The sequence below is a fragment of the Pseudomonas sp. NFX5 genome, from assembly GCF_049132125.1.
GTDB lineage: Bacteria > Pseudomonadota > Gammaproteobacteria > Pseudomonadales > Pseudomonadaceae > Aquipseudomonas > Aquipseudomonas marginalis.
In genome coordinates this window covers 1-56,577 of record NZ_JAFMZG010000031.1, presented here as the reverse complement: position 1 = coordinate 56,577, position 56,577 = coordinate 1, and the positions used below count along the sequence as shown (strand labels likewise).

Here is a 56,577-nt window from a genome sequence, read left to right as displayed (position 1 = left end):
GACAATCGCCAGGGCCAGGGTGATCAGCACAAACGCCAGGAACGGACTGCTGACGGTTTTCAAGCTGAGCAGGATCGGCACCGTGCACAGTGTGCCCAACGCGCCGAACCACAGCATCGAGTTACGCCGGCCGATCTTGTCGGCCAGCATGCCGAACAGCGGCTGCATGCACATGTACAGGAACAGCGCGCCGGTCATGATGTAACTGGCGGTCTTGGCGTGCATCCCGGCGGTGTTCACCAGGTACTTCTGCATGTAGGTGGTAAAGGTGTAGAAAATCAGCGAACCGCCTGCGGTGTAGCCGAGCACGGTGATGAATGCCGCCTTATGGTCACGGAACAGCGCGGCGATACTGCCGGCGTCCTTGTCCGCGCGGGTTTCCTTGCTGGTGGTTTCCTTGAGGGTGCGGCGCAGCAGCAGGGAGATCACCGCGGCAATCGCACCGATCACGAACGGAATCCGCCAGCCCCAGGCCCGCAGTTCTTCCTCAGTGAGGATCTGTTGCAGGATCACCACCACCAGCACCGCCAACAGTTGGCCACCGATCAGGGTCACGTACTGGAACGAGGCGAAAAACCCACGCTGGCCCTTGAGCGCGACTTCACTCATGTAGGTGGCGGTGGTGCCATATTCGCCCCCCACCGACAGGCCCTGGAACAGCCGCGCCACCAGCAGCAGGGCCGGGGCCCAGGCGCCGATGTCTTTGTAGGTGGGCAAAAAGGCGATGACCAGGGAACCGGCGCACATCATCAGCACCGAGATCATCATCGAATTCTTGCGCCCGTGCTTGTCGGCGACCCGGCCGAACAGCCAGCCGCCGATGGGGCGCATCAGGAAGCCGGCGGCGAACACGCCAGCGGTGTTGAGCAGTTGGACCGTGGGGTCATCCGACGGGAAAAACGCCGGGGCGAAGTAGATGGCGCAGAAGGCATAGACGTAGAAGTCGAACCATTCGACCAGGTTGCCGGAGGAGGCACCGACAATCGCAAAGATCCGTTTGCTGCGCTCTTCTCCGGTGTAGTGACTGGTGGTTGTTGTCATGGTTTTTCACTCAGTGGGAACGGTTATAGCCTAGACATACTTTGCAACAACCATGTTCCGCAAGCAGACTTTTGAGTAGGCGGTGCCTGAACCGGCCCCCTCCCACATCAAAATGTGGGAGGGGGCTTGCCCCCGATGGGGCCCTGACAAGCGACTCAATAATCGAAGAACACCGTCTCCTTATCTGTGCCCTGCAAAATCACATTCCACTGGTGCACACCCGCCGCGTCCGGCTTGGCAATCAACGTGCCGCGCCGCTCGGCAGGCACACAGGCCAGCAACGGGTCATCCCCATTCAACGCCTCGCCCTCGAAATAAATCCGCGTCAGCAGGTGCTTCACCAGCCCACGGGCAAACACCAGCACCACCAGGTGCGGCGCCTGGGTCGTGCCTTGCAGGCCCGGCACGCTGCCCGGCTTGATCGTGGTAAAGCGGAAGCGCCCTTCGGCATCCACCGGCACCCGGCCGAAGCCTTCGAAGTTCGGGTCGAGCGCCTTGTCCTGCTCGTCTTCAGGGTGGTCGTACTTGCCAGCGGCATTGGCCTGCCAGACTTCGAGCATGGCGTCGTTGACAACATCACCGTTGCCGTCCACCACTTGCCCGCTGATCGCCACGCGCTCGCCGAGGGTGGCGGCGACGGTCAAATCCTCGCGGTTCAGCCAGGTCAGGCCGATGTGGTAGTACGGCCCGACGGTGTGGGACGTGGTCGCGTAGAGTGTCATCTCATTTCTCCATCGGCGTGGCGTCGCGGCCGCGCAGGACGATGTCCCAGCGGTAGCCGAGGGCATAGGAAGGAATGGTCTTTTCCAGGTCGAAACGGGCGATCAGGCGTTCCTTGGCGCTGGTATCCGGCACACAGTTGTAGATCGGGTCGTATTCCAGCAGCGGGTCGCCAGGGAAATACATCTGCGTCACCAGGCGTGTCAGTACGCTCGGGCCGAACAGCGAAAAGTGGATATGCGCCGGGCGCCACGCGTTGTGGTGGTTGCCCCATGGGTAGGCCCCAGGCTTGATGGTCTGGAACTGGTACCAGCCATCGGCGTCGGTGACGGTGCGCCCGGTGCCGGTGAAGTTCGGGTCCAGCGGCGCATCGTGCAGGTCACGCTTGTGGTTGTAGCGACCGGCGGCGTTGGCCTGCCAGATCTCCACGAGGATGCCCGGCACCGGCAGGCCGTTTTCATCCAGCACGCGGCCATGAATGATGATGCGTTCGCCCAACGGTTCGCCGTCGTGTTGGGCGGTGAGGTCGTTGTCCTTTTCGCTGACTCGCTCGGCACCGATGGTCGGGCCGGTGATTTCCGACAAGGAATGGGGCAGGAACACCAACGGCTGGGACGGCGAACGCAGGTTCGTCGACTGGTAGGCCGGGTGCAGGTAATCAGGCTGAGTGCCCGCTTGCGGGCGCCGGTAACCGGGCTTGTCACTCATGGAGCTGTCCTCTCTTATTAGATGCGTTCGATCGCCAGGGCCAGGCCTTGGCCGACGCCCACGCACATGGTCGCCAGGCCTTTACGGCCGCCGGTTTTTTCCAACTGATGCAGGGCCGTCAATACCAGCCGTGCACCGCTCATGCCCAAGGGGTGGCCCAGTGCGATGGCGCCACCGTTCGGGTTGACCTGGGGTGCATCGTCGGCGATGCCCAGTTCACGCAGCACCGCCAGGCCTTGGCTGGCGAAGGCTTCATTGAGTTCGATCACATCGAAGTCAGTCACGGCTAGGCCCAGGCGTTCCACCAGCTTGCGTACCGCCGGCACCGGGCCGATGCCCATCACCCGTGGCGCGACACCGGCGCTGGCCATGCCCAGCACGCGGGCGCGGGCAATCAGGCCGTGTTTTTTCACCGCTTCGGCAGACGCCAGGATCAGCGCGGCCGCACCGTCATTCACCCCCGAGGCATTGCCCGCGGTGACGGTCTTGTCCGGGCCGTTGACCGGTTTGAGTTTGGCCAGGGCTTCAAGGGTAGTGTCCCTGGGGTGCTCATCGTGCTCCACCACGGTTTCGCCTTTTTTATGGGCGACCCGCACCGGCACGATTTCTTCGGCGAAGAACCCGGCCGCCTGGGCGGCGGCGGTGCGTTGCTGGCTGCGCAGGGCAAAGGCGTCCTGGTCGGCGCGGGAAACCTGGTAGTCGTCGGCGACGTTATCGGCGGTCTGCGGCATGGCGTCCACGCCGTACTGGGCCTTCATCAACGGGTTGATAAAACGCCAGCCGATGGTGGTGTCTTCCAGCTTCATGTTGCGCGAAAACGCCGCATCCGCCTTGCCCATCACGAACGGCGCACGGGACATCGACTCGACGCCACCGGCAATCGCCAGCTCCATTTCGCCACTGGCGATGGCGCGAAACGCGGTGCCGATCGCATCCATGCCCGAGGCGCACAAACGGTTGAGGGTCACCCCCGGAATGCTCTCCGGCAGGCCGGCCAGCAGCAACGCCATGCGGGCGACGTTGCGGTTGTCTTCACCGGCCTGGTTGGCGCAGCCGAGGAACACCTCGTCAACGGCCGACCAGTCCACGTAAGGGTTGCGCTCGATCAGCGCCTTGATCGGCACGGCCGCCAGGTCATCGGCGCGCACGCTGGACAGGCCACCGCCAAAGCGGCCGATGGGGGTGCGAATCGCATCGCAGATAAACACCTCGCGCATCAGGCTTCTCCCGGTGCTTGGCCGTGGGCGGCGGCCGTGCGTGCTTCGAGGTCACGCAGGGCGGTCAACTCGACCTCGGTCGGCTCGGCGGTGGTGCTGACCTGCTCGGCAAATCGAATCGCCCAACCGGTGGCCGCTACGACTTGCTCGCGGGTCACGCCCGGATGGAGGGCGGTGACCACGAATTCATGGGTGCCCTCTTCCGGTTCCATGATGCACAGGTCGGTAATGATTCCGACAGGACCGGCACCCGGCAGCCCCAGGCGTTTGCGCGAATCCCCACCTTCGCCGTGGCCGACCGAGGTGATGAAGTCCAGCTTGTCGACAAACGAACGGGACGACTGCTTGAGGATGATCAACACGCTCTTGGCCGAGCCGGCGATTTCCGGCGCGCCACCGGCGCCCGGCAGGCGCACCTTGGGTTGGTGATAATCACCGACCACGGTGGTGTTGATGTTGCCGAAGCGGTCGACTTGCGCGGCACCGAGGAAGCCCACGTCGATACGCCCGCCCTGCAGCCAGTAGCGAAAAATCTCGCCGGTCGGCACCACGGTGTCGGCGGTTTCCGCCAGCTCGCCATCACCGATCGACAGTGGCAATACGCTGGGCTTGGCGCCAATCGGCCCGGACTCGTAGATCAGCACCACATCCGGCGACGAAGTCAGGCGCGCCAGGTTGGCGGCCTTGGACGGCAGGCCGATGCCCACAAAGCACACGGAGCCGTTCTTGAGGCGGCGCGCGGCGGCGACGGTCATCATTTCATTGGTCGAGTAAGCCATTACTTGGCCTCCTGCTGCGTGGTCAGCTTGGCCTGGAATTCACTGAAATCGGCAGTGCCGTGGATGTATTCATCCATCCAGGCAGTAAAGGTCCCACGGTCGCGGGCGATGGGGTCCCACGCCTGGTAGAAGCGATTGTCACGCTCGTTGTAGCCGTGGGCGTAGGACGGATGGGCACCACCGGGTACGTGGCACACCGCAGTCAGGGCCCAGGTCGGCAGTACGCAACTGTTCATCGGCGCGTTCAGGTCATCGACGATTTCTTCCACGGTGACGATGCAGCGCTTGGCCGCCAGGGCCGCTTCCTTCTGCACCCCAAGAATGCCCCAGAGCAGCACGTTGCCCTTGCGATCAGCCTTTTGCGCGTGGATCACGGTGACGTCCGGACGCACCGACGGCACCGCTGCCAGCACTTCACCGGTGAACGGGCACGTCACGCTCTTGATCAGCGGGTTGACCTTGGGCAAGTCGGAACCCGCGTAGGCGCGCAGCACCGCGAACGGCAGGCCCGATGCGCCGGCGACGTAGGCATTGGCCAGGTCGGCGTGGCTGTGTTCTTCGATTTCCAACGGTTGCGGCCATTGCTTTTCGACCGCGTCACGCAGGCGATGCAGGGAACCTACACCCGGGTTACCGCCCCAGGAAAAAATCAACTTGCGCGCGCACCCGGCACCAATCAACTGGTCGTAGATCAGGTCAGGCGTCATACGCACCAGCGTCAGGTCTTTCTTGCCCTGACGAATGATTTCATGACCCGCTGCCGTAGGGATCAGATGGGTGAAGCCTTCCAGTGCGACAGTGTCGCCGTCGTTCACGAATTGCTTCACCGCGTCACGCAGCGCAAGAATTTCAGCCATGGGGTTGGGCTCCCGGTGTGGATCGAAAAGGCGCTGAGGTGGCGCCGAAGTGCTTGAAGATTAAGCCGGGGAAATCGGCCAAACAATCCGATAATCGACTCAGCGTTCGATTATCGAACGGATTGTTGGCAGGCTATCGATTAATCTCAGGTCGCATCCGCATGGCTGACCATGCCTTTGATCACCACGGCTGCCGTGGCCAAAGCGGCCGGAATCACCAGGGCGGTGAGCACCTGCTCGAAGTTCCAGCCCAGGCCCAGCAAGGTGGCACCCATCCACGCGCCGAGGATCGCGCCGAAACGGCCGATGCCAAGCATCCACGACACGCCGGTGGCGCGGCCTTGGGTCGGGTAGAAGCGCGCGGCCAGGGATGGCATCGCCGATTGCGCACCGTTGACGCACATCCCGGCGACCAGCACCAAGGTGGCCAATAGGGTGATATTGCCCAGGCTTTGCCCCACCGCGTAGGCAAACACCCCGGCCAGCAGGTAGAAGGTGCCGATGACCTTGTGGGGGTTGAACCGGTCCATCGCCCATCCCACGCCGACGGCGCTCAATACGCCACCAAACTGGAACAGCGCGCCGATGAAGGCGGCCTGCTCCATGCTGGCGCCGCTGTCGCGCATCAGGGTCGGCAGCCAACTGGTCAGCAGGTACACGATCACCAGGCCCATGAAGTACGTGAGCCACAGCAGCAAGGTGCCGGCGCTGTAGGTGCCCGAGAAAATCACCGCGAACACGTTGCGCGCCTTGACTGTTTTTTGTTCGGGCACGCTGAAGGCGGTGGCCTGGGCAACAATAGAGGGTTCGATGGGCGACAGGGTCTTGCGCACCTTATCGACACCTCGATTACGCACCACCAGGAAACGCGCCGATTCCGGCAGCCACAGCATCAGCACCACCACCAGGATCAACGGCAGGATGCCGCCGATCATCAACAAGGCGTGCCAGCCGAACGCCGGGATCAGCTTGGCCGAGATAAACCCGCCACCAGCCATGCCCAGGTTGAAACCACAGAACATGCTGGTCACCAATAGCGACTTGTGGCGTTCAGGGGTGTATTCGGAGAGCAGGGTCGTCGCGTTCGGCATGCCGGCACCCAGGCCCAGCCCGGTGAGAAAACGCAGCACCAGCAATTGGTCCACGTTGCTGCTGTAGGCCGAGGCCAGGCTGAAGGCGCCAAACACCAGCACCGCGCCCACCAGTACAACCTTGCGCCCGAAACGGTCAGCCAGCGGTCCGGAACCCAGGGCGCCGAACACCATGCCGATCAACGCAGCGCTCATCACCGGGCCAAGGCTGGCGCGGTCAATGCCCCAGTCCTGGGACAGCGCGGGCGCGATAAAGCCCATGGCGGCGGTGTCGAGGCCATCGAGGAAAACGATGAGGAAACACAGGATCACCACGCGCCACTGGTAACGGGACAGTGGCTGGGTGTTGATGAAGGACTGGACGTCCAGGGTCGTGCCGACAGAAGGTTGATTCATTATTCTTATTCCACACCGATGGCGGGCCAACGGCCTGGGGCCGTCATTATTATTGGTGCGCCCTCAAGAGCGCTGCCGCACAGTAATAAGCCGGGGGAAACATCGTCAATTGATCAAGCGGGGATCTGTGCGGTCACCGAACACCTTAGGCAAACAACTGCGCACTCAACTCACGGCTGGCACTGAGCATGCTCGGCAGGAAACGCTGCTCCAGTTCGCTGCGGCTGACCCGTCCAGCGTGAGTACTGACATTGAGCGCCGCCAGCACCTGGCCGGACGCGTCATACACCGGCACGGCGATGGAGCGCAGACCCTGTTCCAGTTCCTGGTCGACAATGCACCAGCCCTGCTGACGCACTTGTTGCAGGCATTCGAACAAGGCTTCAGGGGTGGTCAGGGTGCGGCTGGTCTTGGTTTGCAGGTCGGCATGGTCGAGGTAGTCCTGCAGCGAAGCGTCATCCAATGCCGCGAGCAGGATACGGCCCATGGAGGTGCAATAGGCCGGCAACCGTCCGCCCACCGACAGGTCCACCGAAATCAGGCGCTGGGTGGTGGCCGAACGGGCAATGTAGAGGATGTCATCGCCTTCAAGGGTGGCCATGTTGCAGGCTTCGTGCAGTTGCTCGCTCATGCGGTCCAGGTAAGGCTGGGCCGATACCGCCAAAGGCGTGGAGGACAGGTAGGCATGCCCCAGGGTCAGGACTTTGGGCAGCAATGAATAGGTGCGCCCATCGGTGGTGGCGTAGCCGAGCTTGATCAAGGTATGCAGGCAACGGCGTACGGCGGCGCGGGGGATCTCGGTGCGGTGGCTGATCTGGGCGATGGTCAGGTGGCGCTTGCGCTCCTGGAACGCCTGCACCACCGCCAGGCCGCGGGCCAGGGAGGTCATGAAGTCGGGGTCACCGGTAAACGCCTGGATACGCTTGGCCGGCGAGGCAACGATCGGCGGCGCCACTGACGCGAAAGAGTTGCGCAATTGATCGTTCATGCCAGGTTCCTTTCTCTTATTGTCAACCGCAGGGGATTGGGCTGCTATTACAAGCCGGGCCGGCCGTGATGCACAAGGCAGGCCCGGCAACATTGGGCGATTATCGGACAACTATGCGATTATCGCAATTTAGCGCTGAGGGCGATCTATCAACCACGTCCTCGGCGATGTTAAGCCGTTAATTTAATAGCTTGTTTCCTTGTTGAGTTTATGACGCCAGAATTTCAGCAAATACTGACGCGTCGACGTAACAAAACACTCACACAAAGTTGACGGTTTTTAACTTTATGCCGATAGTGTTATTCAAATGCGCCGCTATAATGCATCCTGTGCGGAGGAGAGCCCGGTTTCATATTGAGGCTGGAACTCGCCAAACCATGCACAGGCCGTGCATGGACGATCGCAACTACCTGCCTGGAATGACCGCCCAACAGTGGCCTCCCGTTTTCATTCAAACTTGAACACTTCGTGGGTTCAAGTTGGAACAACCCGAGGGCGACATTCAGGCCAAACACTGCAATGTACTTACACCCAACTCAATTAGGTAACAACGTGACGAAAGATGAACTGCGCGCGGAACTTGAGCGCCAGGAGCAACGTTACAAGGACGTTTACGGCGGGGAAGTCACCACCTACGCCGCCCAGCCTGAACCTGAACGCAAACCATGGCGCAAGCGAGCCAGCCTGCTCGACCAGGCATTTGCCCAGGAAATCCAAAAGATTGAACAGGAACTCAAGGCCGAAGAGCCATAAGCGCTTCGGATCGAGTCCAGGGCCCTGCCTGCAGCGATGCCATTTAGCCATCCTCCAGCCGACCTGAATCCCACCATCGCCTGTAAAATTTCATACAAATGTTTCAGGCATGACGATTTGGTGACAAAACCCTGTCCTTTCAGCCCTGCGCTTTATAAATCAAAGACTTGCCAAAGCCCCGAAAACCCTGGGATCGCCAGCTTTTGCCCCTGGCGATTCGATGAAGATTGATACCGATGAGCAGCTAGTGCATCGATTACCGAGGTTTTCTGGCATAATCGCGCCCCCTTACGACCGGGTCAGAAAACCTTCATGATCGATTTATTCAGCGGACTGGATGCTTGGGTTCTCGTGAGCCTGTTGCTCGCCCTGGCCTTTGTCCTCGCCTTCGAGTTCATCAATGGCTTTCATGACACCGCTAACGCGGTGGCCACAGTCATCTATACCAAAGCCATGCCGCCGCATCTGGCCGTGTTCTTCTCCGGGGTGTTCAACTTCCTCGGCGTGTTGCTCGGTGGTGTCGGTGTCGCCTACGCCATCGTGCACCTGCTGCCCGTGGAGTTGCTGATCAATGTGAACACCGGCCATGGCTTGGCGATGGTCTTCTCGTTGTTAGCCGCGGCGATCACCTGGAACCTGGGCACCTGGTACTTCGGTATCCCCGCCTCCAGCTCCCACACCCTGATCGGTTCGATCCTCGGTGTCGGCCTGGCCAATGCCCTGATCAACGACATCCCCCTGGCTGACGGTGTGAACTGGCAGAAGGCCGTCGATATCGGCGCGTCCCTGGTGTTCTCGCCGATGGCCGGCTTCCTGGTCGCAGCCCTGGTGCTGATCGGCCTGAAATGGTGGCGCCCGCTGTCGAAGATGCACAAGACCCCGGACCAGCGCCGCAAGCTCGACGACAAGAAGCACCCGCCGTTCTGGAACCGCCTGGTCCTGGTGATTTCGGCCATGGCCGTGAGTTTCGTGCACGGCTCCAACGATGGCCAGAAAGGCATCGGCCTGATCATGCTGGTGCTGATCGGTATCGTGCCGGCGCAGTTCGTACTCGACCTGGGCAGCACCACCTACCAGATCGAGCGTACTCGCGACGCCACGCTGCACCTTAACCAGTTCTACCAGCGCAACCACGAGACCCTGGGTGAGTTCCTGGCCCTGGGCAAAAGCGTGAAAGACGACCTGCCGGGCAAGTTCCGCTGCAACCCGCAGCAGACCGAACCCACCATCAATGCCTTGCTGGATACCTTGAAAGGCGTCTCCGATTACCATTCCCTGAGTGCCGATCACCGCATCGAAGTGCGCCGCTACCTGCTGTGCCTGGACGACACCGCGAAAAAAGTCGGCAAGTTGCCGGGCCTGGAAGCGCGTGAGAAGTCCGACCTCGACAAACTGCGCAAGGACCTCACCGCCACCACCGAGTACGCGCCGTTCTGGGTGATCCTCGCGGTCGCACTGGCCCTGGGCCTGGGCACCATGGTGGGCTGGAAGCGTGTGGTACTGACGATCGGCGAGAAGATCGGCAAGCAGGGCATGACCTATGCCCAGGGCATGTCGGCACAGATCACCACCGCCACCATGATTGGCTTCGCCAATATCTTCGCCCTGCCGGTCTCCACCACCCACGTCCTGTCTTCCGGCGTAGCGGGCACCATGGTCGCCAACAAGAGCGGCCTGCAAGGTGGCACGGTCAAGACCATCCTGATGGCTTGGGTGTTGACCCTGCCTGCGACCGTGGGCCTCTCGGCCGGCTTGTTCTGGCTGGCCTCCAAGGCACTGGGCAACTGATCGCCAGGCGCTGACAAAAAAGGTGCGGCCTCTGTGAGGACCGCACCTTTTTTTATGGACCAGAATTGAACACCCAAAAAAAAAGGGCGACCGAAGTCGCCCAAAATGCCTTGCGTGCTCATGTAACCCGGAAAGACCTAAGGTTTTTTACGCTTGTTCGCGTCTTTCCAGATAAAAAATCCAAACCCTACAAAAAACAGCACCATGAGGCTTACAGTCAGCACTCCGGCGAATACCACATTATCGATAAACATGACCGGCCTCCTGCACTTGCCTTGTTGCGATAGGGCTAAGTTAATGGAGAAGGCGGATTGAAAAATTGACGGGGATCAATGTCGCCCGCGACGGGGCGTAAAGAAGGGCAGTAACTGACCTGCATCAATAGATGCAGGCCGTTTTAACGCTTTTTGGGTTTGTTCTTTGATTTTTTCTTGGCTTTGCCTAAAGGCATCGCCTGTTCGAACGCCTGGCGCACTTCATTCAGGCGCTTGTCATTCAGGTCATGCACGCGCTTGGCGCGCTCGGCGTTCAGGTCGATCAGCTTGTCGTCATCACTCATGGCTTGGCTTACGTCGTGGCGAGTAAGGCTCAATAATGCGGACTCCTGCGCCCGACGGCAAATCAACCGGCGACAAAAGGCCGAGCGACGCCCAAAATCGGCACTTTCCAACCACTCAAGGAGGCCCATCCAGGTGGCACTGCATAAGGATCTTCCGCCGCTGCTGGCCCTGCGCGCCTTTGAAGCCGTGGCCCGGCACTTGAGCTTTATCAAGGCCGCGCAGGAGTTGTCGGTAACCCAGAGTGCCCTGAGCCATCAGGTACAAAAGCTCGAACAGCACCTGGGTAAATCGCTGTTTATCCGACGCACCCGCGCGATCGATCTGACTGCAGACGGCCAGCAGTACTACGCCGAAATCCGTCCCGCCCTGGACGCCATTGCCGTCGCGACCCGCGCCCAACGGGTGGTGCCCGGCGCCACGGTGTTACGTGTCGGCCTGCTGGCGTCGTTCGCCACCTTGTGGTTGGCGCCGCGCCTGGCCGGTTTTCTCAATCGCTATCCGCATATCCAGGTGGAATTGCTGCCGGCGATTCAACTGGCGAACGTCGCGGCGGCCGAAGTCGACCTGGCCATTCGCTACGGCAAGGGCGACTGGCCCGACGTACAGGCCACACGACTGATGCCGGAGGTGATCTCTCCGGTGTGCAGCCCGGCATTCAAGGCCAGCCAAGTGCACAACGGTGCGCTGTTGATGGCCACTTCGCACCGGCCTTTTGAGTGGACGGACTGGTCTGGGCATTATCAAGTCGACCTCAAGCACCATCCGCGCGTCATGCTCCACGACTACAACATCGTGGTCGAAGCTGCGGTGGCCGGCCAGGGCATTGCCATGGGCCGTCATCGCTTGATCCAACGCAGGCTGGATGATGGCAGCCTGGTAGAAGCCTTCGATTGGCCGCCCTATCACAGTGAAATAGGCTACTGGTTGATTGCAGCGCAAGGCCCTGCCAGCGACGCCGCGCGGTGTTTCAGCGAGTGGTTGAAGGACATCTGCCGCGACACGTGAGTTATTTCGATACGTCGGATGAGATCTATCCGTTTGTCGACACTCCCCCCTGCCCCACATGCTGAAACCTCCTGACCCAAGAGGATTCACCATGAGCGACTCCCTCCGCCACCGCGTGCAAGCCCTCGGCCTGACGCTGCCATCACCCAGCCAACCGATTGCCAACTACATCAACCATGTGGTCAGCCAGAACCAGCTGTTTATCTCTGGGCAAATCCCGCTGATAGACGGCAAGCCTGCCTACGTGGGCCGCCTGGGCGAATCCCTCAGCGAGGAAGAAGGTATCCAGGCAGCGGAACTGGCTGCACTAGGCTTACTCGCGCAATTGAGCGATGCCCTGGGCGATGACCTGTCGCGCCTGGTGCGCATCCTGCGCCTGGGAGTGTTTATCGCCAGCAGCAGCGACTTCCAGCACCAGGGCGCCGTGGCCAATGGTGCGTCCAACCTGCTGGTGAATGCCCTCGGCGAAAAAGGCCGGCATGTGCGCACGGCAGTGGGCGTTTCAAGTCTGCCGGCCGGCGTGGCGGTGGAGGTTGACGGGATTTTCGAGTTGCAGCCGTGAGCCCGCTGCACGTGCAACATCTGCGCGAGGGCACTCCCGGCTGCCAATCGGGCATCGTGCACTTCAACTCTGCCGGTGCCTCCTTGCCGAGCCAGGCGACCCTTGACGCCATCATTGACCAACTACAACGCGAAGCCCGCGACGGCCCGATGGAAGCCGGCGAGCATGGCGCGTTGCTGGTAGAAAAAGCCCGCCGCGCGGCCGCGCAGTTGCTCAACGCGCCCACCCCATCGATTGCCTTTGCCAGCAGCGGCTCGACCGCCTGGAGCATGGCGTTCCAGGCCTTGGGCCCGTGGCAGCCGGGCGACCGCATTCTGGTAGGGCGCCACGAATGGGGCGGCAACCTGGCGAGCATGCAGTTGGCGGTGCAAGCCGGCGCGCGGGTGGACGTCATCCCCTGCGATGCCACCGGCGCGGTGTGCCCCGTGGCGTTGGAAGCAATGATCGATTCACGCGTAAAACTCATCGACCTCACCTGGCTCCCCGCCAACGGCGGCCTGATCAACCCCGCCCAGGCCATCGGCGAAGTGGCCAGGCGTCATGCCATTGCCTACTTTATCGATGCCGGCCAAGCCGTCGGCCAGGTGCCGGTGGACGTGCAGGCGTTGCAGTGCGACGTGCTCAAGGCGGCCGGGCGCAAGCACCTGCGCGGGCCACGGGGGACAGCGCTGCTGTATGTACGACCGGATTTCCTCCCACACTTGAACCCCGCCCAGCGCGACGTGTTTTCCGCCCCCTGGAGCGCCGACGGTTTCGACCTGCGCAACGACGCCCGACGCTTTGAAACCAGTGAGGCGTCCTTTGCCCTGTTGGCGGGCCTGGGCAATGCGCTGCAGGAGATGAATCAATTGGGGATCGAGCGTGTATGGGAACGCATCACGCACACCAGCAGGCGAATCCGCGAAGCATTGCGTGGGATTCCCGGCGTGTCGCTGCATGACCTGGGCACGCTTCAATCAGGCCTGATCGCCTTCAACCTCGCCGGCTGGGACGCCTTCGAACTCAAGCGACAATTGGGATTGAAACGGATCAATATCGGCGCCAACGGTGTGGCCTACACCCCGTTGGATATGCAGGCCCGTGGCCTGACCAGCATTGCGCGGATCTCCGTCAGCCCCTTCAACAACGAGCGTGACATCGAATTGCTGATCGCGGCTCTGGAGGAACTGCGCGGTTAAACCTCGACGTCCACCCACAAACCCTGGCGCGGCGCGTCTTCGATCAGCGGCACGACCGGTACGGTGTTGTCGGCATTGAGCAGGTCGCCCGGGATCGCCAAGTGCTGATCCGGGTCTTCATCGGCTTCGCGCCGGCGTTTCTGCTGTTCCTGCTGGCGGCGTTGCTCTTCACGCAACAACAGGGTCGACTGCTCGGCATCGCCCTTTTTCAGGTCGATGGTGCTTTCGTTGGAGCCCGCTTGCACAGGAACCACGGGCGGAATATCGGGTTTCTGACGGACCGGGTCGAGTTGCGACGTAACCGGTACGACGCTGACGGGCAGCATAGGTGGAAGCATGATAGTTGTTCTCCTGTCAGCAGGCTGTCGGCGGGCCGCGCGGCGACTTGAGCGCAGGTTTGCCAACCTGTGACCCAGTCGACACTCACAAGTGCCCGCCACCCGTCGATTGCGTGCTCACCCGGCCAACCAAACGGCGTAGTTTTTGTCAGAGTCCTTGGGCGTGGGGCCTTGTTCCGTTAACATAGTCGGCTTTTTCACGGCGGGAGTCAGGCAGCATGGCGCAGCAGTATCAACCGGGGCAACGCTGGATTAGTGACAGCGAAGCAGAGCTGGGGTTAGGCACCGTTCTGGCACAGGACGGCCGCTTGTTGACCGTGCTCTATCCGGCCACTGGCGACACCCGCCAGTATGCGCTACGGAATGCGCCCCTCACCCGTGTGAGGTTCTCGCCGGGTGACTCCATCACCCATTTCGAAGGCTGGAAAATGACCGTGCAGGAAGTCGACGACGTCGACGGCCTGCTGGTCTACCACGGCCTCAATGGGCAGAACGAGCAGGTCACCCTGCCGGAAACCCAGCTCTCCAACTTTATCCAGTTCCGCCTGGCCAGCGACCGTCTGTTCGCCGGGCAGATCGACCCGCTGGCCTGGTTCTCGCTGCGCTATCACACCCTTGAACACACCAGCCGCCAATTGCAATCCTCGCTGTGGGGCCTGGGTGGCGTGCGTGCGCAACCTATTGCCCACCAATTGCATATCGCCCGTGAAGTCGCTGACCGTATCGCACCACGGGTCTTGCTGGCGGACGAAGTGGGCCTGGGTAAGACCATCGAAGCCGGCCTGGTGATCCATCGCCAACTGCTGTCGGGCCGCGCCAGCCGAGTCCTGATCCTGGTACCGGAAAACCTGCAGCACCAGTGGCTGGTGGAAATGCGCCGCCGCTTCAACCTGCAAGTGGCGCTGTTCGATGAAGAACGCTTTATCGAAAGCGATGCCGCCAACCCGTTCGAAGACACCCAACTGGCCCTGGTCGCGCTGGAGTGGCTGGTGGACGATGAGAAGGCCCAGGACGCACTGTTCGCCGCCGGCTGGGACCTGATGGTGGTCGACGAAGCCCACCACCTGGTCTGGCATGAAGACAAAGCCAGCCCGGAATACGCGCTGGTCGAGCAGCTTGCCGAAGTGATTCCCGGCGTGCTGCTGCTCACCGCCACTCCGGAACAGCTGGGCCAGGACAGCCACTTCGCGCGCCTGCGCCTGCTGGACCCGAACCGTTTCCACGACCTGCACGCCTTCCGTGCCGAAAGCGAGAACTATCGCCCGGTGGCCGAAGCCGTGCAGGAGTTGCTCGACAAGGGCCGCCTGTCGCCTGCCGCGCACAAGACCATCCAGGGTTTCCTCGGCAACGAAGGCGAAGCGCTGCTGACCGCCGTCAACGATGGCGACGCCGAAGCCAGTGCGCGCCTGGTGCGTGAACTGCTCGACCGCCACGGCACCGGCCGCGTGCTGTTCCGTAACACCCGTGCCGCCGTGCAGGGCTTCCCGGAGCGTAAGCTGCACGCCTACCCGCTGCCGAACCCGGACGAATACCTCGAGTTGCCCCTGGGCGAACACGCCGAGCTGTACCCGGAAGTCAGCTTCCAGTCGCAACCGGACATCGACGAAGAAAACCGCTGGTGGCGCTTCGACCCGCGCGTCGAATGGCTGATCGACCAGTTGAAAATGCTCAAGCGCACCAAGGTCCTGGTGATCTGCGCCCACGCCGAAACCGCGATGGACCTGGAAGACGCCCTGCGCGTGCGCTCCGGCATCCCGGCCACGGTATTCCACGAGGGCATGAACATCCTCGAGCGTGACCGCGCCGCCGCTTACTTCGCCGATGAGGAATTCGGCGCCCAGGTACTGATCTGCTCGGAAATCGGCAGTGAAGGCCGCAACTTCCAGTTCTCCCACCACCTGGTGCTGTTCGACCTGCCATCCCACCCCGACCTGCTGGAACAGCGGATCGGCCGTCTGGACCGGATCGGCCAGAAACATGTGATCGAACTGCACGTGCCCTACCTGGAAACCAGCCCGCAACAGCGCCTGTTCCAGTGGTACCACGAAGCCTTGAACGCGTTCCTCAACACCTGCCCGACCGGCAACGCCTTGCAGCATCAGTTCGGCCCGCGCCTGCTGCCGCTGCTGGAAAACGCCGACGACAGCGAGTGGCAAGCCCTGATCGACGAGGCCCGTGCCGAGCGCGAGCGCCTGGAGCAGGAACTGCACACCGGCCGCGACCGCCTGCTGGAGCTCAACTCCGGTGGCGCCGGTGAAGGTGATGCGCTGGTGGAGGACATCCTCGAGCAAGACGACCAGTTCGCCCTGCCGATCTACATGGAAACCCTGTTCGACGCCTTTGGCATCGACAGCGAAGACCATTCGGAAAACGCGCTGATCCTCAAGCCCAGCGAGAAGATGCTCGACGCCAGCTTCCCCCTGGGCGACGACGAAGGCGTGACCATCACCTACGACCGTAACCAGGCGCTGTCCCGTGAAGACATGCAGTTCATCACCTGGGAACACCCAATGGTGCAGGGCGGCATGGACCTGGTGCTGTCCGGCTCCATGGGCAACACCGCCGTGGCGCTGATCAAGAACAAGGCGCTCAAGCCGGGCACCGTGTTGCTGGAGCTGCTCTACGTCAGCGAAGTGGTCGCGCCCCGCGCGCTGCAACTGGGCCGTTACCTGCCTCCGGCGGCACTGCGCTGCCTGCTGGACACCAATGGCAACGACCTGTCCGGCCGCGTCTCGTTCGAAACCTTGAACGACCAGCTGGAAAGCGTGCCTCGGGCCAGCGCCAACAAGTTCGTGCAGGCCCAGCGCGATCAACTCACACCGCGGATCAATGCCGGTGAAGAGAAGATCACGCCGCGTCACGCCGAACGTGTGGCCGAAGCCAAGCGTCGCCTGGCGGCAGACACCGACGAAGAACTGGCGCGCCTGACCGCGTTGCAAGCGGTCAACCCGACCGTTCGCGACAGCGAGCTGGTCGCCCTGCGCAACCAACGTGAGCAAGGCCTGGCCATGCTCGACAAGGCGGCGCTGCGACTGGAGGCGATTCGGGTGTTGGTAGCGGGTTGATTACCGCCCTGCCCTGTTGAATAGAGGCCCGCGCACTGCGGGCCTTTTTTATTCGCTTGAGAACAGTGTTGGCATTGCGGGCCTTATCGGGGCAAGCCCCCTCCCACATTGATCGGTGACCGACATGACAACGCGGTCTACTGTGGGAGGGGGCTCACCCCGATGGCGTCACCGCAGAATCAAGCCAACGCGGCCGCAGCCGGCACCTCAACCCCCTTCAACCCCTCCTTCATCCGCTTGGCATCACGCACAAAACTGCGTGACGCCTGGAACAGGAACAGCATGGTCAAGAACAGCGCCACCGGAATCAGGTACATCGCGTCATGCAAGCCCACCGCCTTGTAAGCCTCGGTCATCTGCTCGGCCCCCGCCGCATACATCGCCGCATGGGCAAAATGGTCGGACAACCCGCCCACCACAATCGGCCCCATGCCCCCGCCCAGCAAGTACAAACCGGCAAAGAACAACGCCATCGCCGTGGCCCGCAGGCGCGGCTCGACCACGTCCTGGATCGCCGTGTACACACAGGTGTAGAAGTTATACGCAAACAACCAGCCCACACTGAACAGCGCCACAAACACGCCGATCTCGATGCGCCCGGCATGCAGGGCCCAGGCGGTGGTGACGGTGGAGATGATCAGGCTGCACGCCGCAAACAGCAGTCGGCCATTGGCAACGCGTTGATGGATCTTGTCGGCAATCCAGCCCCCCAAGGTCAGGCCCACCAGGCCGGTCAACCCGACGATGACGCCGGTGGCGACCGCCGCGTCCTGCAGTGGCAGGAGGAAATAGCGCTGCAGCATCGGCACCAGGAACGAGTTGCACGCATAGGTGGCGAAGTTGAAGCACAACCCGGCCAGCACCAGCCACAGGAAGGTCGGCACGGCCAGCACGCGGCGAATCGGGCGATCGACGCGCTCCTGGGAGACTTGTACGGCTTCGGCGGCGCCGCGCTTGGGTTCCTTGATATAGAACATGAACACCGCAAGGATCAGCCCCGGCACGGCGGCGATGAAGAACGGCGCGCGCCAGCTGTCGAAGGCCTTGACCATCCAGCCGATGGTGAAGAACGCCAGCAACAGGCCCAAAGGCAGGCCCAGCATGAAAATCCCCATGGCCCGGGCGCGGCGGTGCGCCGGGAACAGGTCGCCAATCAGCGAGTTGGCAGCCGGCGCATAGCTGGCTTCACCGATACCGATGCCCATGCGCACCAGCAAAAACGTCCAGAAACTGCCAACCAGGCCGTTGACCGCTGTCAGCCCGCTCCACGCGAACAGGCCCCAGCCCATCAGTTTGCTGCGCGAGCCGGTATCGGCCAGACGCCCCAGCGGCAGGCCGGCAATGGCATAAACGATGGTGAAGGCGGTGCCGATGATGCCGAGCTGGAAGTCGCTCAGGTGCCATTCCATACGGATCGGTTCGATGATGATCGCCGGAATGGTGCGGTCGAAGAAGTTGAACAGGTTGGCGAGGAACAGCAGGAACAGAATGCGCCAGGCATTCGCCGCTTGGGTCGAGTTCTGCATGGGTCCGTCTCTTTTATTGTTATGAGAGCTGCGATGCCCGATGCATCCCGCCCGGTACCTGCAACATAGTCAGGCGAGCCGTGGTTGTCTGTAATGATTCGTAAAGCTGATAGGGCATGATTTCACCCGACAACACGGGACTTTGCCGACAAAAATATAAGTGCCTGCCCCCCTTCCCAACGGCCATGACCCGATTAGAATGGCGAGCCTTCCAGTAGTACCCCACTCTACTTTTCTTATCGATGACGCCCATGTCCGAAGCCAGTCCGTGTCTGAGTTGCGGTGCCTGCTGTTCACACTTTCGTGTGTCTTTCTTCTGGGGTGAGTGCGCCTCCTCGGGGGGTACGGTGCCTGATGACCTGGTGGTGCAGATCAACCCGACCCGCGTGGCAATGATCGGCACCGACCAGAAGCCCGCGCGCTGCTGCAGCCTTGAAGGCGAAGTCGGCAAAGGTACGAGCTGCTCGATTTATGAGCAACGCTCAAGCCCCTGCCGGGAATTCGAAGCTTCATGGAGCCAGGGCGAGCAGAATGTCGATTGCGACGCGGCCCGTGCTGCGTTCGGCCTGCCACCGTTACAAGCACCGTTCGAGTTGGAATTGCCCATCAGCGCTTAGCACTAATTGCTATGCACGGCATGCCAAAATCATTCCGAGCAAAGTGCCATTATCGCTGGAAAATCCCGCGAGGCTTCTATACTCGACCTCATAGGTCATTGCCGTAGGCTGTGACGTGACGCTATGACGGGACATGCTATGGAATGGCTAGGTCTGCACTTTTTTACCGACCTCCCAGCGAACGGGCACTTATTACTCAACTGCAGTCATAACCCTTTTCTGGTGCTGCTGGCCTATCTGGTCGCCTGTGCGGCGGGGTTCGGCACCCTGGACATGGCCGAACGGGTTGGCCATGTCGAAGACCCTACCGCTCGCCGCCATTGGCGTTGGCTGGGTGCCGGTTGCCTGGCAGGGGGTATCTGGTCCACTCATTTCATCAGCATGCTGGCCTTCCAGGCCCCCATCGCGATTCACTACGACCTGCTCATGACGTTCGCCTCGCTGGTCATCGCCCTGATCGCCTCGTTGTTCGCCATGCAAACCCTCGGTCACACCAGACTGCGGTTTAACCAATACCTGCTGGCATCGCTGTGGATGGGCATCGGCATCGCCCTGATGCATTACGTCGGCATGTCGGCCATGCGTTCCCAGGCCCAGGCGTATTTCGAGTCGGGCCTGCTGCTCGCCTCGGTGGGCATCGCCATTGGCGCCAGCCTGGCCGCTCTGTTGTTGTCGAGCTACCTGCGTACCGGCGCCGGCGTCTTCCATCAACTGCTCAAATACGCCGCCAGCCTGATGTTGGGCGCAGGCATTATCAGCATGCACTTTACCGGCATGGCCGCCATGCAACTGATCGTCCCCACCGGCGCCGATCTCTCGTTACCACTGAACAATAACCCTATCCAACTGGGCCTGTCGGTCGCCGTGATCACCCTGCTGGTGATCGGCAGCAGCATCAGCGCCGCGCTGGCGGACAAGAAGCTGCAGCACAAGGAGCGCGACCTGCGTCGGGTCAACGCGCTGCTCAGCGAACTGGACCAGGCCCGCGCCTCCCTGCAACAGGTGGCGCATTACGATGCGCTGACCGGCCTCCTTAATCGGCGCGGCTTCAATCAGATTTTTGCGGAAAAAATCGCCGAAAAAACGGCTTCAAACGGCATGATGGCGGTTATTTTCCTCGATATCGATCACTTCAAACGCATCAACGACAGCCTCGGCCATGACGCTGGGGATCAATTGCTCAGCGTGCTCGCCAGCCATATCAAAGGCTCCGTGCGCAGCCATGCGGACGTGGTCGCACGGTTTGGCGGCGATGAGTTCTGCATCCTGATCAGCGTTCACCACCGCGACGAAGCGCGACACCTGGCCCAGCGCATCATGCAGAAGATGAAGGACCCGGTCGAACTCGCCGGCCGCCGTATGGTGATGACCACCAGCATCGGCATCAGCCTGTTTCCGGAGGATGGCCTGACCTGCGAAGAGCTGCTCAAAAATGCCGACCTGGCGCTGTACCAGTCCAAGGACATGGGACGCAATGGCCTGAACTTCTTCAGCTCCAACCTGAAGACCCGTGCCTTCCTCGAACTGCAATTGGAAGAAGAGCTACGCAGCGCCCTGCGCGCCCAGAACCAGTTGGTACTGTTCTACCAACCGATCTTTGACATGAAGCTGGGCAAAGTGACACGCCTGGAGGCCCTGGTGCGCTGGCAGCATCCGCAACAGGGGCTGCTGACCCCAGACCGGTTTATCGGAATTGCCGAAAGCAACGGGCTGATCGCCGAACTCGACCACTGGGTCTTGCGCCAGGCCTGTCATGACTTGAGCCTGCTCTCCGACCGAGGCTATACCGAACTGACCATGACAGTGAATTGCTCGGCCCTGAACCTGGCCCGCGATGAGCTGGCGGATGAGATCGAAGATGCGCTGCGCTTCAGCGGGATCGGCGCCAACCGCCTGGAGCTGGAAGTGACCGAAAATGCCTTGATGGGCAATATCAGCAGCACCCTGGCCCTGCTGCGGCAAATCCGCGCGCTGGGCGTGTCGCTGGCCATCGACGACTTTGGCACCGGCTACTCCTCACTCGCCTACCTCAAGCGCCTGCCGCTCAACACCCTGAAGATCGACCGCTCGTTTATCCAGGACATTCCCAAGTCGACCGCCGACATCGAGATCGTCCAGGCGATTATCGGCATGGCTCACACCCTGCACCTGCAAGTGGTGACCGAAGGAGTGGAAACCCAGGCCCAATTCGATCTGCTGCTCAACCATGGCTGTGATTTCGTCCAGGGCTACCTGTTGAGCCCGGCGGTGCCCGCCAGTGAAATAATGGGTGCAATGCAGGGCATCGACAGACGCAACCCGCTCAACTCATCCAACGTGGCGGGAACCAAGGACACGCCCCTGAAAAAAGAGCTCTCCTTGAGCCGCTCCGTACCCCACTCCATCGTCAGACCCATTCGCTGAGGTCCAATCTTTGGCATTTCGCCATCATTTACCTAAAGATCGCCGACAAACGGCCGATCCATCAGAGTCCGGCCAGGTTTTTCCTGAGCACACAGGGTCAGCCTGAGCGTTCCGGACAAGGACGCACTGTAAAGTCGCGAACTCCCATTCCGTGATGGCCATTTGATACTTTTCAGCCATCCTCCCAGGCACATGGCGCACAATGACTTCTAAAAATAACCCAGCCACCGTGGTATCCGATGTGTTGCTCCCAGCTCCTGCGGACAAGCCCTCAGGTTCAAAGTCATTGAGCACCGCCCGCCCGCTGGCCACCCAGCAATACCTGTACTTCACCGAAACCAATACCGACCGCATCCTCGATAACCTCGACGGCCTGCGCGACATGGTGTTCCCGCGCCCGCCTCACCTGGAAGGCGACAGCGAGCAGCACAGCGAGCAGGAATTCCCCTCGGTCTGCCTGATCGGCCTGGGCCGCTGCGGTTCGAACATCGCGCTGGACGTGGCGGAGCTGGTGTACAACGCGCGCAAGTTCTACCTCAACGAATTCAGCACCGAAGACAAATCCTTGGATAAGGGCTACAGCCCGGCCCAGTGGATTCGCAACAACCTGCGCCTGGGCGGCGGCAAGGCCAGCAAGCCGGTGTTCCTGGTGGAACCGCTGGTGATGCTCGGCGACCTGGACAAGGACATCGCCGGGCGTATCCGTTTCTCGCGCAAGGGCGAAAAAAGCGGCTTCCTGCGCGACTACAGCAAGATGAAAATCATGGACCTCTCCGAAGTCCATGCCGGTGGCGCCGGTAACGCGCCGATCCTCGGCCAGTACCTGGCCAAGATCATCCTGAACAAAGACACCCAGCGCTTTTCCAGCCCCGACTGGAAGATGATCCACTCGTACCTGATCGACTCCTGCGGCATCAAGGCCAACCAGTCGCGCCTGTACTTCTCGATCTTCAGCGCCGGCGGCGGTACCGGTTCGGGCATGGCCTCGGAATTCGGCCTGGCGCAGCAGCATTCGTACATGAACAAGACGTTCGACACCAAGCCCGCCGACGAGCACGACAGCAAAAGCGGCCACGCCTTCGTGTTCGAACCGATCTTCACCAGCGGTATTTGCGTGCTGCCGAACATCTCCGACCACCGCAGCGAAATGTCCGAGGCGCTGCACATCAACGCCGGACGCTTGCTGTGCAAGTACCTGTCGGAAGAATGGGACTTCTCATACAACTTCGACAATGAAGACAGCAGCGAAGCCAGCGTAAAGGGGCGTATCCGGCCGTGGAACGCGATGATGCTGATCTCCAACGACATCATGCGCTACGCCGAAGAGAGCGATGACGGCAATATCCAGAACATTGACGTCAATGCCATGGAAAAACACGCCAACCAGTACATCTCCCAGCAGATCTTCAACATCCTCACCGCCCAGGCCGTGACCACCGACTACGACCAGAACTACTTCCGTCGCGCCGGCATCGACATCGGCGAAACCATCCGCCTGGACGCCAATGACCTGTTCATGAGCCTGGCCGGGCCGGTGGCGATTGCCTACGCCGAATCCGTAGTACCGGAAACCCCGGCGCCGTCCAATGACAAGTTCAAAGTCTTCGAGAAAGAGCCCCAGCGCCTGAACATCGATGACCTGTTCTTCCGCTCCATCGACCTGCCGCATTTCAACAAGGTCACCCAGGCCATCGAAGGCATCAGCCTGTTGCCGATCGAGTCCAAGCGCTACAAGGCGTCCCTGGAGCAATACAAGAACTCCGGCTACGATGCGGCGGCGCTGCATGACCTGCACTTTTTCAAGAACTGCTCGTCGGTGGTGTCGATCGTCTCGCTGCCCAAGGACTACAAGCTGTCCTACATGGACCTGAACCGGCTCAAGACTCACCTCAACAGCCTGTTCCCCAACACCACCCTCAAGCGCTATGCCCTGGTAATCGGCGCGTCCGCCAACCTGTCGCTGACCACCCTGATCGCCAAGAGCCCGTGCCTGTCGGATGACTTCCTAACGCTGATCGTGGCCTTTATCAAGCGTTGCTTTGCACGCAACCCGTACCGCTTCGACGACACCCTGGACAACTCGATCCTGGATTTCATCATCCACGAGGACTTCGACGAAGACCGCATCGACGAGTTGCTCAACGAGTTTGAAAACCCGGCGAAGATCCTCGATACCAACTGGTACGCGATCAAGCCGATGTATGAGAAGAAGTACCGCGAGTTGATCAACGACAAAGAGAAGTTCGTGTCGATCAATGACATTCGCCTGTCACGGGATTGCGTGAAGAAGGCGATCAAGTACTTGCGCGAGATCTACCGTCACCGCATCGGCAAGACCAAGGTTATTTCGTTGAATAACCACACCGGCAAGACCGCCTAGCCCAGTGTGACGGCGCCGCCTGGCGCCGTTGCAACCTCAGTGCGTCATGCGTTGGCGCAGGAACGCGATGATGGTCTTTTCGTCGGCGCGTCTTGCAGGCCGGGGCAAATGCTTCGGCCAGCCGGAATTTTTTGCGCCGAAGAACCGCTTCTGCTCCGCCTCATCCCAGCCACGAATCTCCCGCGAAGCCGATTCCCACCACCCGTGTCGGCACACGTCGTAGTACGGATGCGCAGGCGCCGAACTGCCGTAGAGCAAGTCACGACCGACCTTTTTCAGGTGCTTGCGCTGATTGCGCAGCTTCCACTTGATGCGCAGCCGCTGCCAGGGCGAGGGCACCGGCTTGACTCGCGGCACATCCCTGCATCGCGCGACCAGCTCGGGGCCGAATGCCTCACCGTGAAGGGTGAAGAAGTGCGCTTGCATGGCATGGAAGAAGCGCTTATCGGCGAAGTAGTGATGAACGAATTTATGCGCCTCGCGCACCTTTTGGTCGCGCATCGCGAAGGAAATCGCGATTTGCTCGATGGTGTGAATATCGAACGAGTTCCGCGTCCACTCGTCGATCAGGCGGATAGAGGCTTCGAGCAGCGGCGCATCGCTGGCACGCACGCCGCACAGACCACTGTTATAGAGCTTGAAGCTGTTATCCGCAGAGATGCCATGGGCCTGCAGGTGCTCGCCCAACTTGAGATAGTCAGGGCGCTTGCAGACATAGCTCCAGTCGTATTCGAAGCCGTCCATCACATACTGGCCCGGCTCTATCAGTTCGAACACACGATGGGGGGACTTGAGGAACAGCGTGTCGGTGTCAACGAAGAGGGTCTTGTCCGCCCGCATAAGCCCTTGGGCGATCGCGCAGGCCTTGCGGCGATGAGGGTAACCGTTTTCACCCTGCCATTGGGCCAGGGTCTGCTCGTCCAGGGCGATGGTTTCAACCGGCCAGCCCATGTAGTCCTGAGGCCGATCGGTCATGACCCGGATGCACAGCGACTCGCCCGGTTTGAGTTGGGACAGGGCGGTGAGGATGCTGAACTTGGCTTCGCGCCGATAAACGTCCTGGCGACCGTAGATAAGGTAAAGCAGTTGGTGCGAAGGCTTCGCTAAGGGGGACAGCGCTGACGGCATGACTAGCTCCGGGTGACAAGCGGCGAACTTTACCGGAATTCGCCGTTTCCTACGCCGCGATCTGACAGGCACCACCCTTTTATTCACACTGAGAAACAATTCTCCGGCCTATTCAACGGCGAGAAAACTGTTCCCATGACGTGCGCGTCACCCAGCGCTGTGACCTTTCTTCACGGCAAGATGCCATCACGGCAACAGCGGTTACTCAGCTACACACTTTTAAAACGGAAAATAACGCACCTTTTCAGTGCAACCCTTTATCACGCCGCCCTTTCCTGGATCAGTATCCACGGCGAAACCACCACCGCCCACAAGCTCGGATCGCGCTCCACCAGGTCCAATGCCCGCGGTGCAGACACTTCGCCAAGGCTGCCCGCAGCCAGCCAGGCAGCGACTTTGTCGCGATTGTCCTCGGCCATTCCCTCGGCGGCTTCGATCAAATCCAGGCTTGGGTCGACCCACAATAGGGCACCTTTGGCAAAGAACGGTTCAAGCTCTTTCCAGGAGATTTCGGCGGTTTCACCGAGCAGCTTGGCATAGAGGGTGCTAGGTTCTTGCGTCATGGGAGTTCACCTGAAGAAAAAATCGGCGCAATCATAACGTCACGCTTCAGGCAGAAAAACCCAGTTGCAAATGCGTTATCGATTGAAAGTGTCAGGAAAGCCAAGGAATGCGCGAGAGTCAGGCATTACCCCCGCCGCAATTCTGTCTTTTTCTTTCATTTAAGCGACACCCCCGGGGTTTGCCCCCGGCAGCCAGCTTTTCAAGCGATCAACCGGCGCTCTACACTGTACCGGTACAGTTGCCAGGGCACTGCCGGGGGGATATCCGAGATATCCGATCCGGTTCTGCAGCTCACAAGGCCGCTAGAACTATAAAAAATACAACAGTAAGAGTGGAGCACTATGAATAAGGCTACTAAGCAGATTTCCAAACTGTTTGCCGCTATGGTCCTGGCTGGGGTTGCCGGCCATTCGTTCGCAGCCGACACCATCAAGATCGGCATCGCCGGTCCAAAGACTGGTCCTGTAACGCAATACGGCGACATGCAATTCATGGGTGCCAAGCAGGCCATCGCCGACATCAACGCCAAGGGCGGCGTCGACGGCAAGATGCTCGAAGCCAAGGAATACGACGACGCCTGCGATCCTAAACAAGCCGTGGCCGTGGCCAACAAAGTGGTCAACGACGGCGTCAAGTTCGTGGTCGGTCACCTCTGCTCCAGCTCCACTCAGCCTGCGTCCGACATCTATGAAGACGAAGGCGTGATCATGATTACCCCGGCAGCCACCAGCCCGGAAATCACCGCCCGTGGCTACAAGCTGATCTTCCGCACCATCGGCCTGGACAGCGCCCAAGGCCCGGCGGCCGGCAACTACATCGCCGACCACGTGAAGCCGAAAATCGTTGCCGTCCTGCACGACAAGCAGCAATACGGTGAAGGTATCGCCACCGCCGTCAAACAGACCCTTGAGAAGAAAGGCACCAAGGTTGCCGTCTTCGAAGGCCTGAACGCCGGCGACAAAGACTTCTCCTCGATCATCCAGAAGCTCAAGCAAGCCAACGTCGATTTCGTCTACTACGGCGGCTACCACCCGGAGCTGGGCCTGATCCTGCGCCAAGCCAAGGAAAAAGGCCTGAACGCCAAGTTCATGGGCCCTGAAGGTGTCGGCAACGACTCCATCTCGCAAATCGCCCAGGGCGCTTCCGAAGGCCTGCTGGTAACCCTGCCGAAATCCTTCGATACCGACCCGGCCAACAAAGCCATCGTTGAAGAGTTCGCCAAGAACAAGCAGGACCCAACCGGTCCGTTCGTGTTCCCGGCCTACTCGGCCATTGAAGTCATCGCCGGCGGCATCAAGGCCGCCAAGAGCGAAGACACCGCCAAAGTGGCCGAAGCCATTCACGCGGGCACCTTCAAGACCCCTACCGGCGAGCTGAGCTTCGACGCCAAGGGCGACCTGAAGGACTTCAAGTTCGTGGTCTACGAATGGCACTTCGGCAAACCAAAAACCGAAGTTTCCCCTCAGTAAGCCAGGCGTTACTGGTCCAACAAGCCCACTGTGAGAGCAGTGGGCTTTGTTTTACGAGGTTTATGGGCCTGTCACCCGCGATCCGGGCGCTGGCTCACCTGAAAATCTTAAAACCGTCACCAGCGGTTCGCTGGCAAACGCTTTGTGCAAATGTGCTCACAGAACACAGCACGGGGCCGGAACATGACTCCACCAGTGAAATGCGTATCGGGTTTTTAGGAGCGCTGTAATGCCTGAGATCTATCATTTTTTCCAACAGCTGGTTAATGGGCTGACCATTGGCAGCACCTATGCCTTGATAGCCATTGGCTACACAATGGTTTACGGCATCATTGGAATGATCAACTTCGCCCATGGCGAGGTATACATGATTGGTTCCTACGTGGCCTTCATTGCCCTTGCCGGGCTGGCCATGATGGGTATCCACTCCCTGCCGCTGTTGATGACCGCCGCGTTCCTGGCGTCGATCGTCGTAACCAGTGCCTATGGCTACAGTATCGAGCGCGTTGCCTACCGTCCCTTGCGTGGCAGCAACCGTTTGATCCCGCTGATTTCCGCCATCGGCATGTCGATTTTCCTGCAGAACACCGTATTGCTGTCCCAGGACTCCAAGGATAAATCCATCCCCAACCTGATCCCGGGGAGCTTCTCCTTCGGTCCGGGCGGTGCGGAAGAAGTGTTGATTTCCTACATGCAGATCCTGGTCTTCGTCGTCACCCTGGTGGCCATGCTGGGCCTGACCCTGTTCATCTCCCGCTCCCGTCTGGGGCGCGCCTGCCGGGCCTGCGCCGAAGACATCAAGATGGCCAACCTGTTGGGCATCAATACCAACAACATCATCGCCCTGACCTTCGTGATCGGTGCCGCACTGGCAGCCGTCGCGGCCGTACTGCTGAGCATGCAGTACGGCGTGATCAACCCCAACGCCGGGTTCCTGGTAGGCCTCAAGGCCTTTACCGCAGCGGTATTGGGCGGCATCGGCAGTATTCCGGGCGCGATGCTCGGCGGCCTGGTGCTGGGGGTGGCCGAGGCGTTTGGTGCCGATATTTTCGGCGACCAATACAAGGACGTCGTCGCGTTCGGCCTGTTGGTTCTGGTGCTGTTGTTCCGTCCGACCGGCATCCTGGGCCGTCCGGAGGTTGAGAAAGTATGAGCAGATATCTTAAATCGGCGTTTTTCAGCGCCTTGCTGGTGTGGGCGGTGGCCTTCCCGGTACTCGGCCTCAAGCTGAGCATTGTCGGCATCAACCTGGAGGTGCATGGCACCGGCCCCGTGACGCTGACCATCATCGCCCTGTGTTCGGTGCTGATGTTCCTGCGCGTGCTGTTCACCCAGCAGGTCGGCGCACTGTTCAAGCGCAACCGTGGCCCGCTGGTCTCGCCCAAGGTCAGCCAATTCCTGACCCTGCCACGCACGCAGCGCTACATCATCATCGGCCTGATCGTGGCCGCGTTGATCTGGCCGTTCTTCGGCTCGCGCGGTGCGGTCGACATTGCCACCCTGATCCTGATCTACGTGTTGCTGGGCCTGGGCCTGAACATCGTAGTGGGCCTGGCCGGCCTGCTCGACCTGGGTTATGTGGGCTTCTACGCCGTGGGTGCCTACACCTACGCGCTGCTGTCGCACTACCTGGGCTGGAGCTTCTGGATCTGCCTGCCGCTGGCCGGCATGGCGGCGGCCACGTTCGGCTTCCTGCTGGGCTTCCCGGTATTGCGCCTGCGTGGTGACTACCTGGCCATCGTGACCCTGGGCTTCGGGGAAATCATCCGTCTGTTCCTGCGTAACCTGACCGACATCACCGGTGGCCCCAACGGCATCAGCAGCATCCCCAAGCCGACGTTCTTCGGGCTGTCGTTCGACCGCACCGCTGCCGAAGGCATGCAGACGTTCCACGAGTACTTCGGGATCGACTACAACCCGGTGAGCAAAGTGGTGTTCCTGTACCTGGTGGCGCTGTTGCTGGCGCTGGCGGCACTGTTCGTGATCAACCGCTTGCTGCGCATGCCGATCGGCCGTGCCTGGGAAGCGTTGCGCGAAGATGAAATCGCCTGCCGTGCCCTGGGCCTGAACCCGACCATCATCAAGCTCTCCGCCTTCACCCTGGGTGCCGCGTTCGCCGGTTTTGCCGGCAGCTTCTTCGCCGCGCGCCAAGGCCTGGTGACCCCGGAGTCGTTCACCTTCATCGAGTCGGCGATCATCCTCGCCATCGTCGTGTTGGGTGGCATGGGCTCGCAGCTGGGCGTGATCCTGGCGGCGATCGTGATGATCCTGCTGCCGGAAATGATGCGTGAGTTCAGCGAATACCGCATGTTGATGTTCGGCGCCATGATGGTGCTGATGATGATCTGGCGACCTCAAGGCCTGCTGCCCATGCAACGTCCACACATGGAGCTGCGCAAATGAGCCGCGAGATCCTGAAAGTCGAAAACTTGAGCATGCGCTTCGGCGGCTTGCTGGCGGTCAACGGCGTCGCCCTGACCGTGAAAGAGAAACAGGTGGTTGCGCTGATCGGCCCCAACGGCGCCGGCAAGACCACGGTGTTCAACTGCCTCACCGGTTTCTACAAGCCGAGTGGCGGCAGCATCCTGCTGGACGGCCAGCCGATCCAGGGCCTGGCCGGCCACGAGATTGCCCGCAAGGGCGTGGTGCGCACCTTCCAGAACGTACGGCTGTTCAAGGACATGACGGCGGTCGAGAACCTGTTGATCGCCCAGCACCGTCACCTGAACACCAACTTCTTTGCGGGCCTGTTCAAGACCCCGGCGTTCCGCAAGAGCGAGCGCGAGGCCATGGAATACGCTGCGTACTGGCTGGACAAGGTCAACCTCACCGAGTTCGCCAACCGCCCCGCCGGCACCCTGGCCTATGGTCAGCAACGTCGCCTGGAAATCGCTCGCTGCATGATGACCCGTCCGCGGATCCTGATGCTCGACGAACCGGCCGCCGGCCTGAACCCCAAGGAAACCGAAGACCTCAAGGCGCTGATCGGCGTGTTGCGTGAGGAAAACAACGCCACGGTGCTGTTGATCGAACACGACATGAAACTGGTCATGAGCATTTCCGACCATATCGTGGTGATCAACCAGGGCACGCCGCTGGCGGACGGGACGCCGGAGCAGATCCGCGACAATCCTGAAGTGATCAAAGCCTATCTGGGGGAAGCGTAAAATGCTGCAATTCGAAAACGTTTCCACTTTCTACGGCAAGATCCAGGCCTTGCACAGCGTCAACGTCGAAGTGCGCCAGGGTGAGATCGTCACGCTGATCGGCGCCAACGGCGCCGGCAAGTCGACCTTGCTGATGACCTTGTGCGGCTCGCCGCAGGCCCACAGCGGCAGCATCCGCTACATGGGTGAAGAGCTGGTGGGCCAGCAGTCGTCGCACATCATGCGCAAGAGCATTGCCGTGGTGCCGGAAGGCCGGCGGGTGTTCTCGCGCCTGACCGTGGAAGAAAACCTGGCCATGGGCGGGTTCTTCACCGACAAGGGCGACTACCAGGAGCAGATGGACAAGGTGCTGCACCTGTTCCCTCGCCTCAAGGAGCGCTTCAGCCAGCGCGGCGGCACCATGTCCGGCGGCGAGCAGCAAATGCTCGCCATCGGCCGGGCGCTGATGAGCAAGCCCAAGCTGTTGCTGTTGGACGAACCCTCCCTGGGCCTGGCACCGATCATCATCCAGCAGATCTTCGACATCATCGAACAACTGCGCAAGGACGGTGTAACGGTGTTCCTGGTGGAGCAGAACGCCAACCAGGCGCTGAAAATCGCTGACCGCGCCTACGTGCTGGAAAACGGCCGGGTGGTGATGCAGGGCACTGGCGAGCAGCTGCTGACCGATCCGAAGGTGCGTGAGGCGTACCTGGGCGGCTAAGAGACGGTGGCTGGATAAGCCGGGTCTCATGTGGGAGGGAGCAAGCTCCCTCCCACATTTTTTTGCATTGTTTGAAATTATTTCGTCTGGCCTTGTAACGAACACCCCCCTCCCGCCTCTAGTGGTGCAAGCAGGCATTCAAGCCCGCTCCTCAACCTACTGCTGGAGATCCACCATGACCACCAAACTGTCTGCCGCTTCCCTCGTCCTCGCCCTGAGTTCGGCCTTGAGCCTATCCGCCCTGACCACCAGCGCCCACGCTGCCGACGACATGCAGAAGTGCTTCGGCGTCGCTGAAGCCGGCAAGAACGATTGCGCCGCCGGTGCCGGCACGTCCTGCGCCGGCACCTCGAAGACCAAGGATCAGGCCAACGCCTGGAAACTGGTACCGGCCGGCACCTGCACCCAAACCCCAAGCTCCACCTCGCCGACCGGCTTCGGCCAGGAAGCCGCCTTCACCGCCAAGTCCTGACCCCTGCCTGGCCTGAGTACGGATGATGACGCTTTCACTCCTGCCCACAGTCTCACCGATTCAGATGCCCGGGCTCCCCTATCGGACCGGGCTGGGGCTGAAGCACGAGCACTTCAAGGAAGTGCTCGATACTTCGCCCGACATCGGTTTTTTTGAAGTGCACGCCGAAAACTACATGGTGGCCGGCGGCCCGTTTCATCACTACCTGGGGTTGATTCGCGAACGCTACCCCCTGTCGTTGCACGGCGTGGGCCTGTCCATCGGTGGCGAAGGCCCGCTCAACCGTGAGCACCTGGGGCGCTTGGCCGCATTGATCGAACGCTACCAACCCCACTCATTTTCCGAACACCTGGCGTGGTCCAGCCACGGCCCGGTGTTTCTCAACGACCTGCTGCCCCTGGCTTATGACGCCACCACCTTGAGTCGAGTTTGCGAGCACGTCGACCAGGTACAGAGCACCCTCAAGCGGCCGATGCTGCTGGAGAATCCATCGACCTACCTGCAGTTCCAGCGCTCGACCCTGGACGAGACCGACTTCATCAGCGAGATCATCCGCCGCACCGGCTGCGGCCTGCTGCTGGACGTGAACAACGTCTACGTGTCGTGCATAAACCACCAGCGCGACCCTCTGGCCTACATCCACGCCCTACCATTGCGCGCCGTGGGTGAGATTCATCTGGCCGGCTTCGCCGAAGACACCGACAGCCTGGGCGATCGCCTGCTGATCGATGACCATGGCGCGCCCATCGATAACGCGGTGTGGCTGCTGTACGAACACGTACTCGCGCTGACGGGCCCGGTCGCAACCCTGATCGAGCGCGACAACCAAGTGCCGGCCTTCAGCGTGCTATGCGCGGAAGCCCAGCACGCTGAACGGTACTTATCGCAGGTCCACCCATGAGCCTTCACGACGCCTTTTCCAGCGCCTTGCTGGCGCCCGGCCAACCTTGCCCCGACGGCCTGTTCAGCAGCAACGGGGCCGACCCGGCCAGTCGTTTTGCGGTGTATCGCAACAATGTTCACAACTCGTTGATCAATGCGCTGGCAACCGCATACCCCGTAACCGCGCAATTGGTCGGCGATGAATTTTTCCGCGCCATGGCCGGCATTTTCGTCCAGGCCTACCCGCCCGCCAGCCCGCTGATCAGCGAGTACGGCGGCACATTCGCCGACTTTATCCAAGGTTTTGAACCGGCCGCCAGCGTGCCCTACCTGGCCGATGTCGCCCGGTTGGAACGCTTGCGGGTTCGCGCTTATCACGCAGCGGATACAGCCGTGGTGGATCCGCAAGCCGTTCTGCAGCAACTGCAAGCCCACACGAAGCCGGGGGCGCTGCATCTGCAACTGCACCCGTCCGTTGGCACATTGAATTCCGCCTACGCAGTGGTTGCAGCATGGGCGGCACACCAGACCGAGGGCGCCCTGGCCACCCTGGATCCCTGGCATGCCCAGAGCGCGCTGGTGTTGCGCCAAGGGTTGAGCGTCAAGGTCTTCGCCATCGACGGCGGCTCGGTCGCCTTTATCAATAGCCTGAAACGCGGCTCGGCGCTGGAAATGGCCGTCGCAAATGCCCTCGAGGCCAGCGCCGAATTCGACCTGCACCAATGCCTCACGCTGCTGATCAACCACGACGCACTCAGTCATCTGCTCCCAGAACAACAGGTATCGCCATGAACACTTCCGCTTCGTGCCTGATCAAGCAGGCCATCGCGCTTTTCGAGAAAATCCCTTACAGCCTGATCGCGTTTATTGCGCGCTTCTCAATAGCGGCGGTGTTCTGGAAGTCCGGGCAAACCAAGGTCGAAGGCCTTGCCATTGACCTGATCAACGGCACGTTCGAACTCGGTCCCCCCAAACTCGCCGCCTCGACATTGCCGCTGTTTCGCAGTGAATACCACGTGCCATTGCTGTCGCCGGAAGTCGCCGCGCACATGGCGGCGTTTGCCGAGCACTTTTTCCCGGTGCTGATCCTGGTGGGCCTGGCCACGCGCTTCTCAGCCCTGGCCTTGATCGGGATGACCCTGGTCATTCAGTTGTTCGTCTACCCGGACGCCTACCCCACCCACGGCACCTGGATGGCGCTGCTGTTGCTTTTAGTCGCCAAAGGCCCGGGCAGCCTGTCTATCGATCACCTGATTGCGCGCCGCTACCGTTAAAGCCGATCCAGCGCCTCGCCGCTGCGCTTGAACCAGTCCACCAGGTAGTCGGCCAATACTTGGGTACGTCTCGGCAGGCCGCCTTGATAAGGATGGACCAGGTACATCGGCATACTCCGCGTCTGGTAATCACGCAGGAGCCAACGCAATCGGCCGTCAGCCAATTCCGTGGGCAGCACGTAGGACGGCAAGCGGGCGATTCCGGCCCCTACCAGGGCGGCCTTCTTCAGCAAGTTGTAATGGTTGGAGGCAAAGGTGCCGCTCACCCTCACCCGCAACAACTCGTGCTGCTGGTGATAAAGCCATTCCTCGCGACCGCTGTAGTGGCTGTTGAGTAAACAGCTGTGCGCCGCAAGATCCCCAGGGGTCAGGGGTTCGCCATGTTGCTTCAGGTAAGCGGGACTGGCGCAGGTCATCTCGTGCCAGGCCAGCAGCGGCCTGGCCACCAGACGCTCGTTTTCAATCACCCCCGAACGCACCCCCAGGTCAAAGCCGTCTCGCGCCAGGTCTCGGTAGCTGTTGTTGAGCTCCAGCTCGATCTGCACCTGGGGATACTGCTTGGAAAACTCCAGCAACAAACCATCGAAGAAGGTTTCCCCTAATGAAACCGGAACCGTCATACGCACAGGCCCGGCCAAATCGTCCTTGAGACGCGCCAATGCCTGTCGGGCGCGATCCACCTGCACCACCAGCGCTTGCGCCTGGGGCAACAGCGCCGCACCGGCGGCGGTCAGGCTGAGCCTGCGTGTGGTGCGGTGCAGCAAGACCACGCTGAACTGCGCTTCCAAATGGCTGATGCGCTTGGACAACTGGCCCTTGCTGCAGCCCAGTTGCTCGGCCGCCACGGTAAAACTGCCGGCTTCGATCAGTACGGCAAAGGCCGCCAGGTCATCCATCTCGCTCATGGACTGTTTCCATTTGAAAACCAAAGGTTGCCTATTAGCACGTTTATCCGCTTAAAAAGCCACTCTAGACTGAACCTTCACTTACTCCTGGAGGGACAGCCCCATGAAAATCCTATTGATTGGCGCCAGTGGCACCGTCGGCTCGGCAGTCAAGGCCGAACTGGCCCAGCGTCACGAGGTGACCAGCATTGGCCGCAGCAGCGGCGACTTCCAGGTGGATATCAGCGACAGCACCTCGATCCGCAACCTGTTCGAGCAGACCGGCAAATTCGATGCACTTGTCTGCACTGCAGGCAACGTGAATTTCGTGGCGCTGGGGGATATGGGCGAAAGCGACTTTGAACTGGGCCTGCGTGACAAGCTGATGGGCCAGGTCAACCTGCTGTTGATCGGCCGCGAGTATGCCAACGACGGCGCGTCGTTCACCTTCACCAGTGGCATTCTCAACCGTGACCCGATCCGTACTGGCGCTTCGGCTGCGCTGGTCAATGGCGCACTCGACGCGTTTATCAAAGCCGCGGCAATCGAATTGCCACGGGGGCTGCGCATCAACTCCGTGAGCCCGACCGTGCTGGTGGAGGCCATGGGCAGCTACGCACCGTACTTCCGTGGCTATAAACCGGTTCCGGGGGCCGATGTGGCATTGGCCTATGCAAAAAGCGTGGAGGGCTTACAGACCGGCCAGACATTTATTGTTGGCTGAATGTAACCATTGTAAGAATTGCCTGAAGCAGGGCTGCGGGGTTGTGATGCAACGCCAGCCTGCGTAACGTGGCGGCACTTGTCTGGAGACCCGATCATGCGTGCCGCCCGTAACCTCGCCCTGTTTGCCTTGCTTCCTGTGTTAGCCGCTTGCCAGATGTTCGAAAACGAGCCGACCAAGCCGTCTACCGCCGGGTTGACCCGCATGCAGGGCGAACTCACGGCGGTAGGTAGCAAGCTGCTGTTCCAGCCGTGCGACGATAAACGCAACTATGTCGTCAACGACACCAGTGGCACCAGCATCCTGCAGGAAGCGGCGTCCCTGGCCGGCCAGCAAGGGGCATTGTTTGCCGATTTGCGTGGCAAGTTCTCGGGCGTCGCCAGCGGCACCCAGGGCAGCGTCGACCTGCAACAACTCTACCGCGTAGAGCGCTCGACCTCTGCCTGCACCGACCCGGACTTCAAGCGCATGACCCTGCGGGCCAACGGCCACAAGCCAGCCTGGGCCATGAACGTCACCGCCAAGGGCATGGTGCTCGAGCGTGAAGGCCAGCCGCCACTGGCGGTGCCTTATGTCGAAGAGCAGATCGGCGACGGCCGCTTCAACCTGATGACCGAAGCCAACAACCAGCACATCGAACTGTGGGTCGCGCCCCAGCGCTGCATCGACAGCGTCAGCGGCAGCCTGCAACACATGACGGCGGAATTGCGCGTCAACGGCCAGGTACAGCGCGGTTGCGCGGCGTTTGGTGGTTCCCGGGACGACTGATTCAGCGCTGCGCTGTTTTAACCTGACGGAAAACCGCCATTGGGGCTTATAATCGCCGGTTTGCAAAACAGCCGGCCTCTTTGTCCGCCGCCTACCGGATCCCGTCATGTTACGAATCACCGAACTCAAGCTGCCCATCGACCATCCCGAACAAGACCTGCGGCCTGCCATCGTGCAGCGCCTGGGCATCGCCAGTGATGACCTGCTCGATTTCACCCTGTTCAAACGCAGCTACGACGCGCGCAAAAAGTCGTCGGAGCTGTGCTTCATCTACACCATCGACCTCAATGTGAAGGGTGAGGCCGCCCTGCTGCTCAAGTTTGCCGATGACCGCAACGTCAACCCGGCGCCGGACGTCAGCTACACGGTGGTGGGCCAGGCCCCGGCAGGCTTGGTCGAACGGCCTGTGGTAGTCGGTTTTGGCCCGTGCGGTATCTTCGCCGGGCTGTTGCTGGCGCAGATGGGTTTCAGGCCGATCATCCTCGAACGCGGCAAGGAAGTACGCCAGCGCACCAAGGACACCTGGGGCCTGTGGCGCAAAAGCGTGCTCAACCCCGAGTCCAACGTGCAGTTCGGTGAAGGCGGCGCCGGGACCTTCTCCGACGGCAAGCTCTACAGTCAGATCAAGGACCCGAAATTCCACGGCCGCAAAGTCCTGCACGAGTTCGTCAAGGCCGGCGCGCCGGAAGAAATCCTCTACGTCAGCAAGCCCCACATCGGTACCTTCCGCCTGACCGGCGTGGTAGAAAACATGCGCGAGCAGATCATCGCCCTGGGCGGTGAAGTGCGTTTCGAGCAACGGGTGACCGACGTGCTGATCGAAGACGGCCAGTTGAATGGCGTGGTCATCGACGGTGGTGAGCAGATCCTCTCCAAACATGTGATCCTGGCCCTCGGCCACAGCGCCCGCGACACCTTCCGCATGCTCCATGGCCGTGGCGTCTACATGGAAGCCAAACCGTTCTCGGTGGGGTTCCGGATCGAACACCCGCAATCGCTGATCGACGCCGCGCGCCTGGGCAAATATGCCGGGCACCCGAAGCTGGGCGCCGCCGACTACAAGCTGGTGCACCACGCCAAGAACGGCCGTTCGGTCTACAGCTTCTGCATGTGCCCGGGTGGCACCGTGGTGGCAGCGACCTCCGAGCCGAACCGCGTGGTGACCAACGGCATGAGCCAGTACTCGCGTAACGAGCGCAATGCCAACTCCGGCATCGTCGTCGGCATCACGCCGGAAGTGGATTACCCAGGCGGCCCGCTGGCGGGTATCGAGTTGCAGGAGCGCCTGGAGTCCCACGCCTACATCCTCGGCGGCAGCAACTACGAGGCTCCGGCACAGTTGGTCGGCGACTTTATCGCCGGTAAGCCATCCACGGCCATCGGCAGTGTGGAACCGTCCTACAAGCCAGGGGTGGCCCTGGGCGACCTGGCCCTGGCCTTGCCGGACTTCGCCATCGAAGCGATCCGCGAAGCACTGCCGGCGTTCGAGAAGCAGATCAAGGGCTACTCGCTGCACGATGCCGTGCTGACGGGGATCGAGACGCGCACCTCGTCACCGCTGCGGATTACCCGTGACGAATCGATGCAGAGCCTGAACGTGAAAGGCCTGTTCCCGGCCGGTGAAGGCGCTGGGTATGCGGGCGGGATTCTGTCGGCCGGTGTCGACGGGATTCGGATTGCCGAGGCGTTGGCACGGGATATGTTGGGTATCGAGGCCTGAGAACAGCGCAAATTAAATGAGGGAGGCGGCTTGCCCCCTCCCTCATTTGGTTTGCATCGGGTCAGATATTCGCGCGCAGGATGCTGGCGGGCAATGGTTCACCCTGCTCCACACTGGCGGCCACGGCCGTGATCAACCCCTCGAGCGCATAGCCCTGCCCCGCCAACCACGCCTGGTCGTAATAGGTCGTTGCATACCGCTCGCCCCCATCACACAAGATCGCCACGATCGAACCTGACTCCCCTGCCGCTTTCATCTGCTGCGCCGCCATTAATGCGCCAATCAGGTTGGTCCCGCTGGAACCGCCGACTCGCCGCCCCAGGCGCTCAGCCAGGTAATGCATGGCCGCCAGCGACAGCGCATCCGGCACCTTGACCATCGCATCAATCACCTTGGGCAAAAACGACGCCTCGACCCGTGGCCGGCCAATGCCTTCGATTCGCGAACCACAGTCCAGGCGCAGGCTGGCGTCACCGCTCTGGTAGAAATCGAAAAACACCGAGCGCTCGGCGTCGGCACACAACACGCGGGTGCAGTGCTGGCGATAACGCACATAACGACCCAGGGTGGCGGTGGTGCCGCCGGTACCGGGGCTGGAAATCAACCAGCTCGGTTCCGGGTGCCGCTCAAAGCGCATCTGCTGGAAGATCGACTCGGCGATGTTGTTGTTCGCCCGCCAGTCGGTGGCACGCTCGGCATAAGTGAACTGATCCATGAAATGACCGCCGCTTTCCTGGGCCAGGCGTTCGGACTCGGCGTAGATCTGCGTGGGATCCTGTACCAGATGGCTTTTGCCGCCGTAGAAGGCAATCTGCGCGATCTTTTCCTGGGATGTTGTGGCGGGCATCACCGCAATGAACGGCACCCCGAGCAGCCGGGCAAAATACGCTTCGGAAATCGCCGTCGAGCCGCTGGATGCTTCAATGACCGGTGCGCCCGGCTTGAGCCAGCCATTGCACAGCGCGTACAGGAACAGCGAACGGGCCAGCCGATGCTTCAGGCTGCCGGTGGGGTGGCTGGATTCATCCTTGAAGTACAACTCGATGCCCGGCAGGCCCGGCAGCGGTAACGGAATCAGATGCGTGTCAGCACTGCGTTGGAAGTCCGCTTCGATGATGCGAATGGCTTCGCGGGCCCAGGGACGGTGGTCGCTCATAAGGAAGAACTCTAAGGATTTCAGCACCGATCTTAGGATGTTTCCTACACTGCACACAGATACAGTGACGACTCAATTGGACACACAATTGCTAGGCTTTGGCGCTACGCCACCCTACCCCATCCCTTATAACAAATAAGAATATAACTTTTGTTTTAACAACTAACGGTACGGGTTAGGGTACCCACCTATTGAACCTGGATTGGAGAGCATCCCTTGCCTCTGCGTAGCACTTTTACCCGTTTCTTCCAGCTGGAAGCCGCCAGCGGCCTGTTGTTGATCGCCGCTGCCGCCTTGGCGCTGATCATCAACAACTCTCCGTTGTCGCACCTGTATGGCGCGTTTCTCGACGTGCCGGTGGTGGCCCAGATTGGCGCACTGCAAATCGCCAAGCCCGCGCTGCTGTGGATCAACGATGGCCTGATGGCCCTGTTCTTCCTGCTGATCGGCCTGGAGGTCAAGCGCGAGCTGCTTGACGGCCACCTGTCCAAGCCTTCGCAAGTGGTGCTGCCCGGCGCAGCCGCCATCGGCGGCATGGTGGTGCCGGCGCTGATCTACTGGGCAATCAACAAGGACTACCCCGCCGCCCTCTCCGGCTGGGCAATCCCGATGGCCACCGACATCGCCTTCGCGTTGGGCGTCCTGGCATTGCTGGGCAAACGGGTGCCGGTATCGTTGAAGCTGTTCCTGATGACCCTGGCCATCATCGACGACCTGGGCGCGATCATTGTTATTGCAGTGTTCTATTCCGCCGACCTGTCCGGTGCAGCCCTGGCCGGCGCGGGCGCCTGCCTGGTTGCCTTGATTGCAATGAACCGCCTGGGCGTGATCAAGCTCGGTCCCTACCTGATCATCGGCCTGATCCTGTGGGTGTGCGTACTCAAGAGCGGCGTGCACGCCACCCTGGCCGGCGTGACCCTGGCGTTCTGCATCCCGATGCGCACCAGGAATGCCGAGCCCTCGCCGCTGCTGACGCTGGAACACGCCCTGCATCCGTGGGTGGCCTACGGCATCCTGCCGCTGTTCGCCTTCGCCAACGCCGGGGTGTCACTCACCGGGGTCAGCCTGGAAAGCTTCACCCACCACGTGCCCATGGGCATTGCCGCCGGCCTGCTGATCGGCAAGACCGTCGGCGTGTTCGGCCTCACCTGGCTGGCCATCAAGACCGGCCTTGCCGCGCTGCCCAGCGGCGCCAACTGGGGCCAGGTCTTCGGCGTGGCGATCCTGTGTGGCATCGGCTTCACCATGAGCCTGTTCGTCGGCTCCCTGGCGTTTGTGCCGGGTGCCAGTGAGTTTGCCGGGGAGGATCGAATGGGGATCCTGACCGGGTCGATACTCGCAGCGTGTATTGGGTATGGGGTGACGGCGATAGCGAGTCGCAAAAAAGCCTGAGCCGACTGAAACGCAGCCCATAAAAAACCCCAACCGGTCACCCGGTTGGGGTTTTTCTTTTGCCTGCGGCTTACCGGTCAGCGAGTAACGCGGCTGGTGCCATCAACGGTCATGATGCGGACGCGATCACCGATGCGGAAGATTTCATTTTCCTGCACGGCTTGCACGTAGGCACGCATGCTGCCGTCGTCTTCGCGAACGGTGATTTCCACGCCCTGGGTGCGGGTCAGGCCTTCTTCGGTAGCCGAGCCCAGCAGGCCGCCGGCAACGGCGCCTATCACGGCAGTCACGATACTGCCACGGCCACCGCCGATGGCGCTGCCGCCAACGCCACCGATGACCGCGCCGGCAGCGCCGCCGATTGGGGTCTTGGTGCCTTCGATTTTTACCGGACGCAGGGATTCAATGGTGCCCATGCGAACGGTCTGTACACGACGCGCTTCGTCACGGGAGTACGAGTCGCCGGTCAGACTCGAGGCGCAGCCACCCAGCAGCAACGACAGCGTGGTAAAGCAGGCAACCAGTAAAACGGACTTACGCATAGCATCAACTCCAAAGGACAGGTATTCATTAGACGCTGCAGCTTGACGCCTGTCACGACAAGCCCGGCAGGAAATTGCTTTCATTCAGCCTCAGTACAGACTGCCCGTAGCCAAAATACCGACCAACGGTAGCACTCTCATCGTAACCAGGAACTTCATGGACTATTTCATCATTGTAGTCACTACCGTCGCCGGCCTGTACTTCCACGGCTGGCTGTACCTGCGGATCAGACGCTGGATAGACCGCGACCTGGCACTGTCCCTCGCAGGCGACGACCTGCACAAGCGTGCCTTTATGCTGCAACAACTGGAGCAGGCACGGATCTCGAAGATCAAGCGAAGCGAGTTGCCGCAGTGGCTGAAGAACGCCGCACAGCACTACACAGCCGAAGCCTCTTCAACAGAGACTTCGGTGTGATCGATATCATTCCAGTGGGGTGACGAAAGGTGCCGCTCAGGGCGCCAGGCGCTCGCGGGTCCATTCGGTCCCTTGCAGGCGGTAGTTCAGGCGGTCATGCAGGCGGCTGGCGCGGCCTTGCCAGAACTCGATGCGCTCCGGCAGCAGGCGATAGCCACCCCAATGCTCGGGGCAGTCGGGCTGGGTATCGCTGAAACGCTGTTCGGTGGCCTTGAGCAGGTCCTGCAGTTCTTCACGGTCACGAATGACCTGGCTCTGCGGGGAGGCCCAGGCGCCTAAACGACTGCCCAGGGGGCGGACCTGATAATAAGCGTCGGACTCCTCAGGCGTGACCTTGACCACCCGCCCTTCAATACGCACCTGGCGCTCCAGGGTCGGCCAGAAGAACGTCATGGCCGCAAACGGCCGCGCCGCGAGCTGTTCGCCCTTGGCGCTCTGATAGTTGGTGAAGAAGGTAAAGCCCTGCGCATCCAGGCCCTTGAGCAGCAGGATGCGGCAGTGCGGGCGACCGTCCTGGTCGACCGTAGCCAGGGTCATGGCATTGGCTTCCACCGGTGGCTGCTCGGTTTTCACCGCATCGGCAAACCACTGGTGGAACAACGCAAACGGCTCGTTCGGGGCCTGGGCCTCGCTCAAACCGTCCCGTGTGTAGTCACGGCGCATATCGGCCAGTGCCTGGGTCATGCGGCTTTATCCTTGTGGTTCAGCGGATCAGTTTTTCGCCTGGTCATTCGCAGCCGGTGCAGCAGCCTTGGCTTTGGCCGGGGCCGGTTTCTTCGCAGCGGGCTTGGCCGGGGCTTTTTTAGCCGCGGGCTTGGCAGCCGCCTTTTTAGCTGCGGGTGCCTTTTTAGCCGGGGTCTTGGCGGCCGGGGCCGGGGCTGGAACGTTCTGCACCGCAACCATTTCGGCTACAGGCGGGGTCTTGCCCGATTGATACTTGCTCAACAGCGCCAGCATGGTCGTGCGCTGGGTGAACATGATTTCCATGCGGCGGTTCAGCGCGCGGCCCTGGGTGCTGTCGTTGGCGGCACGTGGCATCAGGTCACCCATGCCACGCAGCATCAGGCGGTCCTGTTTCAGGCCGCTGAGGCTGAAGATCGAGGCGATGGACTGCGCACGCTCCTTGGTCAACGCCTGGCTGGCAGGCGCGGTACCGGTGGCATCCACGTGGCCCAGCACCAGCACAGCGGTTTTTGGATCGGCTTCAACCGCCTTGGCGACGCGAGTGAACGGCCCCAGGGTAACCGGCAGCAGCATCGCCGGGCGTTTCGGGTTGTAGGAGCCGTCTACCGGAGCAATCACCACGAGTACGTTATCGCGACGTTCCAGCTGCAGGTTGCTGTCCTTGATGGCGGCGCGCAGGCGCGGCTCATAGTCGTCCAACCAGGCCTGGGTGATTTTCGGGTCAGGCATTGGCACATTGGTCACGTCGACCTTGGCCAATGGCTTGGGTTTGCTTTCGAACGGCCACCACCAGTGGGTTTCGCTGTCGGTCTTGGCGACGGCAGGCGCGGCATCTGGAGCCGGGGTCGCGGCCTTGAGGTCGGCTTTCAGGTCAGCCTTGGCATCAGCGGCCTTCTCGTCGGCGCTCTTGGAGGAAAACGGCCACCAGCTGGAACCGGTCTCAGCCTTGGCGGCCGGCGCTGGCGCGGAGGCGACAGGCGCAGCAGCAGCGGCTACAGGTGCGGCAGGCTTGGCGCCGGCAGCGGGCTTGGCATCCGGCTTGGCGTCGGTTTGGGTCACTGCGTCCTTGGTCGTGGCCTTATCCGATCCAAATGACCACCAATGCCCACCCTCGGCATCATTTTGTGGAGTTTGTGCGCAACCGGTAATAGTGAGGCAAAGCGCCAGTGCCAAGGACTTGTTCGATAACATGAGATATCCACAAAATGAGAAAAGAAACGGGGGTCTCGATGACCCGTTAAACAGACGCTTACAGAACATTAAAGTTACATCATTTCGTTCAGCGCCTTCTTATAGTTGCCTTTGTAACAAAAAAATGTGAAACAGCAAGGGGTTTACAGACAACCGGCCAATATTCCGACCAACTTCTGTGCCCGTGGGTCCATAAGTACATAAGGCCCCAATGTATTAGTCACGAAACCAAACGCTACATCATGCTCAGGGTCGGCAAAACCCACCGAGCCGCCGGCGCCTGGATGCCCGAACGCACGGGCGCCAAGGCCAAATGTAGCATTGGGCAACTGTGGTTGATCCAACATGCAGCCCAGCCCGAAGCGGGTTTGTGTCAATAATGTTTTATCCGGCCCGATACTGTGTTCACGGGTCAATTCTTCGAGCATGTCGGCTTCCAGCAAACTACCGTCCAACAAACCACTATAAAAACCCGCCAGGCTACGCGCATTACCGTGACCATTTGCCGCCGGCTGCTGCATGCGTCGCCATTCAGGTTTATTAGTACTGGTGAGAATAGACGGTGGGTTGGCAAATGCCCGCGTCGTCATCGCGGTGGGCTCGCGCATCATTACTTGCAGTAAACGCTGCGCGGCTTCATCGCCCATATTGCCTTTGCTGCGCGCTATATGTGCAACACGATAAAACTCTTCGTCGGCCAGGCCCACGTGGAAGTCCAGCCCCAGCGGCCGTGCCACCCGCGCCACAATGGACTCACCCGGCCCACGCCCATCGGCGCGGCGCAGCAATTCGCCGACCAGCCAACCGTAGGTGATCGCCTCGTAGCCATGGCCCTGGCCCGGCGTCCACCAGGGGGCTTCGGCTGCCAGGGTGTCGACCATCAATTGCCAGTCGTACAAGGCTTCGGTGGGCAGCATCTCGCGGATGGCCGGCAACCCGGCCTGATGGCAGAGCAACTGGCGCAGCGTAATGTTTTCCTTGCCGGCAGCAGCGAACTCAGGCCAGTACCTGGCCACTGGCGCGTCCAATTGCAACTTGCCCTCGGCCACCAGTTGCAGGGCCGTGACAGCGGTGAAGGTCTTGGTGCAGGAAAACAGGTTAACGATGGTGTCGCTGTGCCAGGCCTCGGTACCGTCCTTGTCGGCGGTACCGGCCCACAGGTCAACGACGGTTTCGCCGCCGACCTGGATGCAGAGCCCGGCGCCACGCTCCTGCGGGTCATCGAACAACGCGGCGAACCCTTCACGCACCGCTTCGAACTGGAGCTCGTAATGACCCTGAACCTGCACCTAAGCCCCCTAGGAAAACACCGTAAAAAGTGGCCGACATTGTTCCAGCCATTGTGGGATTTGTGAACCCGTCAACAATGAATCAATGACCATTTCCCGAATGCCCACCGGCGTGTCCGGCGCCCTGCCCCGGGCCTTTGCCCTCACGTCCAGGTTTGCTGCCTTCGCTTTCATGAACCGTGCTGGCGGCCTTGGCCTTTTCCGCTTCCTTGCCCAGTTGATCCACCGCCGCCAGGTTGCTTTTACGCACACTGTCGACAAACCCCTGGAACGGTACGTCAGTGATACCCACCAGGCCGAAGTGGCCGTTTTCACCGTCCAGCAACCGGCCGGTCACCGGCTGGTCCAGGTACTGGAACCAATGCACACCGACAATGGACGGCTCGGCCATGGCTTGCTTGAGGAAGTTGGCATATGCCACGCCACGCTCTTCTTCCCTGGCCAACTGGGTCACGCCGCCCCAGAACGGGCCACGGTCCGCAGAGCCGAAGTTGAATTCAGTGATCAACACCGGCTTGTCCAGTGCACGAAGCGCGGCAAAGTCATAGCCGTCCTGGGGTTTGAGCGTGTACATGTTGAAACTCAGCACATCGCAATACTGCGCGCACGACGCCACGGCCTCCGGCGTACTCACCGCATAACGCCCGCCCAGCAGCAGTTGGTTGGGGGCGTGCCATTTCAGCGAGTCGGAGATGGTCTTGAAGTAGGCATCGGCGAAGGTCTTCTGGAAGTATTTGAAGTCAGCTTCGATTTCCGGGTGTTCAGGGTTGGGCATCGGCGGTTCGAAGCCCGGATCTTCCATCAGCTCCCACCCCGCCAACTCGATGCCCCAGGCTTTCGACAGGCCTTGCTCGTTGCGGTACTTGTCACGCAATTGCTTGAGAAACGCGCGCTTGGCCGGTACGTCGGTGGTCATGCGCAAGGTGCCGTAGGCCAGGGCGTAGCGGGATTTCGGATCATCGCCGGGGCCGGCCCAGGCCAGTTCGTTGTCGGCAAAGAAGCCGATCAGCCAGGGGTCGTCGCGGTGGTCGCGGGCGGCAATGGCCACCGCGCGCTCGGTCGCCATGGCGAAACGCGGATCGAACGGATCGGGCATGCCGCCCCACCAGTCGGTGCCGGTGCTGATACTGGCGTAGTCGCCGACGATCGACAGCGGCAAGGTGTACGGCACTCGATCGGCAGTGGCCAACGCGCCGTCGCTCCAGTTGCCGACGGTGTTGAAACCCCAGGCTTGCAGGCGATCGAGGGTATGGGTCACCCAGCGTTTCTGGTCGAACCCTTCGCCGCCATAAGTGCGCTGCAGGTTGGCGCCGTAGAAATCGAACCAACGCCCGGCAGCGAAGCCACGACCTTCGCCCGCACCATTGCCGGTGCGGTTATCGCCGCTGCCGTAGTACTTGTCGAAGGGTTCGCCGGCCTTTGGCAGCGCCGCGAACATCCACTCACGACCGGCCACGTAGGTCTGGCTGTTGTCCGGGGCCACGGTATTGACACCCAGGGAATAGAACGGATGGCCTTCCGGAGTCACCAGGTACCAGCGACCGTCGCGCTTTTCGGTGCGGAAAAAGCCACTGGCCTTGAACGCCGGCCCTTTGTTCCAGCCGCCGAACGTGTCCAATGCGGATTTATCACGCGCGGCCAGCCAGCCCTGCAGTTGGGTTTGTTCCTTTGCCGCAGCCGCCTTGAGCTGTTCGTCGCTGCTGACCTTTTCCGGCCAGCGCGCACGGGTGGACTGACCATAGGTATCCACCAGTTCGCTGTAGGCCGCCTTCAGCACCGGCTCACTGTCCTGCACACCAAAGCGCTCCAGCAGGATGCTTTGCGCGGCGTTGGGCTTGATCATCGACAGGGTCACCGAGACCACCTGGCTACGGTCGATCTCGCCAGCACTGCTGGCCAGCAACACGCGCTGGCCATCCACGGTGATCGGCATCGGCGGGCCGGCCTTCATGCCCTGGCTCAACGGCGAGCTGGCTTGCAGCGGGACCAGCAAGGTCTGGGCGGGGCCGGCCGGCAGGTCGATGCGGCTGACCAGGGTCTTGCCATCGCTGCTCTGCACCTTGACGTAGAGGGTCAGCGCCCAGTCCATGGCACTCTGGATACGCAGGCTCATGGCGCCGGACTGCGACCAGTCCCAGGCACCGGCCTGTGGGCTGAGCACCAGGCTCGGCTCGGCGGCCGGGTTGAAGGTGATGCGACGCAACACCTCGCCTTCGGGGGTTTGTTCGGCGTTGTATTGCGGCAGGCTGGCGTCCTGGGTCGCCACCTTGACCACATCGGCAGGCCGGACGAAGTTGAACAATGTCTGTTGCCCCGCGGGCGCGGCCATCAAGGGCGCAGTGAACAGCAGGGCAAAAAGGGCGGGCAGCGTGCGAATCATACGAACAAGGTTCTCCCAAACGGCCGGTAAATAGCCTGATGACATAAATCGATAGCAGTGAGATAGACCACGAAGTGGGCGAATTCGCCCACGATGGCTTAAGAAATTTCGCGCCGGAACGGCGGCAACGCATTCAGGATCGCCTTGCCGTAGCGCTGGGTCACCAGGCGGCGGTCGAGCAAGGTGATGGTGCCCCGGTCTTCCTCGGTACGCAGCAAGCGACCGCAGGCCTGCACCAGCTTCAAGGAAGCATCCGGCACCGAGATCTCCATGAACGGGTTACCGCCCCGCGCTTCGATCCATTCGGCCAATGCGGCCTCGACCGGATCATCCGGCACCGAGAACGGGATCTTGGCGATCACCACGTGTTCGCAGTAGGCACCGGGCAAGTCCACGCCTTCGGCAAAACTCGCCAGGCCGAACAGCACGCTGGAATCCCCGCCATCGACCCGCGCCTTGTGCTTGTTCAGGGTTTCCTGCTTGGACAGGTTGCCCTGGATAAACACCTGCTTGCGCCAGTCGCGGTCGAGGCCGTCGAACACGTCCTGCATCTGCTTGCGCGACGAGAACAACACCAGGGTGCCGCGCGAACCTTCCACCAGGGAGGGCAGGTCGCGAATGATCGCCGCGGTGTGCGCCGGTGCATCCCGTGGGTCGGCCTTGAGATCGGGCACCCGCAGTACACCGGCGTCGGCATGATGGAACGGGCTTGGCACCACCGCCGTGACGGCCTTTTTCGGCAGCCCCGCGCGCATGCGGAAGCGGTCGAAGGTGCCCAGGGCAGTCAGCGTGGCCGAGGTCACCAGGCAGCCGTACGCCACGTTCCACAGGTTGCGGCGCAGCATCTCGGCGGCGAGGATCGGGCTGGCGTTGACCTCGATATCAAACAACGCACCGCTTTCCGACAGGGTCAGCCAGCGGGCCATGGGCGGGTTGTCTTCGGGGTCTTCGACGGTAAAGGCCGTCCACAGCTCCCAGTTGCCCTGGGAACGGGACAACAGGCTGCCGAACAGCGGATACCATTCCTCTGCCTGGTTGCTGGCGATGCCGATGTTGACCTCACCGTCCATGCCTTCCTTGAGCAAGTCAGTCAGGCGGGTGAACAGGTCGGTAAGACGGGAAAAGCCTTTCTTCAGTTCGATGCCCATTTCGCGCATATGCTCGGGGATCATCCCACCGACAAAGCGGTGGCGCGGGCGCTCACGGCCTTCCACATCTTCACCGGGCTTGAAGTCGGCCACCTGCTCGCAGGCGCTGAACATGAACTGTTGCTGGGTCTTGATCTCCCGCGCCAGCTCCGGCACCTGCTCGATCAACTTGCCCAGATCGCCGGGCAGCGGGTGCTGGGCGAGCAATTTGGTCAGGTTCTTCGCGGTGGTTTCCAGCCAGTCGGCGGTGGAACGCAGGCGCGTGTAGTGGGCGAAGTGGCCGATAGCCTTGTCGGGCAGGTGATGGCCTTCGTCGAACACGTAAAGGGTGTCACGCGGGTCCGGCAACACGGCACCGCCGCCCAGGGCCAGGTCGGCCAGGACCATATCGTGGTTGGTAACGATCACGTCGACCTTGCCCATGCCTTCGCGAGCCTTGTAGAAGGCGCACTGGCCGAAGTTGGGGCAATGGCGGTTGGTGCACTGGCTGTGGTCGGTGGTCAGGCGTGCCCAGTCGGCATCTTCGAGGGCGGTGGGCCAGCTGTCGCGGTCGCCGTCCCATTTATTGCCGGCCAGTTTTTCGATCATGCTGGTAAACAGCTTCTGGCTGACCTCATCCACCTCGATCTTGAAGCCTTCTTCCTCGAACAGCGACGCCGTGGCGGTTTGCGCGTGGCCTTCCTGCAGCAGCACGTCGAGCTTGGACAGGCACATGTAGCGGCCACGGCCCTTGGCCAGGGCGAAGGTGAAGTTCAGGCCGCTGTTGCGCATCAGGTCGGGCAGGTCTTTGTAGACGATCTGCTCCTGCAGGGCGACGGTGGCAGTGGCGATCACCAGGCGCTTGCCGGCGGCCTTGGCGGTCGGGATCGCAGCCAGGCTGTAGGCCACGGTCTTGCCGGTACCGGTACCGGCTTCGACGGCCACGACGGCGGGCTCACCTTCGCGGCGGCCTTCGTCATCGGTGTCGATATCCCCGAGGACCTTGGCCACTTCGGCGATCATCAGGCGTTGGCCGTAGCGCGGTTTCAAGCTCTTGGCTTCGAGAAAACGCGTGTAGGCGCCCTGGATCGTGGTTTTGAGTTCAGTGCTGATCATGGATAGTCGGGCGCAAAAAACGCTGGATAAATTTTCAGTGGTTCGGATCGGCCGCTATCATACCCCGCTAATTAATCCCGCGCAGAACGGAGTACCACAATGACCGCGTTTAGCCTCGTTTACACCCTGCATGTATTGGCCGCCCTGATCTGGGTCGGCGGCATGTTTTTCGCCTGGATGATCCTGCGCCCAGCCGCTGTGGCGGCCCTTGAGGGCCCTGCCCGACTCAAGCTGTGGGCCAATGTGTTTCAACGTTTTTTCGTGTGGGTATGGGTGGCAGTGCTGGTTTTGCCGATCAGCGGCGTCGGCCTGCTGCACCTGCGCTTCAGCGGGTTTGAAAGCGCACCGCGCTATGTGCAGGTGATGATGGGTTTGTATCTGGTGATGACGGCGTTGTTTATCCGTATCCAGGCGCTGAAGTTTCCGCAACTGAAGGCGGCGGTGGCGGCTGAGGATTGGCCGGCGGGTGCGGCTGCACTGGGGCAGATTCGCAAGCTGGTGGGGATCAACCTGATCGTGGGGTTGGTGGTGGTGGCGATTGCATCGGCTCGGCCGATGTTCTGAGTACAGTCACAAGCTGCAAGCTCGAAGCTTGCAGCTCTTTAGAACTTAGAGCCGCTGAAGAGTCACGGTACCCGCAGGCCCAGATGGCCCCGGCTGCCCTTCCAACCCTGGCCGGCCCTTCTCGCCACCATCGGCGCGGTACACCAGGCAGCCTTTGGACTCCCCGCCTTTGCCCGGCTTGCCGGCCGTGCCGGCCAAACCTCCAGCACCGCCATCCACCCAGACCTTGATGTGTTCAGCCGGGAAGTCCTTCGGCAACTCCACGCGCACCTGTGCACCCGCCCCACCCGGCAGGCCATCGCCGCCGTTATCGCCATTGAAACCGCGCCCCGCCGAGCCCCAGGTGCACCCAGGATCCACGCCATTGGCGCCATCCAGCCCGGCATACCCTTGGGCACCGGCGCCGCCACGGGCATCCACCGAGAGTTCTTCAGCCGTCAGCGAGTTGATGCGCAAGGTCAGGTCACGCCCGGCCTTGGCCGGTTTTTCATGGGTGCCGGGAGCACCGCGCGAGGTGATCTGGCTGCCCTGCTCAAGTTGTGCATGCCGCACCTGCAATTGCAGCGCCGTATTGCCAGGAACAATTGCGATGCGTGCGTCGCGGCCCAGGTGCAGTTCATCCACCGTGACCTGGCTGATGGTGGCCGGAATCAGCAACGTGCCGTAGTCCGCCACGTCCAGGCGCTCCAGTTGCAACACGCTGGTGCTGGAGGGAAGGCGCATCAATGAGTTGGTTTCAACACTGACGCTTTGGGCCAGGGCAACGGGGCTGACCAACAGGGCCAACAGAAAAACCTTACGCATCATGGGGCTCCTGAATGTTTTCAAATTTTTCTTTGGACGCACAGTAACGACTTCTACAGGCGATTTGCCAGTGAAGGTTCAAAAAACTTGAGAGGGAGCGGTTCAAGCGAGGGTGGCCGGCAATGCCCCTGTGGATCCCACAGGGGCAAGGGCTGTCAGCGGTTGATCTGGATTTCCGTGCGGCGGTTCAGGGCGCGGCCTTCAGCGGTCTTGTTGTCGGCGACCGGATGGCTTTCGCCCGCCCCGGTGACAGATACAAAGGCACTGCGGGGCACCCCGGCGCCGATCAGGTAATCGGTGACCGAATGGGCACGTTTTTCCGAGAGTTTCTGGTTGTAGGCGTCTTTACCGACGCTGTCGGTGTGACCACTGACTCGTAGCTGGGCGCTCGGGGCTTCCTGTTTCAGGCGCGTGGCAATGGTGTCAAGTTTGGTTTTATCCGCCGCCGTCAACTTGGCCGAGTCGAACTGGAAGTGCACATCGCGGATCACGATGGTTTCTTCCTTGACCACGACCACCTCCTCGACCACCGCCGCCGGCGGTGCCGGTGGGCAACCATTGGCGTCAACCTGCACGCCTTTCGGGGTGCCCGGGCACTTGTCGCGGCTGTCCGGCACGCCATCGCCATCTTCGTCGCCATCGCCGTGCACCCAGCAATAGGCGCCGGCCATGCCGCCGACCAGCAACGCGCCATAGCCTGCGTAGGCCGAGCTTTCAGTCGCACCGATCGCTGCACCGGTCACACCGCCGACAGCGGCACAGGTAGGCCAATCGGTTTTTTGCAAGCCTGCGCAACCTGTCAATACTCCGGTTAGCAGAACCAAGGGTAGAGCTGTCCGCATGATGCTCATCTGACTTTCTCCTGAGGGGATCGGCGGGGGCCGATGGGTGGAGTAAAGACCGCTCTTTTCAACTGCGCCACTACGCCAAGCCCCCCGTATTCATTGGGGATCGTCGCCCACGTAGGACTTTTCGCAGCCACCCGCTCTAGGCCCGCACGCTCAGCCGCGCTAGTCTCTAGGGTCCTGATGTGAGGATCTCTGATGACCGCTGGTATTTCTGCCCGTACTCCCCAGCAAGCGCTGGCCGCCTTGCTCGATCTGCACCAGCCCAAACGCCTGTTGCTGTTGGGTGCCAGCCAGTTCCCGGCGCTGGACGCCTTTAAGGACGCACACCCTGACACCCAGGTGTTCTGCGCCGCGCCAGGGCCATTGCCGCAAGCACTGGCGGCCCAACGGTTTGACCTGGCGCTGGTGGTCGATTGCCTCGAGCACCTGCCAAAACCCCAAGGCCTGACCTTGCTCGGCGGCATCCGCAACCTCAACGCCAGCCGCATTGCGGTGCTGGTGGACCTGGGCGCCTGCGGCTGGAAGGAAACCGACTTCTTCTCCCTGGCGCTGCAGGCCGGCGAGCGTTTCCAGCGCGATGAGCAGGTGCTGACGCTGTTTACCTACGATCTGCTTGACTATAAACAGGTGCCGGACTGGCTCAACGCCCGTTTCTGGGCCAACCCGGAAAACTTCGGAAAGTATTGGTGGTAATTAATGAGTACATCCATTTGCCCCTGCGGCAGTGGCAACCTGCTGGATGCCTGCTGCGGCCATTATCACGCCGGGCACCCGGCACCCTGCGCCAGCGCCCTGATGCGTTCACGCTACAGCGCCTATGTGCTGGGCCTGGTGGACTATCTGGTCGCCACCACTTTGCCCGCGCAACAGGCTGGCCTGGACCGTGAGGCCATCGGCGCCTGGAGCGCCCAGAGCACCTGGCTCGGCCTGGAGGTTGAAAGCTCCGAAGTGTTCGGCGGCCAGCCGGAACACGCCTTCGTGACCTTCACCGCACGCTGGCATGACAGCACCGGCGAACATAGCCACCGCGAGCAGTCTTCTTTCGTACAGAATGAAGGGCGCTGGTACTTCATCGACCCCACGGTGGAAGTGAAAACCGGACGCAACGATGCGTGCCTGTGCGGCAGTGGGCAAAAATTCAAGAAGTGTTGTTCCAGCTATCTCTAACCACAGGACTCACGCCATGCTTCGGATCTACAGCTTGATGCTGGCGTTAACCTTCGGCCTGACCGGTTGCGCCTCCTGGTTCGAAGACGATTCGCCCCCGCCCCACGTTTCCCTGGTGAAAGTCGAAGTGGTGCGGGCCAAGCTGCTGGAGCAGAAATTCAAGCTGTACTTTCGCGTGGATAACCGCGACGACTCGGACCTGACCGTGCGTGGGCTGATCTACAAGGTCACCCTGGATGACTTTGTGCTCACCGAAGGCGAGTCCAATGAATGGCTGACGGTACCGCCCAAGGGCCATGCATTTTTCAAGGTGTCGGTGCGCACCAACCTCTGGCCGCAGATCCGCGACGTGGTGCAGATGCTGAAAAAACCCGACCAGCCTGTGCCGTATCGTCTGGAGGGTGAACTGAAAACCGGATTATTCATCGGTTATGACGTGCAGGTGAACCACAATGGCGAGATAATACCCGGCGATTTTATTCCGGAGCGACATCGATGACTCAGCAACCCCATGTCCATGGTCCTGACTGCAACCATGATCATGATCACCATGATCACGACCACGGCCATGTCCACGGCCCGAACTGCGGCCACGCTCACCAGGAGCCGGTGCGCAATGCGTTGAAGGACGTTGGCCGCAACGATCCTTGCCCGTGCGGCAGTGAGAAGAAATTCAAGAAGTGCCACGGCGCGTAAATCGCGCTGAGGGCCCACGTGTGTGTGAGGGAGTTCGCTCCCTTCCACAGCTGCATCGCATTCCAAATCGAAAGCGTCTAAGGGTAGACGCAAATGTTTGATTGAATTTCCACCCTCCCACCTTTACCTATACCTACAGGCATTCGCTCAAGCATCACCACTTTTGGAGAGCTTCATGATCGACCTGTATTACTGGACCACCCCCAACGGTCACAAAGTATCGCTGTTCCTGGAAGAAGCCGGTCTGCCCTACAACGTGCACCCGATCAACATCGGCCAGGGCGACCAGTTCAAGCCGGACTTCCTGAAGATTGCCCCCAACAACCGCATCCCGGCGATCGTCGATCAGAACCCGAGCGACGGCGGCGCGCCGATCTCGCTGTTTGAATCCGGCGCGATCCTGCTGTACCTCGCGGAAAAAACCGGCCAATTCATTCCAAAAGACCTGCGCGGTCGCCAGGAAGCCCTGCAATGGTTGTTCTGGCAAATGGGCGGACTCGGGCCGATGGCGGGTCAGAACCATCATTTCAGCCAGTTCGCACCGGAGAAAATCCCCTACGCGATCAAGCGCTACGTAGATGAAACCGCCCGTCTGTACGGTGTGCTGGACCGACGTCTGGCGGACCGTGCGTTCGTGGCGGGTGAGGACTACAGCATTGCCGATATGGCGATCTATCCGTGGATCGTTTCCCACAAATGGCAGAGCCAGCGCCTGGAAGATTTCCCACACGTTCATCGCTGGTTCAATAGCATCAAGGAACGGCCAGCGACGGTTCGGGCGTATGAATTAGTCCAAAAGGTCAATCCGCCTGAATCCTGACCTGAAGTCGTGCGCGGTCAACAGGTGGGAGGGGCGGTGCGACTCAAGATCTAACGCTTTACCCAAACTCCTGCTTGCGTCGTTTCACCGCGCTCACTAACGTAGCGCCTTTACTGACGCTACCCCCCGCAGGAGCTTTGCCATGGCCTCGCCAGCCCTCTCACATTTTCTTCCCCGGTTCGGCGTTGCCGCGGCAGTGGCCAGTGCATTAAGCCTGGCCGGTTGCCAGCTCCAGAGCACCCAGGAGACCCTGCCGCCAGTGGCCGGCGTACAGCCGATCAAGGGCCTCGCACAGAATGTTTCGATACGCCGCAACGCCCAGGGCATGCCGCTGATCGAAAGCAACACTTTCCACGACGCGCTGTTCAGCCTCGGTTATGTACACGCCAGTGACCGTATCACCCAGATGGTCAGCCTGCGCCTGCTGGCCCAGGGCCGTTTGGCGGAAATGTCCGGGCCTGAGGTGCTGGATGTGGACCGCTTCATGCGCGCGGTCAACCTGAAAAAAAGCGCCGGCGAGCTGTACAACGCCTCGTCTCCGCGTCTCAAGCGCTTCTTCGAAGTGTATGCCCGTGGCGTCAACGCCTACCTGTTCCGCTACCGCGACAAGCTGCCGCCGGACCTGGCCCAGACCGGCTACAAGCCTGAGTACTGGAAGCCGGAGGATTCGGCGCTGCTGTTCTGCCTGCTGAATTTCAGCGAGTCGGCCAACCTGCAGGAAGAGCTGGCGTCGTTGCTGCTGGCGCAAAAGGTCGGCGTGGACAAACTCGCCTGGCTGACACCGAGCGCGCCGGATGAGCCGATCCCCCTGGCCGAGGCCGAGAAACTCAAGGGCGTGAACCTCAGCCAGATCACCGGCCTGGCCGGGCTGGACGCGGTCAGCCAGCAATTGAGCAGCCTCAACTCGCTGGCGGTTACCACGTCGAGCAATTGGGCCATCGGCCCGCAACGCAGCCGCAGCGGCAAGAGCCTGCTGGCAGGCGACCTCGCCGCCCAGCCGCAAGCACCCTCGCCGTGGAACTACGTGCAGATTCGCGCACCGAAATACCAGGCCGTCGGCGCCTCGATTGCCGGCCTGCCGACCCTGTTGTCCGGTTTCAACGGCAACGTGGCGTGGAGCATGAGCACGGTCAAGGGCGATACCCAGGACCTGTTCCTGGAGAAGATCAAACGCCAGGGCAGCGCGTTGTACTACGAGAACAACGGAAAATGGCTGCCGGCAGCGGTGCGTAATGAAACCTTCTTCGTCAAGGGTCAACGCTCGATTCGCGAAGTGGTGTACGAAACCCGCCACGGTGCCCTGCTCAACAGCAGCCAGGCCCTGACCAGCGGTTTTGGCCTGGCCCTGCAAACCGCCGACTTCAAGGATGACAAGAGCCTCGACGCATTCTTCGACCTGTCCCGCGCGCAAAACGCCGGCAAGGCCTCGGACGCAACCCGCAACATTCGCGCCATTGCCTTGAACATGGTCTTCGCTGACGCCGGCAGCATTGGCTGGCAGGTCACCGGCCGCTTCCCCAACCGCCGCGAAGGCGAAGGCCTGCTGCCCTCGCCCGGCTGGGATACGCGCTTTGACTGGGACGGTTACGCCGACGCGATGCTGCACCCCTATGACCAGGACCCGGCCCAAGGCTGGATCGGCACCGCCAACCAACGCACCGCGCCGCGCGGCTACGGCATGCAGTTATCCAACTCCTGGGATGCGCCGGAGCGCAGCGAGCGCCTGGCGCAACTGGCCAATGCGGGCAAGCACGACAGCCGCAGCATGATCGCCATGCAATACGACCAGACCACCACCTTTGCCGCCAAGCTCAAGACCATGTTCCAGGCGCCGGGTATGGCCCAGCCCTTGAAGCAGGCGATTGATGCGCTGCCAGCCCCCGAGCAGGCCAAGGCGCGGGAAGCACTGAAGCGCCTGATGGCGTTCGATGGTCGCCTGGTATCGACGTCCGCCGACGCGGCGCTCTACGAACTGTTCCTGCAGGAAAGCACCCGGCAGATCTTCCTCGACGAACTGGGGCCGGAAAACAGTGACAGCTGGAAAGCCTTTGTCAGCAACGCCAACCTGTCCTATGCCGCCCAGGCCGACCACCTGCTGGGCCGCGAAGACAGCCCGTTCTGGGACGACGTGCGCACCGCGCAAAAAGAAGACAAACCCGCCATCCTCGCCCGCAGCCTGGCCGCCGCGATCACCGCCGGCGAGAGCCAACTGGGTGCTGACCACAAGGCCTGGCAGTGGGGCAAGCTGCACAGCACCACCTGGAAAAACACCAGTGGCCAAGTGATTCGCGGCCCGCTGGCGTCCGGTGGCGACCACAACACCTTGAACCCGGCGCCGTACAGCTGGGGCCAGGACTTCAACACCACCCAGGTGCCGGCGCTGCGCATGATCGTCGACTTCGGCCAGCTGGAGCCGATGATGGGCCAGGGTGGCATCGGCCAATCCGGCAACCCGGCCAGCCCGAACTACGCCAATGGCATCGACCCGTCGCTCAAGGCGCAATACCTGAGCTTCCCGATGCAGCCGCAGAACTTCGAGAAAGTATATGGGAAGGCCAGGTTGACCCTGACCCCAGGCAAGTGACCTGACTTCAACCTGGTGAAACCGGATCCAAATGTGGGAGGGGGCGTTCCCCCCATAAAGGTTTTTAAATGA

General features: G+C 61.3%; 54 protein-coding genes (1 of these 54 only partly in view). 30 read left to right on the top strand and 24 right to left on the bottom strand.

Features of this window, described 5'->3' with window-relative positions:
* The 8 genes from J1N02_RS20765 to pcaR form a co-directional block, all read right to left on the bottom strand.
* Positions 1-1,041: the 5' portion of an MFS family transporter gene (locus tag J1N02_RS20765; RefSeq protein ID WP_098480245.1), read on the bottom strand. Its footprint begins 255 nt before the window's first position; 1,041 of the gene's 1,296 nt are visible here — the first part of the coding sequence; the start codon lies at positions 1,039-1,041; its stop codon lies off the left edge, out of view.
* 155 nt (positions 1,042-1,196) lie between these two features.
* Positions 1,197-1,763: a protocatechuate 3,4-dioxygenase subunit alpha gene (gene pcaG / locus J1N02_RS20760; protein WP_098480246.1), complete on the bottom strand. Its 567-nt coding sequence runs from the start codon at positions 1,761-1,763 to the stop codon at positions 1,197-1,199.
* A 1-nt stretch (position 1,764) separates the two neighbouring features.
* Positions 1,765-2,469, bottom strand: coding sequence for a protocatechuate 3,4-dioxygenase subunit beta (gene pcaH / locus J1N02_RS20755; protein ID WP_027604405.1), 705 nt, complete (start codon positions 2,467-2,469; stop codon positions 1,765-1,767).
* Positions 2,470-2,486: 17 nt separating this feature from the next.
* Complete coding sequence (gene pcaF, locus J1N02_RS20750; RefSeq protein WP_421147766.1) at positions 2,487-3,689, bottom strand: 3-oxoadipyl-CoA thiolase; 1,203 nt, start codon at positions 3,687-3,689, stop codon at positions 2,487-2,489.
* A complete protein-coding gene (locus J1N02_RS20745) occupies positions 3,686-4,465 on the bottom strand; it encodes a CoA-transferase subunit beta (protein ID WP_027604407.1) in 780 nt (259 codons plus the stop codon). The genes pcaF and J1N02_RS20745 overlap by 4 nt, the downstream gene beginning before the upstream one ends.
* On the bottom strand, positions 4,465-5,322 hold the full coding sequence (locus J1N02_RS20740) for a CoA transferase subunit A (RefSeq protein ID WP_027604408.1): 858 nt from the start codon (positions 5,320-5,322) through the stop codon (positions 4,465-4,467). The genes J1N02_RS20745 and J1N02_RS20740 overlap by 1 nt, the downstream gene beginning before the upstream one ends.
* A gap of 146 nt (positions 5,323-5,468) precedes the next feature.
* Entirely contained in the window at positions 5,469-6,809 is a 1,341-nt protein-coding gene (locus tag J1N02_RS20735; RefSeq protein WP_027604409.1) for an MFS transporter, read from the bottom strand.
* 145 nt (positions 6,810-6,954) lie between these two features.
* Entirely contained in the window at positions 6,955-7,797 is an 843-nt protein-coding gene (gene pcaR, locus J1N02_RS20730; protein ID WP_025855315.1) for a pca regulon transcriptional regulator PcaR, read from the bottom strand.
* Between the two features lie 552 nt (positions 7,798-8,349).
* Between pcaR and J1N02_RS20725 the strand changes: the two genes are divergently transcribed.
* Together J1N02_RS20725 and J1N02_RS20720 are read left to right on the top strand one after the other, a co-directional pair.
* A complete protein-coding gene (locus J1N02_RS20725) occupies positions 8,350-8,550 on the top strand; it encodes a hypothetical protein (RefSeq protein ID WP_003172389.1) in 201 nt (66 codons plus the stop codon).
* Between the two features lie 312 nt (positions 8,551-8,862).
* A complete protein-coding gene (locus tag J1N02_RS20720; RefSeq protein ID WP_027604410.1) occupies positions 8,863-10,338 on the top strand; it encodes an inorganic phosphate transporter in 1,476 nt (491 codons plus the stop codon).
* A 137-nt stretch (positions 10,339-10,475) separates the two neighbouring features.
* Here the strand turns inward: J1N02_RS20720 and ccoM are convergent, their stop codons facing one another.
* Both ccoM and J1N02_RS20710 read right to left on the bottom strand, forming a co-directional pair.
* Positions 10,476-10,592 (bottom strand): cytochrome c oxidase subunit CcoM, encoded by a 117-nt coding sequence (gene ccoM, locus J1N02_RS20715; RefSeq protein ID WP_017530457.1) that lies wholly within the window; start codon positions 10,590-10,592, stop codon positions 10,476-10,478.
* A gap of 143 nt (positions 10,593-10,735) precedes the next feature.
* Positions 10,736-10,930, bottom strand: coding sequence for a hypothetical protein (locus J1N02_RS20710; RefSeq protein WP_131697188.1), 195 nt, complete (start codon positions 10,928-10,930; stop codon positions 10,736-10,738).
* 100 nt (positions 10,931-11,030) lie between these two features.
* Here J1N02_RS20710 and J1N02_RS20705 point away from each other — a divergent pair, with 100 nt between their 5' ends.
* From J1N02_RS20705 to J1N02_RS20695, 3 genes are all read left to right on the top strand, one after another.
* A complete protein-coding gene (locus tag J1N02_RS20705; protein WP_092356497.1) occupies positions 11,031-11,903 on the top strand; it encodes a LysR substrate-binding domain-containing protein in 873 nt (290 codons plus the stop codon).
* Positions 11,904-11,994: 91 nt separating this feature from the next.
* Positions 11,995-12,465 carry a RidA family protein gene (locus tag J1N02_RS20700; RefSeq protein WP_027604412.1) on the top strand — a complete coding sequence of 157 codons (471 nt, stop codon included), beginning with the start codon at positions 11,995-11,997 and terminating at the stop codon, positions 12,463-12,465.
* On the top strand, positions 12,462-13,643 hold the full coding sequence (locus J1N02_RS20695) for an aminotransferase class V-fold PLP-dependent enzyme (RefSeq protein ID WP_092356494.1): 1,182 nt from the start codon (positions 12,462-12,464) through the stop codon (positions 13,641-13,643). The genes J1N02_RS20700 and J1N02_RS20695 overlap by 4 nt, the downstream gene beginning before the upstream one ends.
* On the opposite strand, the gene J1N02_RS20690 is transcribed toward J1N02_RS20695, so the two are convergent.
* Positions 13,640-13,981 (bottom strand): hypothetical protein, encoded by a 342-nt coding sequence (locus tag J1N02_RS20690; protein WP_027604414.1) that lies wholly within the window; start codon positions 13,979-13,981, stop codon positions 13,640-13,642. The two genes, J1N02_RS20695 and J1N02_RS20690, sit on opposite strands and share 4 nt — an antisense overlap.
* 218 nt (positions 13,982-14,199) lie before the next feature.
* On the opposite strand from J1N02_RS20690, the gene rapA reads away from it, so the two are divergent.
* Positions 14,200-17,046: an RNA polymerase-associated protein RapA gene (gene rapA / locus J1N02_RS20685; RefSeq protein ID WP_027604415.1), complete on the top strand. Its 2,847-nt coding sequence runs from the start codon at positions 14,200-14,202 to the stop codon at positions 17,044-17,046.
* A gap of 179 nt (positions 17,047-17,225) precedes the next feature.
* Here rapA and J1N02_RS20680 read toward each other — a convergent pair whose 3' ends face one another.
* Positions 17,226-18,572, bottom strand: coding sequence for a spinster family MFS transporter (locus tag J1N02_RS20680; RefSeq protein ID WP_421147676.1), 1,347 nt, complete (start codon positions 18,570-18,572; stop codon positions 17,226-17,228).
* A gap of 251 nt (positions 18,573-18,823) precedes the next feature.
* Between J1N02_RS20680 and J1N02_RS20675 the strand changes: the two genes are divergently transcribed.
* The 3 genes from J1N02_RS20675 (at position 18,824) to J1N02_RS20665 (ending at position 23,972) form a co-directional block, all read left to right on the top strand.
* A complete protein-coding gene (locus J1N02_RS20675; protein WP_027604417.1) occupies positions 18,824-19,189 on the top strand; it encodes a YkgJ family cysteine cluster protein in 366 nt (121 codons plus the stop codon).
* 138 nt (positions 19,190-19,327) lie between these two features.
* The gene (locus tag J1N02_RS20670; protein WP_092356488.1) at positions 19,328-21,592 is read left to right on the top strand and encodes a putative bifunctional diguanylate cyclase/phosphodiesterase; all 2,265 of its coding nucleotides are present in this window, start codon (positions 19,328-19,330) and stop codon (positions 21,590-21,592) included.
* A 202-nt stretch (positions 21,593-21,794) separates the two neighbouring features.
* Positions 21,795-23,972: a hypothetical protein gene (locus tag J1N02_RS20665; RefSeq protein WP_027604419.1), complete on the top strand. Its 2,178-nt coding sequence runs from the start codon at positions 21,795-21,797 to the stop codon at positions 23,970-23,972.
* A gap of 36 nt (positions 23,973-24,008) precedes the next feature.
* Here J1N02_RS20665 and J1N02_RS20660 read toward each other — a convergent pair whose 3' ends face one another.
* Together J1N02_RS20660 and J1N02_RS20655 are read right to left on the bottom strand one after the other, a co-directional pair.
* Positions 24,009-25,100 carry a hypothetical protein gene (locus J1N02_RS20660; protein ID WP_098480251.1) on the bottom strand — a complete coding sequence of 364 codons (1,092 nt, stop codon included), beginning with the start codon at positions 25,098-25,100 and terminating at the stop codon, positions 24,009-24,011.
* Positions 25,101-25,360: 260 nt separating this feature from the next.
* Positions 25,361-25,663: a DUF2288 domain-containing protein gene (locus tag J1N02_RS20655; RefSeq protein ID WP_027604421.1), complete on the bottom strand. Its 303-nt coding sequence runs from the start codon at positions 25,661-25,663 to the stop codon at positions 25,361-25,363.
* A gap of 342 nt (positions 25,664-26,005) precedes the next feature.
* Here J1N02_RS20655 and J1N02_RS20650 point away from each other — a divergent pair, with 342 nt between their 5' ends.
* From J1N02_RS20650 to J1N02_RS20610, 9 genes are all read left to right on the top strand, one after another.
* A complete protein-coding gene (locus tag J1N02_RS20650; protein ID WP_027604422.1) occupies positions 26,006-27,133 on the top strand; it encodes a branched-chain amino acid ABC transporter substrate-binding protein in 1,128 nt (375 codons plus the stop codon).
* A 229-nt stretch (positions 27,134-27,362) separates the two neighbouring features.
* Entirely contained in the window at positions 27,363-28,286 is a 924-nt protein-coding gene (livH, locus tag J1N02_RS20645) for a high-affinity branched-chain amino acid ABC transporter permease LivH (protein WP_003172375.1), read from the top strand.
* Entirely contained in the window at positions 28,283-29,536 is a 1,254-nt protein-coding gene (locus J1N02_RS20640) for a high-affinity branched-chain amino acid ABC transporter permease LivM (protein WP_027604423.1), read from the top strand. Before livH ends, J1N02_RS20640 begins: the two co-directional genes overlap by 4 nt.
* On the top strand, positions 29,533-30,300 hold the full coding sequence (gene livG / locus J1N02_RS20635) for a high-affinity branched-chain amino acid ABC transporter ATP-binding protein LivG (RefSeq protein ID WP_027604424.1): 768 nt from the start codon (positions 29,533-29,535) through the stop codon (positions 30,298-30,300). Before J1N02_RS20640 ends, livG begins: the two co-directional genes overlap by 4 nt.
* Before the next feature lies 1 nt (position 30,301).
* Positions 30,302-31,003 carry an ABC transporter ATP-binding protein gene (locus J1N02_RS20630; protein WP_017844798.1) on the top strand — a complete coding sequence of 234 codons (702 nt, stop codon included), beginning with the start codon at positions 30,302-30,304 and terminating at the stop codon, positions 31,001-31,003.
* Between the two features lie 175 nt (positions 31,004-31,178).
* Positions 31,179-31,475 (top strand): DUF2282 domain-containing protein, encoded by a 297-nt coding sequence (locus J1N02_RS20625; protein ID WP_092356485.1) that lies wholly within the window; start codon positions 31,179-31,181, stop codon positions 31,473-31,475.
* 22 nt (positions 31,476-31,497) lie between these two features.
* Positions 31,498-32,376, top strand: coding sequence for a DUF692 domain-containing protein (locus tag J1N02_RS20620; protein ID WP_421147675.1), 879 nt, complete (start codon positions 31,498-31,500; stop codon positions 32,374-32,376).
* On the top strand, positions 32,373-33,149 hold the full coding sequence (locus J1N02_RS20615; RefSeq protein WP_421147674.1) for a putative DNA-binding domain-containing protein: 777 nt from the start codon (positions 32,373-32,375) through the stop codon (positions 33,147-33,149). The genes J1N02_RS20620 and J1N02_RS20615 overlap by 4 nt, the downstream gene beginning before the upstream one ends.
* On the top strand, positions 33,146-33,631 hold the full coding sequence (locus J1N02_RS20610; RefSeq protein WP_098480254.1) for a DoxX family protein: 486 nt from the start codon (positions 33,146-33,148) through the stop codon (positions 33,629-33,631). Before J1N02_RS20615 ends, J1N02_RS20610 begins: the two co-directional genes overlap by 4 nt.
* Here the strand turns inward: J1N02_RS20610 and J1N02_RS20605 are convergent.
* A complete protein-coding gene (locus J1N02_RS20605) occupies positions 33,628-34,536 on the bottom strand; it encodes a LysR family transcriptional regulator (RefSeq protein WP_421147673.1) in 909 nt (302 codons plus the stop codon). The genes J1N02_RS20610 and J1N02_RS20605 overlap by 4 nt on opposite strands.
* Positions 34,537-34,639: 103 nt before the next feature.
* On the opposite strand from J1N02_RS20605, the gene J1N02_RS20600 reads away from it, so the two are divergent.
* The 3 genes from J1N02_RS20600 (at position 34,640) to J1N02_RS20590 (ending at position 37,727) form a co-directional block, all read left to right on the top strand.
* Positions 34,640-35,239 carry a short chain dehydrogenase gene (locus J1N02_RS20600; protein ID WP_027604430.1) on the top strand — a complete coding sequence of 200 codons (600 nt, stop codon included), beginning with the start codon at positions 34,640-34,642 and terminating at the stop codon, positions 35,237-35,239.
* Positions 35,240-35,335: 96 nt separating this feature from the next.
* A complete protein-coding gene (locus J1N02_RS20595; RefSeq protein ID WP_092356477.1) occupies positions 35,336-36,007 on the top strand; it encodes a COG3650 family protein in 672 nt (223 codons plus the stop codon).
* Between the two features lie 106 nt (positions 36,008-36,113).
* Positions 36,114-37,727 (top strand): NAD(P)/FAD-dependent oxidoreductase, encoded by a 1,614-nt coding sequence (locus J1N02_RS20590; RefSeq protein ID WP_027604432.1) that lies wholly within the window; start codon positions 36,114-36,116, stop codon positions 37,725-37,727.
* A 61-nt stretch (positions 37,728-37,788) separates the two neighbouring features.
* On the opposite strand, the gene J1N02_RS20585 is transcribed toward J1N02_RS20590, so the two are convergent.
* Positions 37,789-38,883, bottom strand: a complete 1,095-nt coding sequence (locus tag J1N02_RS20585; protein WP_108573962.1) for a PLP-dependent cysteine synthase family protein — start codon at positions 38,881-38,883, stop codon at positions 37,789-37,791.
* 216 nt (positions 38,884-39,099) lie between these two features.
* Here J1N02_RS20585 and nhaA point away from each other — a divergent pair, with 216 nt between their 5' ends.
* Positions 39,100-40,275 (top strand): Na+/H+ antiporter NhaA, encoded by a 1,176-nt coding sequence (gene nhaA, locus J1N02_RS20580; protein ID WP_027604434.1) that lies wholly within the window; start codon positions 39,100-39,102, stop codon positions 40,273-40,275.
* 77 nt (positions 40,276-40,352) lie between these two features.
* Here nhaA and J1N02_RS20575 read toward each other — a convergent pair whose 3' ends face one another.
* The gene (locus tag J1N02_RS20575) at positions 40,353-40,817 is read right to left on the bottom strand and encodes a glycine zipper 2TM domain-containing protein (protein ID WP_003189251.1); all 465 of its coding nucleotides are present in this window, start codon (positions 40,815-40,817) and stop codon (positions 40,353-40,355) included.
* A gap of 157 nt (positions 40,818-40,974) precedes the next feature.
* Here J1N02_RS20575 and J1N02_RS20570 point away from each other — a divergent pair, with 157 nt between their 5' ends.
* On the top strand, positions 40,975-41,235 hold the full coding sequence (locus J1N02_RS20570) for a hypothetical protein (RefSeq protein WP_027604435.1): 261 nt from the start codon (positions 40,975-40,977) through the stop codon (positions 41,233-41,235).
* Between the two features lie 36 nt (positions 41,236-41,271).
* Here J1N02_RS20570 and pdxH read toward each other — a convergent pair whose 3' ends face one another.
* The 5 genes from pdxH to dinG form a co-directional block, all read right to left on the bottom strand.
* Positions 41,272-41,919, bottom strand: coding sequence for a pyridoxamine 5'-phosphate oxidase (pdxH, locus tag J1N02_RS20565; protein ID WP_027604436.1), 648 nt, complete (start codon positions 41,917-41,919; stop codon positions 41,272-41,274).
* 27 nt (positions 41,920-41,946) lie between these two features.
* Entirely contained in the window at positions 41,947-43,110 is a 1,164-nt protein-coding gene (locus tag J1N02_RS20560) for an OmpA family protein (protein WP_108573960.1), read from the bottom strand.
* Positions 43,111-43,253: 143 nt separating this feature from the next.
* The gene (locus J1N02_RS20555) at positions 43,254-44,399 is read right to left on the bottom strand and encodes a serine hydrolase domain-containing protein (protein WP_092356472.1); all 1,146 of its coding nucleotides are present in this window, start codon (positions 44,397-44,399) and stop codon (positions 43,254-43,256) included.
* A gap of 82 nt (positions 44,400-44,481) precedes the next feature.
* Positions 44,482-46,779: a beta-galactosidase gene (locus J1N02_RS20550; RefSeq protein WP_098480256.1), complete on the bottom strand. Its 2,298-nt coding sequence runs from the start codon at positions 46,777-46,779 to the stop codon at positions 44,482-44,484.
* 98 nt (positions 46,780-46,877) lie between these two features.
* Positions 46,878-49,022 (bottom strand): ATP-dependent DNA helicase DinG, encoded by a 2,145-nt coding sequence (gene dinG, locus J1N02_RS20545; protein WP_027604440.1) that lies wholly within the window; start codon positions 49,020-49,022, stop codon positions 46,878-46,880.
* A 99-nt stretch (positions 49,023-49,121) separates the two neighbouring features.
* On the opposite strand from dinG, the gene J1N02_RS20540 reads away from it, so the two are divergent.
* Entirely contained in the window at positions 49,122-49,586 is a 465-nt protein-coding gene (locus J1N02_RS20540; RefSeq protein ID WP_027604441.1) for a CopD family protein, read from the top strand.
* A 45-nt stretch (positions 49,587-49,631) separates the two neighbouring features.
* On the opposite strand, the gene J1N02_RS20535 is transcribed toward J1N02_RS20540, so the two are convergent.
* Together J1N02_RS20535 and J1N02_RS20530 are read right to left on the bottom strand one after the other, a co-directional pair.
* Entirely contained in the window at positions 49,632-50,390 is a 759-nt protein-coding gene (locus J1N02_RS20535) for a hypothetical protein (protein WP_108573959.1), read from the bottom strand.
* Between the two features lie 155 nt (positions 50,391-50,545).
* Entirely contained in the window at positions 50,546-51,241 is a 696-nt protein-coding gene (locus J1N02_RS20530) for an OmpA family protein (RefSeq protein ID WP_027604443.1), read from the bottom strand.
* A gap of 192 nt (positions 51,242-51,433) precedes the next feature.
* On the opposite strand from J1N02_RS20530, the gene J1N02_RS20525 reads away from it, so the two are divergent.
* The 6 genes from J1N02_RS20525 (at position 51,434) to J1N02_RS20500 (ending at position 56,505) form a co-directional block, all read left to right on the top strand.
* Positions 51,434-51,931: a DUF6231 family protein gene (locus tag J1N02_RS20525; RefSeq protein WP_027604444.1), complete on the top strand. Its 498-nt coding sequence runs from the start codon at positions 51,434-51,436 to the stop codon at positions 51,929-51,931.
* Between the two features lie 3 nt (positions 51,932-51,934).
* Positions 51,935-52,405, top strand: coding sequence for a YchJ family protein (locus J1N02_RS20520; RefSeq protein ID WP_027604445.1), 471 nt, complete (start codon positions 51,935-51,937; stop codon positions 52,403-52,405).
* A gap of 16 nt (positions 52,406-52,421) precedes the next feature.
* Positions 52,422-52,904, top strand: a complete 483-nt coding sequence (locus J1N02_RS20515; RefSeq protein ID WP_027604446.1) for an LEA type 2 family protein — start codon at positions 52,422-52,424, stop codon at positions 52,902-52,904.
* Positions 52,901-53,101, top strand: a complete 201-nt coding sequence (locus J1N02_RS20510) for an SEC-C metal-binding domain-containing protein (RefSeq protein WP_003189235.1) — start codon at positions 52,901-52,903, stop codon at positions 53,099-53,101. The genes J1N02_RS20515 and J1N02_RS20510 overlap by 4 nt, the downstream gene beginning before the upstream one ends.
* A 175-nt stretch (positions 53,102-53,276) precedes the next feature.
* Complete coding sequence (locus tag J1N02_RS20505) at positions 53,277-53,921, top strand: glutathione S-transferase N-terminal domain-containing protein (protein ID WP_027604447.1); 645 nt, start codon at positions 53,277-53,279, stop codon at positions 53,919-53,921.
* Positions 53,922-54,063: 142 nt separating this feature from the next.
* Positions 54,064-56,505, top strand: a complete 2,442-nt coding sequence (locus tag J1N02_RS20500; RefSeq protein ID WP_421147672.1) for a penicillin acylase family protein — start codon at positions 54,064-54,066, stop codon at positions 56,503-56,505.
* Positions 56,506-56,577 lie beyond the last annotated feature (72 nt).

Excerpts from the sequence above, each read along its gene's own strand:
- pcaG (WP_098480246.1), bottom strand. The coding sequence starts at position 1,763 with ATGACACTCTACGCGACCACGTCCCACACCGTCGGGCCGTACTACCAC.
- pcaH (WP_027604405.1), bottom strand. The coding sequence starts at position 2,469 with ATGAGTGACAAGCCCGGTTACCGGCGCCCGCAAGCGGGCACTCAGCCT.
- J1N02_RS20745 (WP_027604407.1), bottom strand. The coding sequence starts at position 4,465 with ATGGCTTACTCGACCAATGAAATGATGACCGTCGCCGCCGCGCGCCGC.
- J1N02_RS20740 (WP_027604408.1), bottom strand. The coding sequence starts at position 5,322 with ATGGCTGAAATTCTTGCGCTGCGTGACGCGGTGAAGCAATTCGTGAAC.
- J1N02_RS20735 (WP_027604409.1), bottom strand. The coding sequence starts at position 6,809 with ATGAATCAACCTTCTGTCGGCACGACCCTGGACGTCCAGTCCTTCATC.
- pcaR (WP_025855315.1), bottom strand. The coding sequence starts at position 7,797 with ATGAACGATCAATTGCGCAACTCTTTCGCGTCAGTGGCGCCGCCGATC.
- J1N02_RS20720 (WP_027604410.1), top strand. The coding sequence starts at position 8,863 with ATGATCGATTTATTCAGCGGACTGGATGCTTGGGTTCTCGTGAGCCTG.
- ccoM (WP_017530457.1), bottom strand. The coding sequence starts at position 10,592 with ATGTTTATCGATAATGTGGTATTCGCCGGAGTGCTGACTGTAAGCCTC.
- J1N02_RS20700 (WP_027604412.1), top strand. The coding sequence starts at position 11,995 with ATGAGCGACTCCCTCCGCCACCGCGTGCAAGCCCTCGGCCTGACGCTG.
- J1N02_RS20690 (WP_027604414.1), bottom strand. The coding sequence starts at position 13,981 with ATGCTTCCACCTATGCTGCCCGTCAGCGTCGTACCGGTTACGTCGCAA.
- rapA (WP_027604415.1), top strand. The coding sequence starts at position 14,200 with ATGGCGCAGCAGTATCAACCGGGGCAACGCTGGATTAGTGACAGCGAA.
- J1N02_RS20680 (WP_421147676.1), bottom strand. The coding sequence starts at position 18,572 with ATGCAGAACTCGACCCAAGCGGCGAATGCCTGGCGCATTCTGTTCCTG.
- J1N02_RS20675 (WP_027604417.1), top strand. The coding sequence starts at position 18,824 with ATGTCCGAAGCCAGTCCGTGTCTGAGTTGCGGTGCCTGCTGTTCACAC.
- J1N02_RS20670 (WP_092356488.1), top strand. The coding sequence starts at position 19,328 with ATGGAATGGCTAGGTCTGCACTTTTTTACCGACCTCCCAGCGAACGGG.
- J1N02_RS20665 (WP_027604419.1), top strand. The coding sequence starts at position 21,795 with ATGACTTCTAAAAATAACCCAGCCACCGTGGTATCCGATGTGTTGCTC.
- J1N02_RS20660 (WP_098480251.1), bottom strand. The coding sequence starts at position 25,100 with ATGCCGTCAGCGCTGTCCCCCTTAGCGAAGCCTTCGCACCAACTGCTT.
- J1N02_RS20655 (WP_027604421.1), bottom strand. The coding sequence starts at position 25,663 with ATGACGCAAGAACCTAGCACCCTCTATGCCAAGCTGCTCGGTGAAACC.
- J1N02_RS20650 (WP_027604422.1), top strand. The coding sequence starts at position 26,006 with ATGAATAAGGCTACTAAGCAGATTTCCAAACTGTTTGCCGCTATGGTC.
- livH (WP_003172375.1), top strand. The coding sequence starts at position 27,363 with ATGCCTGAGATCTATCATTTTTTCCAACAGCTGGTTAATGGGCTGACC.
- J1N02_RS20640 (WP_027604423.1), top strand. The coding sequence starts at position 28,283 with ATGAGCAGATATCTTAAATCGGCGTTTTTCAGCGCCTTGCTGGTGTGG.
- livG (WP_027604424.1), top strand. The coding sequence starts at position 29,533 with ATGAGCCGCGAGATCCTGAAAGTCGAAAACTTGAGCATGCGCTTCGGC.
- J1N02_RS20630 (WP_017844798.1), top strand. The coding sequence starts at position 30,302 with ATGCTGCAATTCGAAAACGTTTCCACTTTCTACGGCAAGATCCAGGCC.
- J1N02_RS20625 (WP_092356485.1), top strand. The coding sequence starts at position 31,179 with ATGACCACCAAACTGTCTGCCGCTTCCCTCGTCCTCGCCCTGAGTTCG.
- J1N02_RS20620 (WP_421147675.1), top strand. The coding sequence starts at position 31,498 with ATGATGACGCTTTCACTCCTGCCCACAGTCTCACCGATTCAGATGCCC.
- J1N02_RS20615 (WP_421147674.1), top strand. The coding sequence starts at position 32,373 with ATGAGCCTTCACGACGCCTTTTCCAGCGCCTTGCTGGCGCCCGGCCAA.
- J1N02_RS20610 (WP_098480254.1), top strand. The coding sequence starts at position 33,146 with ATGAACACTTCCGCTTCGTGCCTGATCAAGCAGGCCATCGCGCTTTTC.
- J1N02_RS20605 (WP_421147673.1), bottom strand. The coding sequence starts at position 34,536 with ATGAGCGAGATGGATGACCTGGCGGCCTTTGCCGTACTGATCGAAGCC.
- J1N02_RS20600 (WP_027604430.1), top strand. The coding sequence starts at position 34,640 with ATGAAAATCCTATTGATTGGCGCCAGTGGCACCGTCGGCTCGGCAGTC.
- J1N02_RS20595 (WP_092356477.1), top strand. The coding sequence starts at position 35,336 with ATGCGTGCCGCCCGTAACCTCGCCCTGTTTGCCTTGCTTCCTGTGTTA.
- J1N02_RS20590 (WP_027604432.1), top strand. The coding sequence starts at position 36,114 with ATGTTACGAATCACCGAACTCAAGCTGCCCATCGACCATCCCGAACAA.
- J1N02_RS20585 (WP_108573962.1), bottom strand. The coding sequence starts at position 38,883 with ATGAGCGACCACCGTCCCTGGGCCCGCGAAGCCATTCGCATCATCGAA.
- J1N02_RS20575 (WP_003189251.1), bottom strand. The coding sequence starts at position 40,817 with ATGCGTAAGTCCGTTTTACTGGTTGCCTGCTTTACCACGCTGTCGTTG.
- J1N02_RS20570 (WP_027604435.1), top strand. The coding sequence starts at position 40,975 with ATGGACTATTTCATCATTGTAGTCACTACCGTCGCCGGCCTGTACTTC.
- pdxH (WP_027604436.1), bottom strand. The coding sequence starts at position 41,919 with ATGACCCAGGCACTGGCCGATATGCGCCGTGACTACACACGGGACGGT.
- J1N02_RS20560 (WP_108573960.1), bottom strand. The coding sequence starts at position 43,110 with ATGTTATCGAACAAGTCCTTGGCACTGGCGCTTTGCCTCACTATTACC.
- J1N02_RS20550 (WP_098480256.1), bottom strand. The coding sequence starts at position 46,779 with ATGATTCGCACGCTGCCCGCCCTTTTTGCCCTGCTGTTCACTGCGCCC.
- dinG (WP_027604440.1), bottom strand. The coding sequence starts at position 49,022 with ATGATCAGCACTGAACTCAAAACCACGATCCAGGGCGCCTACACGCGT.
- J1N02_RS20540 (WP_027604441.1), top strand. The coding sequence starts at position 49,122 with ATGACCGCGTTTAGCCTCGTTTACACCCTGCATGTATTGGCCGCCCTG.
- J1N02_RS20535 (WP_108573959.1), bottom strand. The coding sequence starts at position 50,390 with ATGCGTAAGGTTTTTCTGTTGGCCCTGTTGGTCAGCCCCGTTGCCCTG.
- J1N02_RS20530 (WP_027604443.1), bottom strand. The coding sequence starts at position 51,241 with ATGAGCATCATGCGGACAGCTCTACCCTTGGTTCTGCTAACCGGAGTA.
- J1N02_RS20525 (WP_027604444.1), top strand. The coding sequence starts at position 51,434 with ATGACCGCTGGTATTTCTGCCCGTACTCCCCAGCAAGCGCTGGCCGCC.
- J1N02_RS20520 (WP_027604445.1), top strand. The coding sequence starts at position 51,935 with ATGAGTACATCCATTTGCCCCTGCGGCAGTGGCAACCTGCTGGATGCC.
- J1N02_RS20515 (WP_027604446.1), top strand. The coding sequence starts at position 52,422 with ATGCTTCGGATCTACAGCTTGATGCTGGCGTTAACCTTCGGCCTGACC.
- J1N02_RS20510 (WP_003189235.1), top strand. The coding sequence starts at position 52,901 with ATGACTCAGCAACCCCATGTCCATGGTCCTGACTGCAACCATGATCAT.
- J1N02_RS20505 (WP_027604447.1), top strand. The coding sequence starts at position 53,277 with ATGATCGACCTGTATTACTGGACCACCCCCAACGGTCACAAAGTATCG.
- J1N02_RS20500 (WP_421147672.1), top strand. The coding sequence starts at position 54,064 with ATGGCCTCGCCAGCCCTCTCACATTTTCTTCCCCGGTTCGGCGTTGCC.